At 61.1% G+C, this 57,671-nt stretch carries 46 protein-coding genes, 2 rRNA genes and 3 pseudogenes (2 of these 51 only partly in view); 32 read left to right on the plus strand and 19 right to left on the minus strand.

Annotation, left to right across the window (positions count from 1 at the left end; all coding sequences use genetic code 11):
• The 8 genes from AB4O40_RS20930 to AB4O40_RS20965 all read left to right on the plus strand — a co-directional run.
• Nucleotides 1-1,638, plus strand: a 23S ribosomal RNA gene (locus tag AB4O40_RS20930); it begins 1,256 nt to the left of the window's first position.
• Nucleotides 1,639-1,807: 169 nt separating this feature from the next.
• Nucleotides 1,808-1,923, plus strand: a 5S ribosomal RNA gene (rrf, locus tag AB4O40_RS20935).
• Nucleotides 1,924-2,077: 154 nt separating this feature from the next.
• Complete coding sequence (gene recC, locus AB4O40_RS20940) at nt 2,078-5,527, plus strand: exodeoxyribonuclease V subunit gamma (RefSeq protein WP_460053508.1); 3,450 nt, start codon at nt 2,078-2,080, stop codon at nt 5,525-5,527.
• Entirely contained in the window at nt 5,527-9,216 is a 3,690-nt protein-coding gene (gene recB / locus AB4O40_RS20945; RefSeq protein ID WP_460053507.1) for an exodeoxyribonuclease V subunit beta, read from the plus strand. Before recC ends, recB begins: the two co-directional genes overlap by 1 nt.
• Entirely contained in the window at nt 9,213-11,321 is a 2,109-nt protein-coding gene (gene recD / locus AB4O40_RS20950) for an exodeoxyribonuclease V subunit alpha (RefSeq protein WP_223542311.1), read from the plus strand. The genes recB and recD overlap by 4 nt, the downstream gene beginning before the upstream one ends.
• 119 nt (nt 11,322-11,440) lie before the next feature.
• A complete protein-coding gene (locus AB4O40_RS20955; protein WP_056728113.1) occupies nt 11,441-12,016 on the plus strand; it encodes a YfiR family protein in 576 nt (191 codons plus the stop codon).
• Nucleotides 12,013-13,281: a diguanylate cyclase domain-containing protein gene (locus AB4O40_RS20960; RefSeq protein ID WP_460053505.1), complete on the plus strand. Its 1,269-nt coding sequence runs from the start codon at nt 12,013-12,015 to the stop codon at nt 13,279-13,281. The genes AB4O40_RS20955 and AB4O40_RS20960 overlap by 4 nt, the downstream gene beginning before the upstream one ends.
• 44 nt (nt 13,282-13,325) lie before the next feature.
• The gene (locus AB4O40_RS20965) at nt 13,326-13,787 is read left to right on the plus strand and encodes an OmpA family protein (protein ID WP_263291790.1); all 462 of its coding nucleotides are present in this window, start codon (nt 13,326-13,328) and stop codon (nt 13,785-13,787) included.
• Here AB4O40_RS20965 and AB4O40_RS20970 read toward each other — a convergent pair.
• Nucleotides 13,784-14,731 carry a LysR family transcriptional regulator gene (locus AB4O40_RS20970; RefSeq protein ID WP_056728122.1) on the minus strand — a complete coding sequence of 316 codons (948 nt, stop codon included), beginning with the start codon at nt 14,729-14,731 and terminating at the stop codon, nt 13,784-13,786. The genes AB4O40_RS20965 and AB4O40_RS20970 overlap by 4 nt on opposite strands.
• A gap of 163 nt (nt 14,732-14,894) precedes the next feature.
• Here AB4O40_RS20970 and AB4O40_RS20975 point away from each other — a divergent pair, with 163 nt between their 5' ends.
• Entirely contained in the window at nt 14,895-16,421 is a 1,527-nt protein-coding gene (locus AB4O40_RS20975; protein ID WP_056728124.1) for a CoA-acylating methylmalonate-semialdehyde dehydrogenase, read from the plus strand.
• A 10-nt stretch (nt 16,422-16,431) separates the two neighbouring features.
• Nucleotides 16,432-17,319, plus strand: coding sequence for a 3-hydroxyisobutyrate dehydrogenase (gene mmsB / locus AB4O40_RS20980; RefSeq protein ID WP_046038616.1), 888 nt, complete (start codon nt 16,432-16,434; stop codon nt 17,317-17,319).
• Between the two features lie 138 nt (nt 17,320-17,457).
• Here the strand turns inward: mmsB and AB4O40_RS20985 are convergent, their stop codons facing one another.
• The 4 genes from AB4O40_RS20985 to AB4O40_RS21000 form a co-directional block, all read right to left on the minus strand.
• Entirely contained in the window at nt 17,458-17,802 is a 345-nt protein-coding gene (locus AB4O40_RS20985) for a cupin domain-containing protein (RefSeq protein WP_046038617.1), read from the minus strand.
• Nucleotides 17,803-17,908: 106 nt separating this feature from the next.
• The gene (locus tag AB4O40_RS20990; protein WP_056728128.1) at nt 17,909-18,280 is read right to left on the minus strand and encodes a MerR family transcriptional regulator; all 372 of its coding nucleotides are present in this window, start codon (nt 18,278-18,280) and stop codon (nt 17,909-17,911) included.
• 49 nt (nt 18,281-18,329) lie between these two features.
• Complete coding sequence (locus tag AB4O40_RS20995; protein WP_223542313.1) at nt 18,330-18,908, minus strand: NAD(P)H-dependent oxidoreductase; 579 nt, start codon at nt 18,906-18,908, stop codon at nt 18,330-18,332.
• Nucleotides 18,909-18,950: 42 nt separating this feature from the next.
• Nucleotides 18,951-19,835 carry a LysR family transcriptional regulator gene (locus AB4O40_RS21000; protein ID WP_460154591.1) on the minus strand — a complete coding sequence of 295 codons (885 nt, stop codon included), beginning with the start codon at nt 19,833-19,835 and terminating at the stop codon, nt 18,951-18,953.
• 226 nt (nt 19,836-20,061) lie between these two features.
• Here AB4O40_RS21000 and AB4O40_RS21005 point away from each other — a divergent pair, with 226 nt between their 5' ends.
• Nucleotides 20,062-20,826: a sulfite exporter TauE/SafE family protein gene (locus tag AB4O40_RS21005; RefSeq protein ID WP_460058072.1), complete on the plus strand. Its 765-nt coding sequence runs from the start codon at nt 20,062-20,064 to the stop codon at nt 20,824-20,826.
• Here the strand turns inward: AB4O40_RS21005 and AB4O40_RS21010 are convergent.
• The gene (locus AB4O40_RS21010; RefSeq protein ID WP_056728136.1) at nt 20,816-21,130 is read right to left on the minus strand and encodes a putative quinol monooxygenase; all 315 of its coding nucleotides are present in this window, start codon (nt 21,128-21,130) and stop codon (nt 20,816-20,818) included. The two genes, AB4O40_RS21005 and AB4O40_RS21010, sit on opposite strands and share 11 nt — an antisense overlap.
• 165 nt (nt 21,131-21,295) lie before the next feature.
• Between AB4O40_RS21010 and AB4O40_RS21015 the strand changes: the two genes are divergently transcribed.
• The 7 genes from AB4O40_RS21015 (at nt 21,296) to AB4O40_RS21045 (ending at nt 29,462) form a co-directional block, all read left to right on the plus strand.
• Nucleotides 21,296-21,886: an NADPH:quinone oxidoreductase MdaB gene (locus AB4O40_RS21015; protein WP_056728138.1), complete on the plus strand. Its 591-nt coding sequence runs from the start codon at nt 21,296-21,298 to the stop codon at nt 21,884-21,886.
• Between the two features lie 142 nt (nt 21,887-22,028).
• Nucleotides 22,029-22,940 (plus strand): LysR family transcriptional regulator, encoded by a 912-nt coding sequence (locus tag AB4O40_RS21020; protein WP_056728140.1) that lies wholly within the window; start codon nt 22,029-22,031, stop codon nt 22,938-22,940.
• 103 nt (nt 22,941-23,043) lie between these two features.
• The gene (locus AB4O40_RS21025) at nt 23,044-23,937 is read left to right on the plus strand and encodes an NAD-dependent epimerase/dehydratase family protein (protein WP_409078325.1); all 894 of its coding nucleotides are present in this window, start codon (nt 23,044-23,046) and stop codon (nt 23,935-23,937) included.
• 210 nt (nt 23,938-24,147) lie between these two features.
• Complete coding sequence (locus tag AB4O40_RS21030) at nt 24,148-25,593, plus strand: SulP family inorganic anion transporter (protein WP_460053500.1); 1,446 nt, start codon at nt 24,148-24,150, stop codon at nt 25,591-25,593.
• Nucleotides 25,594-25,778: 185 nt separating this feature from the next.
• A complete protein-coding gene (locus AB4O40_RS21035; protein WP_056728145.1) occupies nt 25,779-27,128 on the plus strand; it encodes a GntT/GntP/DsdX family permease in 1,350 nt (449 codons plus the stop codon).
• A gap of 14 nt (nt 27,129-27,142) precedes the next feature.
• Nucleotides 27,143-28,003, plus strand: a complete 861-nt coding sequence (locus tag AB4O40_RS21040) for a MurR/RpiR family transcriptional regulator (RefSeq protein ID WP_460053498.1) — start codon at nt 27,143-27,145, stop codon at nt 28,001-28,003.
• Nucleotide 28,004: 1 nt separating this feature from the next.
• Nucleotides 28,005-29,462: an N-acyl-D-amino-acid deacylase family protein gene (locus AB4O40_RS21045; protein ID WP_460053496.1), complete on the plus strand. Its 1,458-nt coding sequence runs from the start codon at nt 28,005-28,007 to the stop codon at nt 29,460-29,462.
• A gap of 15 nt (nt 29,463-29,477) precedes the next feature.
• Here the strand turns inward: AB4O40_RS21045 and gliR are convergent, their stop codons facing one another.
• Nucleotides 29,478-30,494: an AraC family transcriptional regulator GliR gene (gliR, locus tag AB4O40_RS21050; protein ID WP_460053495.1), complete on the minus strand. Its 1,017-nt coding sequence runs from the start codon at nt 30,492-30,494 to the stop codon at nt 29,478-29,480.
• A 210-nt stretch (nt 30,495-30,704) separates the two neighbouring features.
• Between gliR and AB4O40_RS21055 the strand changes: the two genes are divergently transcribed.
• The 6 genes from AB4O40_RS21055 (at nt 30,705) to AB4O40_RS21080 (ending at nt 40,539) form a co-directional block, all read left to right on the plus strand.
• A complete protein-coding gene (locus AB4O40_RS21055; RefSeq protein WP_460053493.1) occupies nt 30,705-32,300 on the plus strand; it encodes an FAD-binding oxidoreductase in 1,596 nt (531 codons plus the stop codon).
• Between the two features lie 7 nt (nt 32,301-32,307).
• Nucleotides 32,308-33,897 carry a glycerol-3-phosphate dehydrogenase/oxidase gene (locus tag AB4O40_RS21060; RefSeq protein ID WP_460053490.1) on the plus strand — a complete coding sequence of 530 codons (1,590 nt, stop codon included), beginning with the start codon at nt 32,308-32,310 and terminating at the stop codon, nt 33,895-33,897.
• A 20-nt stretch (nt 33,898-33,917) separates the two neighbouring features.
• The gene (locus AB4O40_RS21065) at nt 33,918-35,486 is read left to right on the plus strand and encodes an FGGY-family carbohydrate kinase (RefSeq protein WP_056728155.1); all 1,569 of its coding nucleotides are present in this window, start codon (nt 33,918-33,920) and stop codon (nt 35,484-35,486) included.
• A 227-nt stretch (nt 35,487-35,713) separates the two neighbouring features.
• Nucleotides 35,714-37,018, plus strand: coding sequence for a phospholipase (locus AB4O40_RS21070; RefSeq protein WP_460053488.1), 1,305 nt, complete (start codon nt 35,714-35,716; stop codon nt 37,016-37,018).
• 45 nt (nt 37,019-37,063) lie between these two features.
• Nucleotides 37,064-39,019 (plus strand): DUF1302 domain-containing protein, encoded by a 1,956-nt coding sequence (locus AB4O40_RS21075; protein WP_414913709.1) that lies wholly within the window; start codon nt 37,064-37,066, stop codon nt 39,017-39,019.
• Between the two features lie 146 nt (nt 39,020-39,165).
• Nucleotides 39,166-40,539, plus strand: coding sequence for a DUF1329 domain-containing protein (locus AB4O40_RS21080; protein ID WP_460053486.1), 1,374 nt, complete (start codon nt 39,166-39,168; stop codon nt 40,537-40,539).
• A 163-nt stretch (nt 40,540-40,702) separates the two neighbouring features.
• Here the strand turns inward: AB4O40_RS21080 and AB4O40_RS21085 are convergent, their stop codons facing one another.
• Together AB4O40_RS21085 and AB4O40_RS21090 are read right to left on the minus strand one after the other, a co-directional pair.
• Nucleotides 40,703-41,566, minus strand: a complete 864-nt coding sequence (locus tag AB4O40_RS21085) for a methyl-accepting chemotaxis protein (RefSeq protein ID WP_413966579.1) — start codon at nt 41,564-41,566, stop codon at nt 40,703-40,705.
• A 42-nt stretch (nt 41,567-41,608) separates the two neighbouring features.
• Nucleotides 41,609-42,622, minus strand: a pseudogene (locus AB4O40_RS21090) (methyl-accepting chemotaxis protein); the annotation flags it as partial.
• A gap of 260 nt (nt 42,623-42,882) precedes the next feature.
• Between AB4O40_RS21090 and pmrG the strand changes: the two are divergent.
• The 4 genes from pmrG (at nt 42,883) to AB4O40_RS21110 (ending at nt 46,277) form a co-directional block, all read left to right on the plus strand.
• Nucleotides 42,883-43,554, plus strand: a complete 672-nt coding sequence (pmrG, locus tag AB4O40_RS21095) for a lipopolysaccharide core heptose(II)-phosphate phosphatase PmrG (protein WP_056728588.1) — start codon at nt 42,883-42,885, stop codon at nt 43,552-43,554.
• Nucleotides 43,555-43,585: 31 nt separating this feature from the next.
• A complete protein-coding gene (locus tag AB4O40_RS21100) occupies nt 43,586-44,419 on the plus strand; it encodes a phosphatase PAP2 family protein (RefSeq protein WP_056728163.1) in 834 nt (277 codons plus the stop codon).
• A gap of 410 nt (nt 44,420-44,829) precedes the next feature.
• Nucleotides 44,830-45,081: a helix-turn-helix domain-containing protein gene (locus AB4O40_RS21105; protein ID WP_056728165.1), complete on the plus strand. Its 252-nt coding sequence runs from the start codon at nt 44,830-44,832 to the stop codon at nt 45,079-45,081.
• Nucleotides 45,078-46,277: a type II toxin-antitoxin system HipA family toxin gene (locus tag AB4O40_RS21110; RefSeq protein WP_056728167.1), complete on the plus strand. Its 1,200-nt coding sequence runs from the start codon at nt 45,078-45,080 to the stop codon at nt 46,275-46,277. Before AB4O40_RS21105 ends, AB4O40_RS21110 begins: the two co-directional genes overlap by 4 nt.
• Before the next feature lie 58 nt (nt 46,278-46,335).
• Here AB4O40_RS21110 and AB4O40_RS21115 read toward each other — a convergent pair whose 3' ends face one another.
• The 3 genes and pseudogenes from AB4O40_RS21115 to AB4O40_RS21125 all read right to left on the minus strand — a co-directional run.
• Nucleotides 46,336-46,584 (minus strand): hypothetical protein, encoded by a 249-nt coding sequence (locus tag AB4O40_RS21115; protein ID WP_056728170.1) that lies wholly within the window; start codon nt 46,582-46,584, stop codon nt 46,336-46,338.
• Nucleotide 46,585: 1 nt separating this feature from the next.
• Complete coding sequence (locus AB4O40_RS21120) at nt 46,586-46,939, minus strand: DUF6124 family protein (protein ID WP_056728172.1); 354 nt, start codon at nt 46,937-46,939, stop codon at nt 46,586-46,588.
• A 332-nt stretch (nt 46,940-47,271) separates the two neighbouring features.
• Nucleotides 47,272-47,364, minus strand: a pseudogene (locus AB4O40_RS21125) (hydrolase); the annotation flags it as partial.
• A 181-nt stretch (nt 47,365-47,545) separates the two neighbouring features.
• On the opposite strand from AB4O40_RS21125, the gene AB4O40_RS21130 reads away from it, so the two are divergent.
• On the plus strand, nt 47,546-47,809 hold the full coding sequence (locus AB4O40_RS21130) for a hypothetical protein (protein WP_056728174.1): 264 nt from the start codon (nt 47,546-47,548) through the stop codon (nt 47,807-47,809).
• A 181-nt stretch (nt 47,810-47,990) separates the two neighbouring features.
• On the opposite strand, the gene AB4O40_RS21135 is transcribed toward AB4O40_RS21130, so the two are convergent.
• From AB4O40_RS21135 to AB4O40_RS21160, 6 genes and pseudogenes are all read right to left on the minus strand, one after another.
• Nucleotides 47,991-48,665, minus strand: a complete 675-nt coding sequence (locus AB4O40_RS21135; protein WP_460154593.1) for a zinc-dependent alcohol dehydrogenase — start codon at nt 48,663-48,665, stop codon at nt 47,991-47,993.
• A 128-nt stretch (nt 48,666-48,793) separates the two neighbouring features.
• Nucleotides 48,794-49,024, minus strand: a pseudogene (locus tag AB4O40_RS21140) (alcohol dehydrogenase catalytic domain-containing protein); the annotation flags it as partial.
• 1 nt (nt 49,025) lies between these two features.
• A complete protein-coding gene (locus tag AB4O40_RS21145) occupies nt 49,026-50,135 on the minus strand; it encodes a Gfo/Idh/MocA family oxidoreductase (protein WP_056728176.1) in 1,110 nt (369 codons plus the stop codon).
• Nucleotides 50,136-50,208: 73 nt separating this feature from the next.
• Nucleotides 50,209-51,432 carry a hypothetical protein gene (locus tag AB4O40_RS21150; protein WP_056728180.1) on the minus strand — a complete coding sequence of 408 codons (1,224 nt, stop codon included), beginning with the start codon at nt 51,430-51,432 and terminating at the stop codon, nt 50,209-50,211.
• Nucleotides 51,429-52,691 (minus strand): sulfotransferase family protein, encoded by a 1,263-nt coding sequence (locus AB4O40_RS21155; protein ID WP_223542519.1) that lies wholly within the window; start codon nt 52,689-52,691, stop codon nt 51,429-51,431. Before AB4O40_RS21155 ends, AB4O40_RS21150 begins: the two co-directional genes overlap by 4 nt.
• Nucleotides 52,692-52,757: 66 nt before the next feature.
• On the minus strand, nt 52,758-53,528 hold the full coding sequence (locus tag AB4O40_RS21160) for an SDR family NAD(P)-dependent oxidoreductase (RefSeq protein ID WP_460053483.1): 771 nt from the start codon (nt 53,526-53,528) through the stop codon (nt 52,758-52,760).
• 313 nt (nt 53,529-53,841) lie between these two features.
• On the opposite strand from AB4O40_RS21160, the gene cysD reads away from it, so the two are divergent.
• Genes cysD through AB4O40_RS21175 form a run of 3 tightly spaced genes read left to right on the plus strand, consistent with a single transcriptional unit; the run spans nt 53,842 to nt 57,604 of the window.
• On the plus strand, nt 53,842-54,738 hold the full coding sequence (gene cysD, locus AB4O40_RS21165; protein ID WP_056728186.1) for a sulfate adenylyltransferase subunit CysD: 897 nt from the start codon (nt 53,842-53,844) through the stop codon (nt 54,736-54,738).
• Entirely contained in the window at nt 54,738-56,639 is a 1,902-nt protein-coding gene (cysN, locus tag AB4O40_RS21170; protein WP_460160110.1) for a sulfate adenylyltransferase subunit CysN, read from the plus strand. The genes cysD and cysN overlap by 1 nt, the downstream gene beginning before the upstream one ends.
• Nucleotides 56,636-57,604 carry a hypothetical protein gene (locus tag AB4O40_RS21175; RefSeq protein WP_056728190.1) on the plus strand — a complete coding sequence of 323 codons (969 nt, stop codon included), beginning with the start codon at nt 56,636-56,638 and terminating at the stop codon, nt 57,602-57,604. Before cysN ends, AB4O40_RS21175 begins: the two co-directional genes overlap by 4 nt.
• 32 nt (nt 57,605-57,636) lie before the next feature.
• Here the strand turns inward: AB4O40_RS21175 and AB4O40_RS21180 are convergent, their stop codons facing one another.
• Nucleotides 57,637-57,671 carry the 3' end of a TetR/AcrR family transcriptional regulator gene (locus tag AB4O40_RS21180; RefSeq protein WP_056728191.1) on the minus strand. It continues 706 nt past the right edge of the window, so only the last 35 of its 741 coding nucleotides appear in the window; its start codon lies beyond the right edge, outside the window — the gene reads right to left on this strand; its stop codon occupies nt 57,637-57,639.

A 57,671-nucleotide genomic window follows, 5' to 3' on the forward strand; every position in this document is an offset into this window, starting at 1 on the left:
TAACGACAATGGGTGTGAAAAACACCCACGCCGAAAGACCAAGGTTTCCTGCGCAACGTTAATCGACGCAGGGTTAGTCGGTCCCTAAGGCGAGGCTGAAAAGCGTAGTCGATGGAAAACAGGTTAATATTCCTGTACTTCTGGTTATTGCGATGGAGGGACGGAGAAGGCTAGGCCAGCTTGGCGTTGGTTGTCCAAGTTTAAGGTGGTAGGCTGGAATCTTAGGTAAATCCGGGATTCTAAGGCCGAGAGCTGATGACGAGTGTTCTTTTAGAACACGAAGTGGTTGATGCCATGCTTCCAAGAAAAGCTTCTAAGCTTCAGGTAACCAGGAACCGTACCCCAAACCGACACAGGTGGTTGGGTAGAGAATACCAAGGCGCTTGAGAGAACTCGGGTGAAGGAACTAGGCAAAATGGCACCGTAACTTCGGGAGAAGGTGCGCCGGTGAGGGTGAAGGACTTGCTCCGTAAGCCCACGCCGGTCGAAGATACCAGGCCGCTGCGACTGTTTATTAAAAACACAGCACTCTGCAAACACGAAAGTGGACGTATAGGGTGTGACGCCTGCCCGGTGCCGGAAGGTTAATTGATGGGGTTAGCTAACGCGAAGCTCTTGATCGAAGCCCCGGTAAACGGCGGCCGTAACTATAACGGTCCTAAGGTAGCGAAATTCCTTGTCGGGTAAGTTCCGACCTGCACGAATGGCGTAACGATGGCGGCGCTGTCTCCACCCGAGACTCAGTGAAATTGAAATCGCTGTGAAGATGCAGTGTATCCGCGGCTAGACGGAAAGACCCCGTGAACCTTTACTATAGCTTTGCACTGGACTTTGAATTTGCTTGTGTAGGATAGGTGGGAGGCTTTGAAGCGTGGACGCCAGTTCGCGTGGAGCCAACCTTGAAATACCACCCTGGCAACTTTGAGGTTCTAACTCAGGTCCGTTATCCGGATCGAGGACAGTGTATGGTGGGTAGTTTGACTGGGGCGGTCTCCTCCTAAAGAGTAACGGAGGAGTACGAAGGTGCGCTCAGACCGGTCGGAAATCGGTCGTAGAGTATAAAGGCAAAAGCGCGCTTGACTGCGAGACAGACACGTCGAGCAGGTACGAAAGTAGGTCTTAGTGATCCGGTGGTTCTGTATGGAAGGGCCATCGCTCAACGGATAAAAGGTACTCCGGGGATAACAGGCTGATACCGCCCAAGAGTTCATATCGACGGCGGTGTTTGGCACCTCGATGTCGGCTCATCACATCCTGGGGCTGAAGCCGGTCCCAAGGGTATGGCTGTTCGCCATTTAAAGTGGTACGCGAGCTGGGTTTAGAACGTCGTGAGACAGTTCGGTCCCTATCTGCCGTGGACGTTTGAGATTTGAGAGGGGCTGCTCCTAGTACGAGAGGACCGGAGTGGACGAACCTCTGGTGTTCCGGTTGTCACGCCAGTGGCATTGCCGGGTAGCTATGTTCGGAAAAGATAACCGCTGAAAGCATCTAAGCGGGAAACTTGCCTCAAGATGAGATCTCACTGGGACCTTGAGTCCCCTGAAGGGCCGTCGAAGACTACGACGTTGATAGGTTGGGTGTGTAAGCGCTGTGAGGCGTTGAGCTAACCAATACTAATTGCCCGTGAGGCTTGACCATATAACACCCAAGCAATTTGCTGCTCCTAGTTGAAGAAACGAAAGAGGCCAGATTGCGGTGTGTGAAGACGAAACGAACCGAAAGTTCGAGATACTCACAAAACACCAAACTATCACATACCCAATTTGCTGAAGCGAGGCCAACCGGTCACGACTCAGTACCCGAATTTCTTGACGACCATAGAGCGTTGGAACCACCTGATCCCATCCCGAACTCAGCAGTGAAACGATGCATCGCCGATGGTAGTGTGGGGTTTCCCCATGTGAGAGTAGGTCATCGTCAAGATTAAATTCCGAAACCCCAATTGCGAAAGCAGTTGGGGTTTTGTTTTTGTCCGCAGGAAAGTTCGCACAGCAACAACGAGCAGGTTCACGCTGTCACCGTCTCCCGACAATGCTAAGGTTCGCCCCTGGCGTTTGTATTTTCCAAGGAAGCCTTTATGCCGGACGCGACGTCCCTCAGTGCTGGTTTTATGGTGGTTCACGGCAACCGCCTGGACGAATTGCGCAGCCTGGTGGTCAGCTGGATGCGGCGCTACCCGCTGGCTCCCCTGGAGAATGAAATCGCGTTGGTGCAAAGCAATGGCATTGCCCAATGGCTGAAGCTGGCACTGGCGGAAGATGCTGAAGACGACGACATGGGAGGCTGCGGAATCGCTGCCGCCATCGACGTGCAGTTGCCCGGCAGCTTCATGTGGCAGCTCTATCGCATGGTCCTTGGCCGCGACGAAATCCCGGTCAATTCCCTGCTCGATAAAGCCCCGCTGACCTGGCGTCTGATGCGCCTGCTGCCGCAGTTGATCAACCAGCCGCACTTCGAGCCGCTGCAACGTTTCCTGACCCACGACACCGATCTGCGCAAACGTTATCAATTGGCTGAACGTCTGGCGGATCTGTTCGACCAATACCAGGTGTACCGAGCTGACTGGCTCGAAGACTGGGCGCAAGGTCGACATCAAACACGAAACGCCAGGGGCGAAACCAAACCCCTGACCCCGGCCAATTGCTGGCAGGCTGAGCTATGGCGCGCCCTCTTGCTGGACGTGGGAGAAGAAGGCATGGCGCAAAGCCGTGCCGGCGTCCATCAGCGATTTGTCGAGCGCATCAATAACCTCGAAACAGCTCCCAAGGGATTACCCTCGCGAGTGATCGTTTTCGGGATTTCTTCGCTGCCTGCCCAAGCCCTGGAAGCACTGGCGGGACTGGCGCGATTCAGTCAGGTCCTGCTGTGCGTACACAACCCCTGTCGTCACCATTGGGCGGACATCGTCGCCGATAAAGACCTGCTGCGCCATCAATACAAGCGTCAGGCCCGCAAGAGCGGCATGCCGGTAGTCATCGATCCGCAAACCCTCCACCAACATGCTCACCCGCTGTTGGCCGCTTGGGGCAAGCAGGGGCGGGACTACATCAACCTGCTCGACAGTTATGACGATCCCAGCAGCTATCGTTCGGCATTCCGCGACGGGCGCATCGACCTGTTCAGTGATGGTCTGCCGCTGAACGTGCTCAACCAGTTGCAGGACGACATCCTCGAGTTGCGTCCCCTCAACGAGACTCGGGAGCATTGGCCGGCTATCGATCTTGAACAGGACGAATCGATCCGTTTTCACATCGCCCATAGCGCCCAGCGAGAAGTCGAGATCCTCCACGATCAGCTGCTAGCACGTTTCAGCTCCGACCCGACATTGCGGCCCCGGGACATCATCGTCATGGTTCCGGACATCGACACCTACGCCCCGCATATTCGTGCCGTGTTTGGTCAGCTTGACCGCCAGGATCCGCGTTTCATTCCGTTTACCCTGGCGGACCAGGGCCAGCGCGGTCGTGATCCATTGCTGATTGCTGTGGAGCACTTGCTCAAGCTGCCTGACAGCCGATTCCCCGTCAGTGAGATTCTCGATCTGCTGGACGTCCCGGCACTGCGCGCTCGTTTTGGCGTTGAGGAGCGTGACCTGCCGACGCTGCACCGCTGGATCGAAGGTGCCGGCATTCGCTGGGGCATGAATGCCGAGCAACGTGCCGGGCTCGGGTTGCCCAATGAACTGGAGCAAAACAGCTGGCGATTCGGCTTGCGACGGATGCTGCTCGGTTATGCCGTTGGCAGCGCCGATGCTTATGAGGGGATCGAACCCTACGACGAGATCGGTGGTCTGGACGCTGCGCTCATCGGTCCGCTGGTTGCGTTGCTCGACGCGCTGGAAGTGGCTCACCACGAGCTCTCTCAGCCAGCATCGCCGGGGCAATGGGGCTTGCGCTTGCAGGCTTTGGTGCAGTTGTTCTTCCTTGCCGGTAACGAACACGATGACTACTTGCTGGCCCAACTCGAAGAGCTGCGCGAGACCTGGCTCGAGACCTGCGAGTCAGTCGGGTTGCAGGACGAGTTGCCGCTGACCGTCGTCCGCGAAGCCTGGCTTGCAGGTCTGGATCAGGGCCGTTTGTCCCAACGTTTTCTGGCCGGTGCGGTCAACTTCTGCACCTTGATGCCCATGCGCGCCATCCCGTTCAAACTGGTGTGCCTGCTGGGCATGAATGACGGCGATTATCCGCGCGCGCAACCGCCGCTGGATTTCGACCTGATGGGCAGTGATTACCGTCCGGGTGACCGCTCCCGGCGCGAAGACGACCGCTACCTGCTACTGGAAGCCTTGCTGTCGGCAAGGGACCAGCTCTACATCAGTTGGGTGGGCCGTAGCATCCGCGATAACAGCGAGCGGCCTGCCTCGGTGCTGATTGGCCAACTGCGTGACCACCTGGCCAGCGGTTGGCGATTGCTGCAAGGCGACGAGGATCTGCTGGAAGCCATGACCCGGGAACACCCATTACAACCCTTCAGTGCTCGCTACTTTCACGACGGTGATGAGTCGTTCAGCTACGCCAGCGAATGGCAGGTGCTTCATCAGGCGGCAGAGCAACAGGCAAGCGCCGAAGTGCTCGCGCCCCACGTCCAGGACGAACCTCTGAGTCTCGGTCAGGTGCAGGATTTCCTGCGCAATCCGGTACGGCACTTTTTCAGCCAGCGGCTGAAGGTCTTCTTCGAGGCGGCAGAAGTGCCATTGGCCGATGAAGAGCCCTTTGTCCTGGATGCGTTGCAGCGTTACAGCCTCAGTGACCGTTTGCTCGAAGCGGCGCTGGCAGATCCTGGAAATTCCGGGCAGGCACTGCAGGATCAGGCGAAACGTTTGCAGAACAGCGGGCTGCTGCCCATGGCCGGATTCGGTGAGTGCCTGCAACGGGAGTTGATCGAGCCATTGCCTGACTTGCTGCAACGCCACCAACAGCTCCTGGCGCTGTGGCCAACCCCCCTCAGCAGCGCGTTGCCCGTCAGTCTTGAACTGCAGGGCCTGCACATCGAGGGCTGGCTCAGCGGCCTGCATCAGCGTGCTGATGGTGGTTTGTTGTCTGTCACAACGATCCCCAACAGTATCGGCTCGATCAAGTCGCGCAAATGGCATCGCCTGACCCGCCCCTGGGTCAATCATTTGATGGCTTGTGCCAGTGGCATGGCCTTGACCACCGCATTGGTGGCCAGCGACGACAGCCTGTTGCTCGGTCCGCTGGACCAGTCCACGGCGCGGACAATTCTCGGTGACCTGTTGATGGCCTGGCAGTCGGGGATGCGCCAGCCTCTGCCGATCGCGGTCAAGACAGCCTTCGCGTGGCTGGGGCAAACCGACCCGGTCAAAGCCCAAGCCGCTGCGCGCAAGGCCTATGAAGGGGATGGGCAGACGACGGACGGAGAGCGTCGCGAAAGCCCGGCACTCGCGCGCCAATTCGCCGATTACGATGCCTTGGTCGCCGACGAGACGTTCCCCCAGTGGTGTGACGCGCTCTATCGCCCGCTTCTTGAAGCACCCTGGCGTTCACTGTCCAGCGAGGAGTCGCGCTGATGAGCACGAAGACACCGCTGGCCCTGGCATTCCCGCTGCGCGGCAGCCAACTGATCGAAGCCAGCGCCGGGACCGGCAAGACGTTCACCATTTCCGCGTTGTACCTGCGCCTGGTGCTGGGCAATGGCGGGGAGGACAGTGGTTTCGGACGAGAACTGTTGCCGCCGCAGATCCTCGTCGTGACCTTCACCGACGCCGCGACCAAAGAGCTGCGCGAACGCATCCGCACGCGGCTCGCCGAGGCCGCACGCTATTTCCGCGATGAAACCTCGGCCCCCGACAGCCTGATTGCCGAGTTGCGTGATCAGTACCTGCCCGAGCAATGGCCCGGCTGCGCAAACCGCCTGGATATCGCCGCCCAGTGGATGGACGAGGCAGCGGTGTCGACCATCCACAGTTGGTGCCAGCGTATGTTGCGCGAGCACGCATTCGACAGCGGCAGCCTGTTTACCCAGACCCTGGAAACCGACCACAGCGACTTGCTGGGGGAAGTCCTGCGCGATTACTGGCGGCTGTTCTGCTACCCGATGCAAGGTGACGCCTTGAATTGGGTGCGCAGCAATTGGGGCGGGCCGGCGGCGCTGCTGCCGCGGATTCGTGCGCTGTTCGCCAGCGAGCGGGATGCGCATGAAGGGAAAGAACCCGCCGAAGTGATTTCGCAATGCCTGCAAGAACGACGGACGGCCCTGATCGAACTCAAGAAACCCTGGCTGCAGTGGGCGGACGAGTTGCTTGTCATCTGTCACCAGGGCGTTGCCACCAAGGCTGTCGACGGTCGCAAGATGCAGGCACGCTATTTCGAGCCCTGGTTTGAAAAGATCAAAGCCTGGGCCGAAGACGAATCCCTCGAGCAACTGGATATCGGCACTGGCTTCACTCGCCTGACCCCGGACGGCATGGCTGAAGCCTGGAAGGGTGAGGCGCCTCGACATCCGGGGCTCGATGCGATGGCCGGACTCAAGGCCTGTCTCGATGGGCTGCCAACGCCTGATGCCGCCGTACTGCAACACGCGGCCCGCTGGGTCGGGGCGCGATTCGAGGAAGAGAAGCGCCGCCGCGCGGAAATGGGTTTCGACGACATGTTGCTGCGCCTTGATGCGGCCTTGCAGTCCGATGGCGGCGAACGCCTGGCAACCCTGATTCGTGAACAGTTTCCGGTCGCCCTGATCGATGAGTTCCAGGACACCGACCCGGTGCAATACCGAATCTTCGAGAGCATCTATCGCATTGAAGAGAACAGCCCCGAGTGTGGCCTGTTCCTGATCGGCGACCCGAAACAGGCGATCTACGCTTTTCGCGGTGCGGACATCCATACCTACCTGCGCGCCCGCCAGGCCACCACCGGCCGCCTGCACACCCTGGGCACCAACTTCCGCTCAAGCCATGGCATGGTCAACGCGGTGAACCATGTGTTCGAGCGCGCCGAGGCACGGGAGTCGGGCCGCGGCGCTTTCCTCTTCCGACAGAAGAATGGCGACAACCCGGTTCCTTTCACGCCGGTTGCCTCCCAGGGTCGCAAAGAAGTCTTGCGCATCAATGACCAGGCAATCCCGGCCTTGAACATCTGGCACTTGCCGGCCGAACAACCGTTGTCCGGTGCGGTGTACCGGCAACACCTGGCGGCTGCCTGCGCCAGTGAAATCACGGCGTTGCTCAATGGCGGGCAGCAGGGGCATGCGGGGTTCTCCCAGGACGGCAAGGCCTTCAGGGGCCTGCTGCCGGCGGACATCGCCATCCTGGTACGCGATGGCAAGGAGGCGCAGGCGGTTCGTGCGCAATTGGCCGCCCGTGGCGTGCGCAGTGTTTACCTGTCGGACAAGGACTCGGTGTTCGCCGCCCAGGAGGCGCATGACGTGCTGACCTGGCTCAAGGCCTGCGCCGAGCCGGATGTCGAGCGACCGCTGCGGGCCGCGTTGGCCAGCATCACGTTGAACCTTTCGCTGACTGAGCTGGAGCGACTGAATCAGGACGAGTTGGCCTGGGAATCCCGGGTCATGCAGTTCCGTGGCTATCGCGAAGTATGGCGCAAGCAGGGCGTACTGCCGATGCTGCGACGCCTGCTGCACGACTTCCGCCTGCCCCAGGCGCTGATCGCCCGCAGTGACGGCGAACGCGTGTTGACCAACCTTCTGCACCTTTTCGAACTGCTGCAACAAGCCGCCGCGGAGCTTGATGGCGAGCAAGCCCTGATCCGGCATTTGTCCGAGCATCTGGCGTTGTCCGGGCAGGCTGGCGAAGAGCAGATCCTGCGTCTGGAAAGTGATGAGCAATTGGTCAAGGTCGTGACCATTCACAAGTCCAAGGGCCTTGAATACCCCTTGGTGTTTCTGCCGTTCATTTGCTCGGCGAAACCGGTGGATGGCAGCCGCCTGCCGTTGCACTACCACGATGAATCCGGCAATGCCCAGGTCACGTTGAAACCGACGGCAGAATTGATTGCCCTGGCTGACGATGAGCGTCTGGCCGAGGATCTTCGCTTGCTCTATGTCGCCCTGACCCGGGCGCAACACGCCTGCTGGCTGGGGGTGGCCGACCTCAAGCGCGGCAACAACAATGGCTCGGTGCTGCATCTGTCGGCATTGGGTTATCTGCTGGGCGGCGGTGCGCCTTTGGCCGATTCCCCGGCGTTGCAGCTTTGGTTGCGGGACCTGCAACAGGACTGCCCGGCGCTGGCGTATGCCGAGATGCCTGAAGCGACAGCGGAGCATTACCAGCCACCGCAAAACGACGCAGCGCTGCTGGTTCCGCTGGTTCCGAAACGCAAGGCCAGTGAAAACTGGTGGATTGCTTCCTACAGCGCGTTGCGCATTGGCGACACCCTGAGTGTCGGCACCGACGAGGCGCCGGAGAGCCCGCAGGCGCAAAAACTGTTCGATGACGAACGCCTCGACCCGCAGGCCCCTCGGGAAGTGGTGGCCGGTGGCGGCGATATCCATCGCTTCCCGCGCGGCCCGAACCCTGGGACTTTCCTCCATGGCTTGCTCGAATGGGCGGGGGGCGAAGGTTTTGATGCGGCACCACAGGAGGTGATCGACGCCATTGCCCGTCGCTGCAACCGTCGAGGCTGTGAGGGCTGGATCAGCACCTTGAGTGACTGGCTGCAGCATCTGCTCAAGTCGCCGTTGCAACTGGGCGGCGGACAGGCACCGGTGATATTTGGCCAGTTGACGCAGTACCAGGTCGAGATGGAGTTCTGGTTCGCCAGCCATAAGGTCGATGTGCTCAAGCTCGATGCGCTGGTGTGCCAATACACCCATAACGGCGTGGCCCGGGTGGCCGCGGAACCGGTGTTGCTCAACGGCATGTTCAAGGGCTTTATCGACCTGACGTTCGAACATGACGGCCGCTATTACGTGGCCGACTACAAATCCAACTGGCTCGGCGTCGATGATGCGGCCTACACCGCGCAGGCCATGGAGCAATCGATTCTCGACAACCGTTATGACCTGCAATACGTGTTGTACCTGTTGGCCCTGCACCGCCAACTCAAGGCGCGGCTCGCCGATTACGACTACGACCGGCATGTCGGCGGTGCGTTGTACCTGTTTTTGCGCGGTACGCGCGCGGCCAGCCAGGGGGTGTTTTTCGCCCGGCCGCCAAGAGAGCTGATCGAACGCCTGGACAGGCTGTTCCAGGGCAAGCCAGAACCCAAGGCCGAGCCCGCCTGGGAACAGGGAGTACTGTTATGAGTCGCACATTCGCCGATTTGTTGCCCACATCGCTGGCAGCCGAAAGCCTGGCCGATCTGGTGCCGCTGAGGCGTGCCGACGACTTGCTGTTATTGCTCACGCGTTGGGTCGAGCGTGGCTGGTTGCGCGCGCTGGACAAAGCCTTTGTGGCGTTTCTGCATGAGCTGGCCCCAGAGGATGATCCGCTGGTGTTGCTGGCAGCCGCGCTGACCAGCCACCAGTTGGGCCACGGGCATGTCTGCCTCGACCTGTTCGAGACGCTGAAAGAACCGGACTTCGCCCTGTCGCTGCCACCCGAAGGTGACGTGCAAGGCGGCGCGATGCTGCTGCCCTCGCAATTGCTGGGATCGCTGGACGGCGCTCATTGGTGCAAGGTGCTGGCCGCCAGCAACCTGGTCGCGCTGGCCGCTGACAGTCGTGACAACGTACGCGACCGGCCTTTGGTGTTATCGGGCAAGCGCTTGTACCTGCGCCGCTATTGGGCCTACGAGCGGCGGATCGACGTTTCCTTGCGCGAGCGTCTGACGGAACACGAATCCACGCCGAGCGACCTGCTCCAGCGCCTCACCGGTTTGTTTGGTCCAGCCCGGCCGGGTGAAGTGATCGACTGGCAGAAGCTGGCCTGCGCCCTGGCGACACGCAGTGCCTTCAGCATCGTCACGGGGGGGCCGGGAACCGGCAAGACCACCACCGTCGTACGCTTGCTGGCGTTGCTCCAGGCGCCGGCGGTCGAGGCCGGCATGCCCCTGCGCATTCGCCTCGCCGCGCCTACCGGCAAGGCCGCGGCGCGTCTGACCGAATCCATCAGCCAGCAGGTCCGGACCTTGAAGGTCACGGAGGACGTTCGGGAAAAGATCCCCTCCGACGTCACCACCGTTCACCGCCTACTCGGCAGCCGGCCCGGGACTCGTCATTTCCGTCATCACGCGGGCAATCGCCTGCCGCTGGATGTGTTGGTGGTGGACGAGGCCTCGATGATCGACCTGGAAATGATGGCCAACCTGCTCGATGCCTTGCCGCCCCATGCGCGCCTCGTGCTGTTGGGGGACAAGGACCAATTAGCGTCGGTAGAGGCCGGTGCGGTATTGGGGGATCTGTGTCGCGACGCGGAGGCTGGCTGGTACAGCCCGCAGACACGCCGGTGGCTGGAAGCCGTCAGTGGCGAAAACCTGCAGGCCAGCGGATTGCAGGAGGATGCGCAGGGCACTCATCCATTGGCTCAACAGGTCGTGATGTTGCGCCATTCCCGGCGATTCGGTGAAGGCAGTGGCATTGGCCAACTGGCTCGCTGGGTCAACCAGCAGCAACCCGATGAAGCCCGCAAGTTGTTGTCGGCGCGAAGCCATGACGATGTGCATTGCCTGTCCCTCAAGGGGGAGCAGGATCGGGCCCTGGAACGCTTGCTTCTCGACGGCCACGGTGAGGGGCCGCAGGGTTATCGACATTACCTGAGCGTGCTGCGCAATCAGCGACCGCCACTGGACAGCCCGCTGGAAGATTCACGCTGGATTGATTGGGCTCGACAAGTGTTGCAGGCCTTTGACGCATTCCAGTTGTTATGTGCCGTGCGCAAGGGGCCATGGGGTGTCGAGGGCTTGAACCAGCGGGTGACGGAGGCATTGCTCAGGGCGCGCCTGATCGACAGCGACCAGCAGTGGTACGAAGGTCGCCCTGTGCTGATGACCCGCAACGATTACGGGCTAGGGTTGATGAACGGCGATATCGGCATCGCCCTCAAGCTCCCGGAGCAGGAAGGCCAGGGGACTGGAAGGCAGGTTCTGCGTGTGGCATTCCCACGCAATGATGGCCAGGGTGGCGTGCGATTTGTCCTGCCCAGCCGCCTGAATGATGTCGAAACCGTGTACGCCATGACCGTGCATAAATCCCAGGGCTCGGAGTTCGCGCATACCGCGTTGATTCTTCCCGATGCCTTGAATCCGGTACTCACCAAGGAATTGATCTACACCGGCATTACCCGGGCCAAGGACTGGTTCACCTTGATCGAGTCCCGTGCGGGGGTGTTTGAAGAGGCGGTGAAACGCCGGGTCAAACGCTTGAGCGGGCTGATGCTGGAGCTCAAGGACGGCAGCGAGCCGACAGGCTGAAAGGTCAGTAACAGGCTGTAGGAAAATGTCCGAGGCTGCGTAGTACGTGGCCTCGCTGGCATTTCCTCGCTGTGCTATCGTTGCGGCATCATTTCGCTACGGTCAAAGAGTATCCCTGCATGAAGGTGGCTGTCAGGACGACAGAGTGCGTCGTTGGCTGTAGAAAAGCGCTGCTTGCCATCCTTCTTTGTCTGCTGGCCAGCGTCGTTTTCGCTCAATCGCAAGCCCCGGTGGGCATGGCGGACCAACGTGCCAAAGCGGTTACCCAGGTAGTCCTCGGAATCCTCAGCTATGCCCGCTGGCCCGTCGAGCCTTTGCTGCTGCGCTTGTGCCTGGTCGGCCCTACCGAATACACCGACGACCTGGTCAAAGGCACGACCCAGGCGACCGGTCGACCTGTCGCGGTGCAGCGTTTGTTGGCCGACAACCCTTCGATTGTCAGTGACTGCGATGCGGTTTATATCGGCAAGCTGACCGGCGTAGAACGCAGCCGATTGTTTGCCGCGTTGATCGGGCATCCGGTGTTGAGCATCAGTGAGAGCGACGAGCAATGCACCGTCGGCAGTCTGTTTTGCTTGCGGGTCAGCGACGAGCAGGTGTCGTTCGAGGTCAATCTCGACTCTGTCGCCCGCAGCGGCGTACGCATTCATCCGAGCGTGCTGCAACTGTCCCGTCGCAAACCGGCGGCGCCATGAAAATACTGAAACGGGGCAATCGCCCGACTTTGCATTCGGTCATCGGTCGCGGCAACCTGCTCGTTGCGCTGGTAGGCGTCGCCATGGCCAGTGTTTCACTGACGTTGCTCGGTGTGCTGGCCTTGCGCGTGTACGCCGACAACAACCTGCACCTGATCGCCCGCTCGATCAGCTACACCGTGGAAGCCGCGGTGGTGTTCGACGACAAAACCGCCACCACCGAAGCGCTGGCGCTGATTGCCTCCAACGAAGAGGTGGCCGACGCCCAGGTGTTCGACCAGCAGGGCCAGTTGCTGGCCCGCTGGCAACGACCGGAAACCGGTTGGGTGTCCGATCTCGAATTGCACATCGCCAAAGCGTTTCTGGAAGAACCCATGAGCATGCCGATCCTCCATCAAGGGCGGGAAGTCGGCAGCATCAGGCTCACCGGTCATGGCGCCAGCCTGATGCGCTTTTTGCTCAGCGGTCTGGTGGGCATCATCTTGTGCACGGCCATCAGCGCCTGGGTTGCACTCTTTTTGGCGCGCCGACAACTTCGCGGGATCATCAAGCCCCTGCGCAACCTGGCCGCCGTCGCCCACGCCGCGCGCATTGACCGCGCCTTTGACAAGCGCGTGCCGCCCGCCGACATTACCGAACTCGATAATTTCGGCAACGACTTCAATGCCCTGCTCGATGAGCTCGAAGCCTGGCAGTCGCACCTGCAAAGCGAAAACGAATCCCTGGCTCACCAGGCCAACCACGACAGCCTCACCGGATTGCCCAATCGGGCGTTTTTCGAAGGTCGCCTGATGCGCGCACTGCGCAGCGCCAACAAGCTCGGCGAGCGAGTGGCGGTACTGTTTCTCGACAGCGATCGCTTCAAGGAGATCAACGACAGTTTCGGCCATGCGGCGGGCGATGCGGTGTTAGTGGCCGTGGCCAATCGGGTTCGGGCGCAACTGCGCGAAGGGGACCTGGTGGCGCGCTTGGGTGGCGATGAGTTTGCCGTGCTGCTGACGCCACTGCACAAGACCGAAGACGCCGAACGGATTGCCGACAAGATTCTGGCCAGCATGGACATGCCGATTCCATTGCCGGGCAGTACCCAGGTACTGACCTCCCTCAGTATCGGCGTCGCGGTGTACCCGGATCATGGCGCAACGCCGGGTGCCCTGCTCAACGCCGCCGATGGCGCGATGTACCAGGCCAAGCGCCTGTCCCGAGGCGCACAGTACACGGCAGGGTCGGAGCACCCTGCCGCCGATGTTCAAAACAGGAGCTGATTTACGTGTTCACTTTCAACCCGCGTTCCCTGCGTTTTTTCACCATGACCCTGCTCGTGGCCTTGCTGGGCCTGGCCGGTTGCCAAACCACTCCCAAAGGCCTGACCCCGGCGCAAATCGCCGTGCTGAAACAGCAGGGGTTCGAGCTGACAGACGATGGCTGGGCTTTCGGCTTGTCCGGCAAGGTCCTGTTTGGCAGTGACGACGACAGCCTGAACAAGCAGAGCACCGACATCGTCGAACGCATCGGCAAGGCGCTGTTGGGGGTGGGTATCGAGCGGGTACGGGTCGATGGCCACACCGATGCATCGGGCAAAGAGGCGTACAACGAGCAACTGTCCATGCGCCGGGCGAAAAGCGTGGCCAAGGTGCTCAACACCGTCGGCATGAAACAGGAAAATATCCAGCTGCGTGGCCTGGGCAGCAGCGTGCCGGTGGCCAGCAACAGCACATCCAGTGGCCGCACCGAAAATCGCCGGGTGGCGATTGTGGTCAGCTCCGACTAATCGGCAAATAGCATCTCCCGACTTTCCCCCATCAACAGCCCCTGATTCTGCTCGGTGACCTGGCGGATGTAATCCCACAACAGGGTGATCCGCTTGAGCTTGCGCAGGTCTTCGCGGCAGTACATCCAGAACTGCCGAGTGATATTGATTTCCTGCGGCAGCACCGGCAGCAGGCGCGGGTCCTGGGTGGCGAGGAAGCACGGCAGGATCGCCAGTGAGCGTCCTTGCTGCGCGGCCACGAACTGTGCGATCACGCTGGTGCTGCGCAGGTTGGCGCTGGCGCCGGGCAATACGTTGGCCAGGTACAACAGCTCCGAGCTGAACGCCAGGTCGTCGACGTAACTGATAAACGAATGCTTGGCCAAATCGGCGGGTTTGCGGATCGGCGGGTGGTTGTCCAGGTATTCCTGGGTCGCGTACAGCTGCAATCGGTAGTCGCACAGTTTGCAGCAGACGTACGGGCCATGCTCCGGGCGCTCCAGGGCGATGACGATGTCGGCCTCGCGCTTGGACAGGCTGATGAAGTGCGGCAGCGGCAGGATGTCCACCGAGATCGCCGGGTAGGTGTCGACGAAGTGGCTCAACTGCGGTGTGATGAAAAAACTGCCGAAGCCTTCGGTGCAACCCATGCGCACGTGACCGGACAGCGCCACACCAGACCCGGAAACCTGCTCGCACGCCATGTGCAAGGTACTTTCGATCGACTCGGCATACCCCATCAACCGCTGGCCTTCGGCGGTCAGGACAAAGCCGTTGGTCCGGGATTTCTCGAACAGCAAGGTGCCTAGCGCCGTTTCCAGCGAACTGATGCGTCGCGACACCGTGGTGTAGTCGACCGCCAGGCGCTTGGCCGCGGTGCTGGCCTTGCGGGTGCGGGCGACTTCGAGGAAAAACTTGAGGTCATCCCAGTTCAGCGAACCGAGGGAGGTGATGTTTTTTTGCATGTTGGACCGGTTTTTATGTGCGTTCTTATCAGAAGTTTGCACATCTATACTCCAAAAACAGTCCGACAACCAATTCGCGACACATGGCTCATCTCAGGGCGACTATCTCGCCCCGGCTCCCAAGATAGCTCTCAATAAAAAAAGCAAACATCCGGAGACCCACATGAACGTATCGCTCACGCCCACCGACACCACCGTACAAAAGGTCAAGTTGTTGATCGACGGCGAGTGGGTCGAATCCAAGACTACCGAATGGCACGACATCATCAACCCGGCGACCCAGCAAGTGCTGGCCAAAGTGCCGTTTGCCACCGCTGAAGAAGTCGACGCGGCCATCAGCGCGGCCCATCGAGCCTTCCAGACCTGGAAGCTGACCCCGATCGGCGCCCGCATGCGTATCATGCTCAAGCTCCAGGCGCTGATTCGCGAACACTCCAAGCGCATCGCCGCGGTCCTCAGCGCCGAGCAGGGCAAGACCATTGCCGATGCCGAAGGCGATATTTTCCGTGGCCTGGAAGTGGTCGAGCACGCTTGCTCCATTGGCAGTCTGCAAATGGGCGAGTTCGCTGAAAACGTCGCCGGTGGCGTCGACACCTACACCCTGCGCCAGCCAATCGGCGTGTGCGCCGGCATTACCCCGTTCAACTTCCCGGCGATGATTCCGCTGTGGATGTTCCCGATGGCCATCGCCTGCGGCAACACCTTCGTGCTCAAACCGTCCGAACAGGACCCGATGTCGACCATGCTTCTGGTGGAGCTGGCGATCGAGGCGGGCATTCCGGCCGGCGTGCTCAACGTCGTGCATGGCGGCAAGGACGTGGTGGACGGGCTCTGCACCCACAAGGACATCAAGGCGGTTTCCTTCGTCGGTTCAACTGCCGTCGGTACCCATGTGTATGACCTGGCAGGCAAACACGGCAAGCGCGTGCAGTCGATGATGGGCGCGAAGAACCACGCCGTGGTGCTGCCGGACGCCAATCGCGAACAAGCGCTGAATGCGCTGGTGGGCGCCGGTTTCGGTGCTGCGGGTCAACGCTGCATGGCCACCTCGGTGGTGGTGCTGGTGGGCGCGGCCAAGCAGTGGCTGCCGGATCTCAAGGCGCTGGCGCAGAAGCTCAAGGTCAATGCCGGCAGCGAGCCGGGCACCGATGTCGGCCCGGTGATCTCGAAAAAGGCCAAGGCGCGGATTCTCGACCTGATCGAAAGCGGCATCAAGGAAGGCGCGAAACTGGAGCTGGACGGTCGCGAGATCACGGTTCCCGGTTACGAGAAGGGCAACTTTGTCGGCCCGACCCTGTTCTCCGGCGTGACCACCGACATGCAGATCTACACCCAGGAAATCTTCGGCCCGGTGCTGGTGGTGCTGGAGGTCAATACGCTCGACGAGGCCATCGCCTTGGTCAACGCCAACCCGTTCGGCAACGGCACGGGTCTGTTCACCCAGAGCGGCGCGGCGGCACGTAAATTCCAGAACGAAATCGACGTCGGCCAGGTCGGCATCAACATCCCGATTCCGGTGCCGGTCCCGTTCTTCAGCTTCACCGGTTCGCGCGGTTCCAAGCTCGGCGACCTCGGCCCGTACGGCAAGCAAGTGGTGCAGTTCTACACTCAGACCAAGACCGTCACCAGTCGCTGGTTCGATGACGACAGCGTCAACGACGGTGTGAACACCACCATCAACCTGCGATAAGGAGCCGGACATGAAAATCGCTTTTATCGGTCTGGGCAACATGGGCGCGCCAATGGCGCGCAACCTGATCAAGGCCGGCCATGCACTGCGCCTGGTGGACCTGAACAAAGCCGTGCTGGCGGAACTGGAACAACTGGGCGGCAGTATCAGCCCAACGGCCCGCGAAGCTTCAGAAGGCGCCGAACTGGTCATCACCATGCTGCCTGCCGCTGTGCATGTGCGCAGCGTGTGGCTGGGCGAAGACGGCGTGCTCGCCGGTATCGGCAAAGGTGTTCCGGCCGTGGATTGCAGCACCATCGATCCGCAGACCGCGCGGGACGTTGCCACCGCCGCTGCCAAACAGGGCGTGGCCATGGCCGATGCGCCGGTTTCTGGCGGCACCGGTGGTGCAGCCGCCGGGACGCTGACCTTCATGGTCGGCGCCACGCCTGAACTGTTCGCCACCCTGCAACCGGTACTGGCGCAAATGGGCCGCAACATCGTCCATTGTGGTGAGGTCGGCACCGGGCAAATCGCTAAAATCTGCAACAACCTGTTGTTGGGGATTTCCATGGTCGGCGTCAGCGAAGCCATGGCGCTTGGCGATGCATTGGGCATCGACACCAAGGTGCTGGCGGGCATCATCAACAGTTCCACCGGGCGTTGCTGGAGTTCGGAGATGTACAACCCGTGGCCGGGCATCGTCGAAACGGCGCCGGCGTCGCGCGGCTATACCGGTGGTTTCGGTGCCGAACTGATGCTCAAGGATCTGGGGCTGGCCACTGAGGCTGCGCGTCAGGCGCACCAGCCGGTGGTTCTCGGCGCGGTGGCCCAGCAGTTGTATCAGGCGATGAGTTTGCGTGGGGAGGGTGGACAGGACTTCTCGGCGATCATCAACGGCTATCGCAAGCCGCAATAAGGGATATTTCCGGGAATCCGCGTCGGGTGGATTCCCGGTTTTTTAATTTGGCAAGAAAAGATCGCAGCCTTCGGCAGCTCCTACAGGGGAATGTATACACCCCGTAGGAGCTGCCGAAGGCTGCGATCTTTTGCTTTGTCAGGCAAACACGAAATATTTGCGCACGGTTTCCACCACTTCCCAGGTGCCTTTCATCCCCGGTTCAACGACGAAAATGTCGCCGGCGCGCAGGTGGATCGGCGCCATGCCTTCCGGGGTGATGATGCAGTAGCCTTCCTGGAAGTGGCAGTACTCCCACTTCACGTATTCCACGTACCACTTGCCCGGCGTGCAGATCCAGGTGCCCATGATCTTGCTGCCGTCTTCACTGGTGTAGGCATTGAGGTTGACGGTGTGCGGGTCGCCTTCGAGTTTTTCCCATTTGCAGGCGTCGAGTACGGGCAGAGGGTGGGTGTCGCGAAGAACGGTAATCGGTGCGGTCATGATGACTCCGGGCAGTGGGCTCAAGAACTGAAGTCGCACCCTATAGCGCCTGCCCAACCCTCAGTTGTCTGTGCTCGACACTGAGCTGTCCAGAAACGCACGTTCTTCAATTCCGGTTCAGTGGGCAGTCAAGCCTGGATTGTTCGAGGCTGTTCTCGAATTCGACCAATTGCGCGTGCTGTTGCGACAGCGCCGCTATCCGCTCGGCGATTTCCTGCTTTTTGCTGGCGAGGACCTGGTGTGCCCGCTCCCATGGCAACTGCGGGCCCTGATGGCCGGCGAAGACCGACTGCAATTCCTTGAGCCTGAAGCCCAACTGTTGTGCACATTTGATGAACATCAGCAGATCGACGCTGTGCTGGTCATAGATGCGGTACTTGCCCAAGCGGCGAGCGGCAGGCAACAAGCCAATCGACTCGTAGTGACGGATGCTTTTGACCGTGGTACCGGAACGTTGCGCGGCTTGGCCGATGTACATGGGAAGGTCCTTTTCTCCGAGGATAGAGCTCGGCGCATTATCGACCGACTCAAGCGCTGGCGATAGCTTCGGCTTGCCGCAACCAGGCCGCATGCCGGTCTACGCTGGCGCCGAGAATTGGCCCGAAGGTGAGGGTTCGGGTTGGCTTGATGCCACAGAACTCCAGCGTGGTTTTGCGGACCTGATGCAAACCGGGCATGCGGTAGATCCAGCGGTAGTACCAGGGCGGTGTGTCCATGGTCACCAGCAGGTGGGCGGTTCGGCCGCGCAGGAGTTTGTCGGGGAAAGCTTTGCCCTGGCGATACTTGAAGGCAAAACCCGGCAAGAACACCCGGTCGAAAAAGCCCTTGAGCAAGGCCGGTACGCCACCCCACCAGATCGGATAAACCAGCACCAACAGTTCGGCCCAGAGGATATCGGCCTGGGCGTTACGCAAGTCGGCTTCCAGCGGCTGGACCTGTTGATAGCCTTCGCGCAGCACCGGGTCAAAATCCATGCTGCCCAGAAACAACGGCCGCACTTCATGCCCGGCGCGCATTGCCGACTGTGTGTAACGCTCGGCAAGGGCGGCGCAGAAGCTGTTGCTGGACGGATGCCCGAGTATCACCAGTATTCGCTTACCCATCATCGCTGTCCTTGAGGATCAAACCTCAAGGATAAAGTCTGCCCCTCAGGGGAGAGTCAAGGCGTGCAGCAGGGCCTTGGCATAGCCGGGCAATGCGGCGAAGTCCCGGGCGCAGAGCAACAGTTTGCGTTGGCCCCAGGGTTCTTGCAGGGCGAGGCTTTTGAAGGACAATCCTCCTGATCTGCGTTCGACCGCGGCCAGCGGTACGATTGCCAGCCCAGCCCCTCGGGCGACCATGCGCATCACGCCATCGAAGCCGTCGGCGCGGATGCGAATCTGCATGCGCAGGCCGGCGTGCAGCGCCTGTTCCTCCAGGTACACCGCCAGGGCGCTATTGGCATTCAGGCTGACGTAGTCGTGATGCAGCGTGTCGGTGAAGCTCACTGAGGTCGCCTGGGCCAGGGGATGTTCCCGGGGCATGATCAGCACCAGCGGATCATCGCGGAACGCTCGCGTCTGCAGGTCCTCGGTGTCCACCGCGTCGGACACGATGCCGATGTCCGCCGCCCCTTGGCGCAAGGCATGGGTGATGCGGGTGCTGGGCAGTTCCTGCAGGTCGATGTCGAGGTTGGGATGGCTGTGCAGGAAGTCCGCGAGCAACTCTGGCAGGTACTCGGTGATCGCCGTGGTGTTGCACAGCAGCCGCACCTGGCCTTTGACGCCCTGGGCGTATTCGGCCAGTTCCTGTTGCAGGCGTTCGGCCTGTTGCAGCAGGACCCGGGCGTGTCGGGCCAGGGCATTGCCGGCCGGCGTCGGGCTGACCCCACGACGATTGCGCTGCAGAAACTCGACGCCCAGCGACGCCTCCATGGCGCGAATTCGTGCGCTGGCCGCTGCCAGGGACAAATGACTGCGTGCGGCGCCGGCGGTGATGTTGCCGGTATCGAGGATGTTCAGATACAGGCGCAGGTCGGTCAGGTCAAAGTGCATTACAACAATCCCGAGTTGAATGTTGTCTGGAAGGGCGCCTTCGCGAGCAAGCCCGCTCCCACAGGGGATCGTATTTCTTCTGCGAGAACTCGGTCCCCTGTGGGAGCGGGCTTGCCCGCGAAGAGGCCAGTCGCTTCAGCGAAATTTTCAGCCTCTGTCAAGGCAAGAGGCAGCCTCAGTATATGGCAGATTTTCAATCAACCCCCGCGGGCCCACCATGGCCCCCATGAATACACTCTCGGCGTTTTATCAGAACCTCGGTTTAGCCCTTTCCATGCTGGTTATCGGCACCTTTGTACTGGCCGGCATGATCAAGGGCGTGATCGGTCTCGGCCTGCCGACCGTCGCCATGGGTCTGCTCGGTCTGGCTATGGCGCCGACGCAGGCAGCGGCATTGCTGATCATTCCGGCGACCCTGACCAACGTCTGGCAACTGGCATTCGGCGGGCATCTGTCGGGTCTGGTCAAACGGTTGTGGCCGATGTTGCTGGCGATTTTCATCGGCACCGGGGCGGGCACGCTATGGATCGGCATGAGCGGTGGCCATTGGGTGGTGCGAGGGTTGGGGGCGGCATTATTGCTGTATGCGCTGAGCGGTTTGTTCCTGCCGACTGTGCGCGTAGGGCAGAGCAGCGAACGCTGGCTCGGTCCTCTGTGTGGCGTGCTGACCGGCGTCATCACTTCGGCCACTGGCGTGTTCGTAATTCCGGCGGTGCCTTATCTGCAAGCGCTGGGTTTGAGCAAGGACGAACTGGTGCAGGCGCTGGGCCTGTCGTTCACCGTCTCGACCCTGGCCCTGGCCGGTGGCTTGTTATGGCGTGGCGCGCTCGGTGGAGGCGAGTTGAGCGCGTCGTTGCTGGCGCTGATCCCGGCCATGCTCGGCATGTGGCTGGGGCAATCGCTGCGCCAGCGGATCAGCGCCCTGTGGTTCAAACGCGTGTTTTTCGTTGGCCTGGGTGTGCTCGGCGGCCATTTGCTGATCAGCGGCTAGCGGACGACGGGCTGATCATCTCGATGGCGCGGATCTCGAAGTCCCGTTCCAGGTATTCATCGCGTTGCGCGAGAAACTGCTTCATGTGCGGCAGGTTCGAGTGCACGTCGAGGTGGGCCTGGGATTGCCAGATCTCGTAGAAGATGAACAGGGTCGGGTCCTGTTTGTCACGCAACATGTGGTATTCGATGCAACCCGGTTCGGCTCGGCTCGCTTGCACATAGCCGCTGAAAAACGCTTCGAAGGCGTCGGATTTTTCCGGGCGGGTCTTGGCGTGCAGGATAAAGCCCTGGATTTCACTCATCTACATCTCTCCTCAAGTCAGAACTGGCGCCAGTTTAAGGCAACAATCGCTTATCGATTCGTGCTTGTAGGTCAAATGTATTTTGCCAAATCGACGCTTACTCCGCGCAAGGTCGATCGGTACTCTGCCGCCATCCGATTCCCGACCTTCCCGAGACCACCTCCCATGAAAAAAGTCCTGTTGCTCAATGGCGGCAAAAAATTTGCACACTCCGACGGCCGCTACAACGCCACCCTGCATGAAGCCGCATTGAGCGTGCTGGATCGCGGTGGCATGGATGTGAAAACCACTTTCATCGACGAGGGCTATGACATCGCCGAAGAAGTGGCCAAGTTCCTCTGGGCCGACGTGATCATTTACCAGATGCCAGGCTGGTGGATGGGCGCGCCGTGGACCGTGAAAAAGTACATCGATGAAGTCTTCACCGAGGGCCATGGCAGCCTCTATGCCAGCGACGGTCGCACCCGTTCGGACGCGTCGCAGAAGTACGGCAGCGGCGGCCTGATTCACGGCAAGCAATACATGTTGTCGCTGACCTGGAACGCTCCGCAGCAAGCCTTCGACGACCCGAGCGATTTCTTCGAAGCCAAAGGCGTGGACGCGGTGTACTTCCCGTTCCACAAGGCCAACGAGTTCCTGGGCATGACCGGCTTGCCGACGTTCCTCTGCGTGGACGTGATGAAGCGTCCGAACATCGAAGGTGATGTGGCGCGCTATGAGCAGCATTTGGCTGAGGTGTTTGGCCTGAAGGCATGACGCTCGGCTACTATCCGATGCAACGGCCAGGAAGATCGCAGCCTGCGGCAGCTCCTACGGGTGTACACAAAACCCTGTAGGAGCTGCCGCAGGCTGCGATCTTGGCGATTCTTGCCGCGCCGATTCGCAAACGAGGACACACGTGAAAGCCAGATCCGATGAATTGCAGGTTTTCGTCTGCGTGATTGAATGCGGGTCGATTTCCGCGGCGGCCGAGCAGGTCGGGCAAACGCCTTCGGCGGTCAGTCGTACGCTGTCGCGGCTGGAGGCCAAGCTCGACACCACTTTGATCAATCGCACCACGCGGCGCATGGACCTGACCGAAGAGGGCAAGTACTTCTTCGAGCACGCCAAGCGCATTCTCGATCAGATGGATGAGCTCGAAGAGCGCCTGTCCTCACGCCAGCAAACGCCGTCCGGGCGGCTGCGGATCAACGCAGCATCGCCGTTCATGCTGCACGCCATCGTGCCCTACATCGATGAATTTCGCAGGCTTTACCCCGACATCCAGCTCGAACTCAACAGCAACGATTTGATCATCGACCTGCTGGAGCAAAGCACCGACATCGCCATCCGCATCGGCACCCTGACCGATTCGACGCTGCATGCCCGCTCCCTGGGTTGCAGCCCGCTGCACATCGTCGCCAGCCCGGCCTACCTGGAAAAGCACGGCGCACCGCAAGCCGTGGCTGACCTGGCCAACCATACGCTGCTGGGGTTCACCCAGAACGAAGGCCTCAACCAATGGCCGCTGCGTTATGTGCATGGCGATCGTTGGCCGATCCATGCATCGATCAGCGCCTCCAGCGGCGAGACCATCCGCCATCTCGCACTGGACGGCCAGGGCATCGCCAGCCTGTCGCACTTCATGACCATCGAGGACATTCGTGCCGGACGCTTGAAAGTGTTGCTGGCCGAGTTCAACAGCGGCTATCGCCAGCCGATCAACGCGGTGTACTACCGCAACTCGCAACTGGCCCTGCGGATTCAATGCTTCCTGGACTTTATCCAGGGCAAGCTGGCCGAATATGCGAGTGCGGATTTCAAGGGCTGATTCGTGATTCCTGCGCAAAAGTGAATTGGGGCGGCAGGGATTTTTCCTCCGGGATCGCTGCCGGATACTCCTTGCATCACTTATCCACGCAGGGAGTTTCTCCATGAACGTATTCGTTACCGGTGCCACCGGTTTTATCGGCGGTTCCATCGCCACGGGCCTGGTCCAGGCCGGCCACAACGTCACCGGTCTGGTGCGCAGCGCCGAACAAGCCGATGAGCTGCGCGCACTGGGCATCACCCCGGTGATCGGCACCCTCGACGACTCCGCCCTGTTGGCCGATCAGGCGCTTGCTGCCGACGCGGTGATCAACGCGGCCAGCAGCGATCATCGTGGCGCGGTGGAGGCCTTGCTCGATGCCTTGCGCGGTTCCGGCAAAGTGTTTTTGCACACCAGCGGTTCGAGCATCGTCGGTGATGCCTCGGGCGGCAAGTCCAGCGACATCCTCTATTACGAAGACAACCTGCCGGAACCGACAGTCGACAAGGCGGCGCGCGTGGCCATCGACAATCTGATCCTGGCGGCGGCCATGGACGGGGTGAACTCGGCGGTGATCTGCAACACGCTGATCTACGGCCACAGCCTGGGCGTGCATCGCGACAGCGTGCAGCTGCCGCGCCTGCTCAAGCAGGCACGCAAAAGCGGGGTGGTGCGCCATGTCGGCACTGGCCGGAACATCTGGTCCAATGTGCACATCGAGGACGTGGTGGCGCTGTACCTGCTGGCGCTGACTGAAAACGTACCGGGCACGTTCTACTTCGTCGAAAGCGGTGAAGCGTCATTCATCGACATGACCACCGCCATGGCCCAGGCGCTGAACCTGGGCGAACCGCAAGACTGGGCGCTCAAGGACGCGGAAGCCGAGTGGGGCTATGAAATGGCCAACTATGGCCTGGGTTCCAACAGTCGGGTGCGCGGCAAGCAGGCTCGGGAACTGTTGGGCTGGGTGCCGAAGCGCACGTCGGTCGTGGAGTGGATTCGCGACGAGATGGTGTGAGTTCGCTTTAGACCGAGTTGCGGCTATCGCGAGCAAGCTCGCTCCCACATTTGATCTGCATAGGGCACGGATTTTGTGTTCGACACAGATCCCTTGTGGGAGCGAGCTTGCTCGCGATGGCGTTTGCGCAGGCACAACGACTGGTCGGTCTGACTGCATTTCCGTAACATCCGCACACTCTTTTTCGTCTCTCCCTGTGTGCGGTTCCCCATGAAAGCAAAACGTCTACGCGCCGATGTCCTGGCCGGGCTTACCACTTCCTTCGCCCTGTTGCCCGAGTGCATCGCGTTCGCGCTGGTGGCCCATCTCAATCCGCTGATGGGGCTCTATGGCGCGTTCATCATCTGCACCCTGACCGCGCTGTTCGGCGGGCGACCGGGCATGGTGTCCGGCGCGGCCGGCTCGATGGCCGTGGTGATCGTCGCGCTGGTGGTGCAACACGGCGTGCAGTACCTGCTGGCCACAGTGTTGCTGGGCGGGTTGATCATGATGGCGTTCGGACTGCTCAAACTCGGCAAACTGGTGCGCATGGTGCCGCACCCGGTGATGCTTGGCTTCGTCAACGGCCTGGCGATCATCATTGCCCTGGCACAACTGGAGCACTTCAAGAGCGGTGAGACCTGGTTGAGCGGTACGCCGCTGTACATGATGCTCGGGCTGGTCGCGGTGACGATGACGGTTGTCTATGTGCTGCCGCGCCTGACCCGTACGGTGCCGCCGGCACTGGTGGCGATTCTCGGCGTGGGCCTGGCGGTGTATCTGCTCGGCCTGCCGACCCGCACCCTGGGCGACATGGCGCACATTGCCGGTGGCTTGCCGACGCTGGCGCTGCCGGACATTGCGTGGAACCTCGACACCCTGCGCATCATCGCGCCCTACGCGATCCTGATGGCGCTGGTGGGGTTGCTGGAAACCCTGTTGACCCTGAACCTCACCGACGAAATCACCGAGAGCCGCGGCTATCCGGATCGCGAGTGCGTGGCGCTGGGGGCGGCGAACATCGTGTCCGGTGCGTTCGGCGGCATGGGCGGTTGCGCGATGATTGGCCAGACTATGATCAACCTCAGTTCCGGCGGGCGCGGGCGCTTGTCCGGGATGGTGGCCGGGGTGTCGATCCTGTTGTTCATCCTGTTTCTGTCGCCGCTGATCGAGCGCATTCCATTGGCCGCGTTGGTCGGGGTGATGTTCGTGGTGGCGCAACAGACCTTCGCCTGGGCTTCGCTGCGGGTGATGAACAAGGTCCCGCTGAACGATGCGCTGGTGATCATCGCGGTGACAGTGATTACCGTTTTCACCGATCTGGCCATCGCGGTGCTCTGCGGCATCATCATTGCGGCGCTGAACTTTGCCTGGCAGCAGGCGCGTCAGCTGTATGCCGACAGTCATCTGGAAACCGACGGCAGCAAGCTGTACCGGGTGCATGGCACGCTGTTCTTCGCCTCGACCACACCCTTTCTCAATCAGTTCGATCCGGCCAATGACCCGGCGCAGGTGACACTTGATTGCCAGCACCTGAGTTTTGTCGACTACTCGGCCATCGCCGCGCTGGGCACCTTGCGCGAGCGCTACACCAAGGCCGGCAAGCACCTGCGGGTGCTGCATTTGTCCGAACGCTGCAAGAAATTGCTCAAGCGCGCCCGGATGCAACACGACTGAAATCAAACAGGCAGGCGCGATGAAAATCCGCCTGCCCGATTTTCATTATTTGCGACAACTCATACCTCTTTGCGACACGCCTTACCTCTGTACGAAAATTACTTTCACCTCGTTTGAAAATCGCCTGCCGAAATGTTTTAAGAGTTTCACAAATATTTCGACGTGACCCTCTCGAGGAGTACCGCATGACCCTGTCCTTCGGCTATTGGCTGCTGGTGTATGCCGCCATCGCCATCATCGCTCTGATCGTTCTGATCGCTCGCTACCGGCTCAACCCGTTCATTGTCATCACCCTGATTTCCATCGGCCTGGCGCTGGTGGCGGGCATGCCGCCGTCCGGTGTGGTGGGGGCGTACGAGGCCGGGGTCGGCAAGACCCTGGGGCACATCGCGCTGGTGGTGGCGCTGGGCACCATGCTCGGCAAAATGATGGCCGAGTCCGGCGGCGCCGAGCAGGTGGCGCGGACCATGATCGACCGTTTCGGCGAGAAGAACGCGCACTGGGCGATGGTGTGCATCGCGTTTCTGGTGGGGCTGCCGCTGTTCTTCGAAGTCGGTTTCGTCTTGCTGGTGCCGATTGCCTTTACCGTGGCGCGGCGCGTGGGCGTCTCGATCCTGATGGTCGGCTTGCCGATGGTCGCCGGGCTGTCGGTGGTGCATGCGCTGGTACCGCCGCACCCGGCGGCGATGCTGGCGGTGCAGGTGTATCAGGCATCGGTGGGGCAGACCTTGATGTACGCGATCCTGATCGGCATTCCGACCGCGATCATCGCCGGTCCCCTGTACGCCAAGTTCATCGTGCCGCGCATTCAGTTGCCGGCGGAAAACCCGCTGGAACGCCAGTTTCTTGAGCGTGAACCGCGCGACAGCCTGCCGGGCTTCGGCATCACCATGGCGACCATCCTGTTGCCGGTGGTGCTGATGCTGATCGGCGGCTGGGCCAACCTGATTTCCACGCCGGGCACCGGTTTCAACCAGTTCCTGCTGTTCATCGGCAACTCGGTGATCGCGCTGTTGCTGGCCACATTGCTGAGTTTCTGGACCCTCGGCCTGGCCCAGGGCTTCAACCGCGAGTCGATCCTCAAGTTCACCAACGAATGCCTGGCGCCGACCGCCAGCATCACGTTGCTGGTGGGCGCCGGCGGTGGCTTGAACCGGATTCTGGTGGACGCCGGCGTCACCGACCAGATCGTCGGCCTGGCCCACGAGTTTCATTTGTCGCCGCTGTTGATGGGCTGGCTGTTTGCCGCGCTGATGCGCATCGCCACCGGTTCTGCCACTGTGGCCATGACCACCGCTTCAGGTGTGGTCGCGCCAGTGGCCATTGGTCTGGGTTATCCCCATCCAGAGCTGCTGGTGCTGGCGACTGGCGCCGGGTCGGTTATCTTTTCCCACGTCAATGACGGCGGTTTCTGGTTGATCAAGGAATACTTCAACATGACCGTTACCCAAACCTTCAAGACCTGGACCGTGCTCGAGACGTTGATCTCGGTCGTTGCCTTCGGCCTGACCGTTGGCCTTTCTTATCTGATTTAGCCGGAGCCACTTGCATGGACATCCTCTACCAGATCCGCGCCCGTCAGGACTCCTTCAGCGCCGGTGAAGGACGTATCGCTCGCCTGATGCTCGACGACGTAGGATTTGCCGCCTCCGCCAGCCTCGATGAGCTGGCGCTGCGGGCGGAGGTCAGCAGCGCCACGCTGTCGCGCTTCGCTCGCACGGTCGGCTGTAAGGACCTGCGTGACCTGCGCTTGCAACTGGCCCAGGCCAGCGGCGTCGGCAGCCGCTTTCTCGACCCGGTGGGCACGCCCGAGCAGTCGGCGTTCTACGGGCAGATCGTGGGCGACATCGAGTCGACTTTGCGCCAGCACCTGGCCGCGTTCGATGAGTCGCGTTTCGCCGACGCGGTGAAGCTGCTGGGCAAGGCGCGGATGATTCACGCTTTCGGCATGGGCGGTTGCTCGACCCTGTGCAGCGATGAACTGCAAGTGCGCCTGGTACGCCTCGGCTATCCGATTGCGGTGTGCCACGATGCGGTGATGATGCGCGTCACCGCCGCCAGCCTCAGCGCTGAACACGTGGTTATTGTCTGCTCGCTGACCGGGATCACCCCGGAGCTGATTGAAACGGTGGAGCTGGCGCGCAACTACGGCGCACCCATTCTGGCCATCACCCGGGCCGATTCGCCGCTGGCGCAGCTGGCCGACATCGTCCTGCCCCTGCAAAGCGCCGAAACCTCGTTCATCTACAAACCCACGGCAGCGCGCTACGGCATGCTGCTGGCCATCGACGTGCTCGCCACCGAGCTGGCGCTGGCCAATCCTGAAGACAATCAAGAACGTCTGCGGCGGATAAAACTCGCCCTCGACGAATACCGCGGCGGCGACGATCACTTGCCGCTGGGAGACTGACATGCAGTACGACACGCTGATTCGCAACGCCCTGATCATCGACGGCAGCAACAGCCCCGGATACCCCGCCGACGTGGCCATTCTCAACGGGCGCATCGAGCGTATCGGCGACTTGCGCGATGCCCGTGCCAGCGAAGAAATCGACGCGCAGGGCCATGTGCTGGCGCCGGGTTTCATCGACGTGCACACCCATGACGACACCGTGGTGATCCGTCAGCCGCAGATGCTGCCCAAGCTCAGCCAGGGTGTGACCACGGTCATCGTCGGCAACTGCGGGATCAGCGCGTCACCGGTGAGTTTGCGCGGCGATCCGCCGGACCCGATGAACCTGCTGGGCACGGCCGCTGCGTTCGTTTACCCGACCTTCGGCAACTACCGCGCGGCGGTTGAAGCGGCGAACACCACGCTGAACGTTGCCGCACTGGTCGGCCATACGGCGTTGCGCAGCAATCATCTGGACGACCTGTTCCGCACCGCCACGGCGGATGAAATCAGCGCGATGCGCGAGCAATTGCGCGAAAGCCTGGAGGCCGGCGCCTTGGGCCTGTCCACCGGCCTTGCCTATGCCAGCGCCTACTCGGCATCCACCGATGAAGTGATGCAACTGACCGAAGAATTGACCGCCTTCGGGGCGGTCTACACCACCCATTTGCGCAGCGAATTCGAACCGGTGCTGGAGGCCATGGACGAGGCGTTCAAGATCGGCCGCCATGCGCAAAGCCCGGTGATCATTTCCCACCTCAAATGCGCCGGCGCCGGTAACTGGGGGCGCAGTCCGCAGCTGCTGGCGTCCCTCGAACAGGCGGCGAAAACCCACCCGGTGGGTTGCGATTGTTATCCGTATGCGGCGAGCTCTTCGACCCTGGACCTCAAGCAGGTGACCGATGCCCATCGCATCACCATCACCTGGTCGACGCCGCACCCGGAAATGGGCGGCCGCGACCTGATGGACATCGCCGCCGAATGGAATGTGCCGTTGCTGGAGGCCGCTCGCCAACTGCAACCGGCCGGTGCGGTGTACTACGGCATGGATGAGGCGGATGTCCGCAGAATCCTCGCGCATCCGCTGTCGATGGTCGGCTCCGACGGCTTGCCGGAAGATCCGTTTCCGCACCCACGGTTGTGGGGCGCATTCCCTCGGGTGCTCGGACATTTCAGCCGTGACGTAGGACTGTTCCCGCTGCACACCGCCGTGCACAAAATGACCGGGTTGTCGGCGGCACGCTTCGGTTTGAAGGCGCGCGGTGAAATACGCGAAGGCCATTGGGCTGACCTGGTGTTGTTCGATCCGGCGACCATCCGTGATGTCGCCGATTTCAACGATCCGCAGCGGGCGGCGCAAGGCATCGAAGGGGTATGGGTCAACGGTGTGTTGAGCTACCGCGATGGGCAGGCCAACGGGCGCAGGGAAGGGCGGTTCCTGGCCCGGGAAGGGGATTTGCGCACGGGTTTTCAGTGAGTTTCGAGGACTGCGTCAAACCCGGTGGGTTTGGCGAAACTCACCCGGCGGCATCCCGCGCCGGTTTTTGAAAGTGCGGTGAAACGAGCGGGGTTCGGTGAAACCCAGGTACTGGGCGATGTCCTGGATCGGCAGGGTGCTGTTGAGCAGGTAATGCTCGGCCAGCTCCTGGCGCAGGTCATCGAGGATCTGCTGGTACGACGTACCGGCCAGATGCAGTTGGCGTTGCAGCGTGCGCACTGACACGGCGAGATGCTCGGCCACCTGCTCCTTGCGGGGCAGGCCTTCCTTGAGCAACTTTCGCAGGATGCTTTTGACCCGCTGTTCCAGCGACGCGTCCTCCAGAGTGGCCATCAATCCCTGGGCATGTTCTTCCAGCGTGCGCAGCAATTGCGCATCGGCCTGGCGCAATGGCAACTGCAAATACGGCAACGGGACAATCAGCGCCGAATAAGGCTGGTCGAACAGTACCGGACAGTCGAAGAACTGCTCGTACTCGGCCAGCGTCGTGTCGGCGGGGCAGGCATGTTCCAGCCAGACGGCGGCCGGCGACATCTGCGTGTCGGCGATCCAGCGCGCGTATTGCAGCCAGGAACCGAGCACGTTTTCCACCAGGTGCCGGCGAATTCGCGGGCGCTGATGGCGGCATGTCCAGATCAGGTGCACCTCGCTGCCTTGCACCTCGGCGCGGCTGACGCCCATGTCTCCCACCAGTTTCTCGAACGGCATGATGCGGCTCATGGCGTCGCCCAGTGTCGCGCAGTTCATGGTGATGTAGCCCAGCACGCTCCAGGAGTTGGGCAACACGAACCGCGCGGCGTTGAGACCGAACAACGCATCGCCCGAGTGTTCGCAGAAGTAATCGAGCAGCCGTTCGTGGGCCTCACCCGGCAACCGCAGGCTGTTGTCACTCAACTGCTGTGCCTGCAACCCGGCAGCCGCCAACGCAGGCTCGATGGCCATGCCCAGTTGTTCGGCATGACGCAGGTATTTGAGCAGCGGCGGAACTGAAGTGAAGCCCAGGGATTGCATGATCGTATTCCTTTGATCAAGGCCCGCGTGCGCGGATGAATGCCCTGAAAGGTAATTTGAAACCACGGCTAAAGTAAATGGCTGACGCCTGCGCGACGTTTGACTCAATTGGCTACTCGAACTGGCCCGATGCGACCGTGACACTTTCGGGCGGCTGACTAGTATGGGGGCCTGAAATATCACTGATCAGAACCGCAAAAGGACACACGCATGCGACGCTGGAACGGCTGGGGAGATGCAACCACGGTGGTCGAACTGCCGGCCCAGGGCGCGAGTTTTCTCGCCCGGCGGGTGGGTGACGGTCGAGCGCTGCCCGATGCGACGCTTGAGGCGGCATTGGCCCGCGTACCCTCGTCGCGGTTGCAGCAACACTTCTTGTACAGCGTGGATGCCCATGATCGTTTGCTGCATGCGCGGGGCCAGAGCCTGCCGGACTGGCTGGCGTTGCGTGAGGGCGCGCTGGGAAATTATCCCGACGCCGTGGCCTATCCCACGAGTGCTGAACAGATTCGCCGGTTACTGCTACTCGCCCATGAACAGGACCTGTGCCTGATTCCTTATGGCGGCGGCACCTCGGTGGCCGGTCACATCAACCCGCCGAGTTCCGCGCGGCCGGTGGTGACGGTTTCCCTGGCTCGCATGAATCGTCTGCTGGACCTCGACGAAGAGAGCCTGCTGGCCACCTTCGGCCCCGGCACCAGTGGACCGCAGGTGGAAAGTCAGCTGCGTGCCCGTGGTTACACCCTGGGGCATTTCCCGCAGTCGTGGGAGCTGTCGACCCTGGGTGGTTGGGTCGCCAGCCGCTCCAGTGGCCAGCAGTCGCTGCGCTATGGGCGGATCGAGCAACTGTTCGCCGGCGGCACCCTGGAAACCTTTGCCGGCCCTTTGGACATTCCCTCCTTTCCGGCCTCGGCGGCCGGGCCCGATCTGCGCGAGGTGGTGTTGGGCTGTGAGGGCCGTTTCGGGATCATTTCCGAGGTGAAGGTGCGGGTCAGCGCACTGCCCGCCGATGAGCGTTTCTATGGTGTGTTTCTGCCCGATTGGCCCAAGGCGCTGCAAGCTATCCGCCAGTTGGCCCAGGCGCGCGTGCCGCTGTCGATGTTGCGCCTGTCCAACGCGGTGGAAACCGAAACCCAGTTGGCGCTGGCCGGTCACCCGCAGCAGATCGCCTGGCTGGAAAAGTACCTGGCCCTGCGTGGCGCCGGTGCGGGCAAATGCCTGCTGACGTTCGGCGTGACCGGCAATCGTCGGCAAAATGCGCTGTCCCTGCGTCAGGCCCGGCAGCACCTCAAGGCGTTCGGCGGGGTGTTTACCGGCACTTTGCTCGGCAAGAAGTGGGCGCAGAACCGTTTTCGTTTTCCCTACCTGCGCGAGAACCTGTGGAACGCCGGTTACGTGGTGGACACCCTGGAAACGGCCACTGACTGGAGCAACGTCGACAACCTGCTCACGCTGATCGAAAACAGCCTGCGCGACGCCTTGGCTGCCGAAGGCGAGCGGGTGCATGTCTTCACCCACCTTTCCCATGTCTACGGCGAAGGGTCGAGCATCTACACCACCTACGTGTTTCGCCCGGCGGCGGACTATCCCGCCACCCTGGCGCGCTGGCAGGCCCTCAAGCACGCGGCCAGTCAGACCATCGTCGACAACCATGGCACCATCAGTCACCAGCATGGCGTGGGCAAGGATCACGCACCGTACCTGCGGCGGGAGAAGGGCGCGCTGGCGATGGACACCCTGCAGGTATTGAGTCGGCATTTTGATCCGGCCGGGCGACTGAACCCTGGCACGCTGTTGCAGGAGTGACGGCGCCATGAGCCTGGACTGGAACGCGGCGTGGCGACAGCGGGTGCTGCCGACGCTGGCGGATGAAACTTGGGACCTGATCGTCATCGGCGGCGGCATCAGCGGCGCCGGCATCCTGCGCGAAGCTGCGCGCCGTGGCTGGCGTTGCCTGCTGCTGGAACAGCGCGATTTCGCCTGGGGCACCTCCAGTCGCTCCTCGAAAATGGTCCATGGCGGCTTGCGTTACATCGCCAAGGGCCAGTGGCGCCTGACCCGCGATTCGGTCCGTGAACGCCAGCGCCTGCTCGACGAAGCGCCGGGGCTGGTGGAACCGATGAGTTTCATGATGCCGCATTACCGTGGCGGCTTTCCCGGACCTCGGGTGCTGGGTGGTTTGTTGTCCGTCTATGACGCCTTGGCCGGGCGGCGCAGCCATCACTTCCATGACGCGCAACAACTGCGTTATCTGGCGCCCGGGGTGAAGGAACATGACCTGCTGGGCGGCACCTGTTTTATCGATGCGCTGACCGATGATGCCCGTCTGGTGATGCGCGTATTGGGCGAGGCCCGGGCCGACGGTGGCGTGGTGCTCAACGGCTTGCGCGTGCAGCAATTGCTGCGTGAAGAGGGGCGCGTTTGCGGGGTTCAGGTCGAAGACTGCGAGGGCGGCGGATTACTGACATTGCGTTGCGGTGTGCTGGCCGTGGCCACCGGCGCGTGGGCCGAGCGCTTGCGCCTGCCCGATGCCCCTCGCCAGTTGCGCCCGTTGCGTGGCAGCCATCTGTTGTTGCCGGGCTGGCGCCTGCCAGTGGCGCAAGCCTTCACCTTCCTGCACGAGCGCGACCGTCGACCAGTGTTCGTTTTCCCTTGGGAGGGTGCCACGGTGGTCGGCACCACGGACCTCGATCATCGCGAGGATCTGGATGAGAGCGCGAGCATCAGCCTGGATGAACTCGACTATCTGCTGGCGGCCTGCAGCCAGCAGTTCCCCCAGGCCGAAGTGGTCGCTGCCGATGTGCTGTCGACCTGGTCGGGTGTGCGCCCGGTGGTGGGCAGTGCGGCGGGTGAGCTCAAACCGTCGAATGAAACCCGCGAGCATGTACTGTGGCAGGAGCCGGGTTGCGTGACCCTGGCCGGCGGCAAGCTGACCACCTTTCGCCCTCAGTCCATCGAAGTGCTCAAGGCCTGCGCGGCCATGCTCGATCGTCCATTCGTTGATGACGCCGCGCCGGTGTTCGCCGCGGTGCCACCGTTGGCGATACCGGGGCTCAGCGCCCATCGGTGGCGGCGCCTGGCCGGGCGGCATGGCCGTGACCTGCCGAGGCTGGCGAAGCTGATCACCGAACTGGGCCACGACACCATCGGCGGCACTGACACCTTGTGGGTGGAACTGGCCGTTGCCTGCGATGCAGAAATGGTCCTGCACCTGGATGACCTGCTGCTGCGCCGAACCCGCCTTGGCTTGTTGTTGCCGCGCGGTGGCGAGGATTATTTCGCTGCCATTGGCCAACTCTGTCAACCGCGACTGGGCTGGGACGATGAGCATTGGCAGCAGGAATTACAGCGTTATCTGGCGTTGTGGCAACGCCATCATGGTTTACCGGATGCCGCGCATTGATGCCCCTTGAAGAGAGCTCCATGGATAACCACCCGAACAAGCGTTACCTGTTGGCCATCGACAATGGCACCCAGAGCGTGCGCGCGCTGCTCTTCGACCTGCAGGGCAATCTGCTGGGCAAAGGCAAGGTCGAGTTGCAGGCCTATTACTCGACTCAACCCGGCTGGGCCGAGCAGGACCCTGAGTATTACTGGGCAAAACTGGGTGAAGCTTGCCAGCAGTTGTGGACGCAGACCGGCATCGATCGTTCGCAGATTGCCGGAGTCTCCCTGACCACCCAACGCGGCACCGTGATCAACGTCGATGCCCAGGGCAAGGCGCTGCGTCCGGCGATCCTGTGGCTCGATCAACGCCAGGCCGAAGTCAAGGGCGGCATCAAGGGGCCGTGGGGCTGGCTGTTCAAACTGGTCGGCGCGCAAGCCACGGTGGACTACTTTCGCGCCCAGGCCGAGGCCAACTGGATCGCCCGCAATCAGCCTGGAGTCTGGGCGGCGACCGACAAGTTTCTGCTGCTTTCGGGGTTTCTCACCCACCGCCTTTGTGGGCGCTTTGTCGATTCGGTGGGTTGTTGCGTCGGTTACCTGCCGTTCGACTTCAAACGCCTGAAATGGGCCGCCCCCACCGACTGGAAATGGCAGGCGCTGGCGGTGCGTCCCGAGCAACTGCCGAGCCTGTACAAGCCTGGTGAAACCCTCGGCCATATCAGCGCCGAGGCCAGCCGCCACACCGGCATTCCCGAGGGGCTGCCGCTGATCGCCGCAGGTGCCGACAAGGCCTGCGAAGTCGTGGGTTCCGGTGTCGTCGACCCAGGCACCGTGTGCCTTTCCTACGGCACCACGGCGACGATCACCAGCACCCGCTCGCGCTACCTGGAAATCGTCCCGTTGATTCCGCCTTACCCGTCCGCAGTGCCGGATCAATACAACTGCGAGGTGATGATTTATCGCGGTTACTGGATGGTCAGCTGGTTCAAGAACGAGTTCGGCCTGCGGGAAATGCAGCAGGCCAAAGCCCAGGGCGTGGAGCCCGAGCAACTCTTCGATGCGCTGGTCGACGCCGTGCCGCCGGGTTCCATGGGGTTGATGCTGCAACCCTACTGGTCGCCTGGCATCCGCGAGCCGGGTGTGGAGGCCAAGGGCGCGATGATCGGCTTCGGCGACGTGCATACCCGCGCCCACATTTACCGGGCGATCCTCGAAGGCCTGGCGTATGCCTTGCGTCAGGGCATGGAGAAAATCGAGAAGCGCTCGAGGGTCTCCATTACGCGCTTGCGTGTTGCCGGAGGCGGTTCGCAGAGTGATGCCGCGATGCAACTCACGGCGAATATTTTCGGCCTGCCGGCCGAGCGTCCGCATGTCTACGAAGCGTCCGGCCTGGGCGCGGCCATTTGCTGCGCGGTGGGCCTGGGGCTGCACGCGGATTTCCCCACGGCGATGGCCGCCATGACACGGGTCGGTGCGGTATTCATGCCGCAACCCGAGGCGCAGCAGATCTACGAGCGACTGTACAAAGAGGTCTACCTGCGCATGTATCGACAGCTCAAGCCGTTGTACCAGAGCATCCGCAAAATCACTGGTTACCCGGCCTGAAAGAACACCGCAGATCTCCCCTGTAGGAGCTGCCGAAGGCTGCGATCCTTTGATCTTCGAGTCCGCCAAAATCAAAAAATCGCAGCCTTCGGCAGCTCCTACAGAGAACCATAGGCAACTTTGCACGTGGCGCTATCGGAGAACTTTTCTGGTGAGATTGGACAGTGTCAGGGGCAGGGTCGGTTGTTAGGCTCAACCCCCACGGCACATCCAATAAGAACCAGGCAATGAAGCTGACATTCCTCCTGTTGCTGCTTTGTGCAACGGCCCCTACTGCCTGGGGCTGGTCGAACCATACGGTGGGCAGCTACCTGGCGTTGCAGGATCTGCCGACGTTGCGTGATGCGCCACAGGTCGAAGTCGAGCCGCTGGAGCAGTTTCTTTCGCAGCAATACCAGGCCGTGAGTGCGCTGCTCGATGAGCAGGAAAACTTCGCCCGAGAGCACTTCACCCAATACCCGCCGCGCCCCGACAACCTGCGATTGCCGGCCATGCCCGGGGACAATCTGCGCCACGACTTCCTCACCGCACTGCGCATCAATCCCGGGGTTCATCTGGCGATGGTCATCCAGCCGCTGCCGGGCAAGGATCTGCCCGAGCGTGAGCACCTCAAGGCCGAACAAGTCATGGTGGAGCAGACGCTTTCGCCGTGGACTCGCCAGCGCTTCATCGTTGTGGCTGACCACGAACAAGTCGCGCCCCTTGCCGTGTTGGCCAGCGCTGCCGATGAGCCGGATTACGGCCACGACATCAACCTGTTCAGCGACAACCCCGGCGACGTCGGCGCGTTGTACGGCTTCGGCCCGCAGCCCTTCGGTGACGCGCGGTTTCAGTACAGTTCCCAGGCGCCTTTCCATATGGGCTTCTTCCATGAAAGCCCGGTGGTATACGCCGCCGCCGGATTTCTTCAGCGCAGCTGGCCGGACTGGCGCGCCTACCAGTACATGGGCTTGGCGCGACTGGCGTTTGCCACTGGCCATCCCTATTGGGGTTATCGATTCCTAGGTTGGGGCCTGCACCACGTTCAGGACCTGACCCAGCCTTATCACGCCAAGCCGCTGCCCGGTGTCGAACTGGCAAGCCTGCTGGTGCTGGAAGGCAAGGCCCTGGCCGGCTTCGATGCGGACAAGCATGCGGCCATCGAACGGGTCGCCACCCGGCACATGGAAGTGGAGAAGTATCAGTCGGCCTGGCTTCGTCGCCTGCTGCGCGCCGGCCAGGCACACCCGATGCTCGACGTTTATGCCGACTCTGCACAGGACGCCCGTTATCCGCCGTACTCGGTGGACTACCTGCGCGAAGTAGTGAGTGCCGAGTCCGTCGACGAGTCGGCGGTATTTGATGAAGCCATCGGCCAGTGGCTGGACACGGCACCGATCACCAGTGATTTCAGCGGCGGCAATCAGCTGCAGCGCGAAGACTTCGACCATCCGGCACTTAACCAGCAGCTGTTCAAACTGCTGGGGCATTTCGGCGCCCACAGCCGGATTTACGCCCGTGCGGGAATGGCGCCACAGCCATCGCAGCAATAGCTTCAGAACACAAAAACAATAAAACCAGGGAAAGAGGAAAGGATCATGAGCACTCGATTTCGCCTGTCTGGCGCGGCGCTTCCCGGCGTGGGCCTGGCAGGGCTGCTGCAACTGTGCGCGGTCGACGGCGTGCAGGCCAAGGAGTTCAGCGTGCTGGACAACCAGATCACCGGTTCATTCGACAGTACCCTGTCTTATGGCCGTTTGTGGCGGGTCCAGGGCCGGGACAAGAACAACGATGACGTCAACACCAACGACGGCAATCGCAACTTCGACACCGGGCTGGTTTCCGAGGTGTACAAGATCACCTCGGAGCTCGAGGCCAACTATCAGAACTACGGGATGTTCGTGCGCGGCACCGCGTTCTATGACACCCAACTGATGGACAAGCGCAACGATTACTACCGCAACAACAACCCGTCGCAACCCAGCCAGAGTTTCCCGCAGGACGACCACTTCACGGACCAGACCCGCGATATCGCCGGCAGCCGGGTGGAGATGCTCGACGCCTACCTCTACGGCAACTGGGACGTCGCGCAGATGCCGCTCACGGCACGCATAGGGCGCCAGGTGTTCAACTGGGGCGAGGGGATTTTCTACCGTGGCGGGATCAACACCACCAACCCGGTGGATGCGGCCAAGTACCGTCTGCCCGGGGCTGAAGTCAAGGAAGTGCTGGTACCGGTGGAAGCGCTGAGCTTCAACATTGGCCTGACCGACAGCCTGACCATGGAAAGCTTCTACCAGACAAACTGGAAGGAAACCCGCATCGACCCGGTCGGTACGTTCTACTCGCAGACGGACCTGTTCGCCGACGGCGGCAACACCGCCTACAACAACTTCAGCGGTACCGCGCTGGACACCCCGGTGCCTGGCTTCGGCAACGTGATTGATCTGTACAGCGCGCTGGGCAACAACCCGTTGCTCAACCAGGCCCTGAGCACCACCGGCCTGTACGCCAACGGGGTCACCCCGGCCTTTGGCAACACCGTCAAAGTGGCCACGGTCGGCAAGGATTTCAACGCGCGCAACGACGGCCAGTTCGGTTTCGCTTTTCGCTACATCGCAGAAGAACTCAACAGCACCGAGTTCGGGTTGTACATGGTCAACTACCACGCCAAGGAGCCGACCATTTCCGCCGATCTGGGCGGGTACCAGGGCATCGATATGAATGCCCTGACCAACCTGTTGGCCGGTGTCGCCGGCAGCCAGGCGGGGCAATTGGCCAATGGCCTGGCGACCATGGATGTGCTGGGCAATATCCAGGCGCATCGGCGCTACGCCGAAGACATCCGCATGTACGGCTTCAGTTTCAACACCACCCTGGGCCAGGCGTCGGTGTTTGGTGAAGTGGCCTATCGGCCGAACCTGCCCATCGGGGTCGCCGCCACCAACGACCTGATCGGCGACCTGGCCAACGGCGCCGCTGCAGCGGCAGGCGGCCAGACCATCAACATCGGCGGGCAGCAGGTCACGCTCGACAGCCAGATCAATAACGCCGAGCGGGTGGAAGCGTTCAACACGTCCCTGGGCACCATTTACAACTTTGGCCCGAGCCTGTCATTCGACTCGCTGTTCGGCGTATTCGAGCTGGCGTCCGAGCACCTGCGCGGCAGCAGCCTGCAATACACCGCGTATGACGGCAGTACCCGTTACTACGCTGGCACCGGTAACTTTTCCTATGTGTCCGGCGGCGAGCGCAGCGACCAGGTCAACCGCAACTCCTACAGCTACACCGCGATGCTCAACGGCACCTGGAACGACGTGTATGCCGGGGTCAACGTCTCGCCTTATGTCGTCTACAAGGATGACTTCGAGGGCAACAGCTACCAGGCGGGCAACATCATCGAGGGCCGCAAGGCCTACACCCTGGGGATCAAGGCCAACTACCAGAACAAGCTGGAGGCCGAGCTGCAATACACCGAATTCTACGGCGGCGGGCAGGACAACGGCCTGCGTGATCGCGACAACGTCGGCTTCAACCTCAAGTACTTCTTGTGAAAGCTCATTCCCCTGTGGGAGCGGGCTTGCCCGCGATGGCGGCAGCACATTCGACATCCATGTTGACTGATCCACCGCTATCGCGGGCAAGCCCGCTCCCACAAGGACTGGGTGCAGTGCATCTGCCTTTAATTCGGAGAACGATCATGTTTCACACTTCACAACTGACCAAGACCACGCTGGCGCTGTTCCTGAGCCTGGCCGCCGGCAGCGCACTTGCTGCGATCACGCCCCAGCAAGCCGAGCAATTGAAAACCACGCTGACGCCGCTGGGGGCCGAGCGTGCCGGCAACGCGGCCGGGACCATTCCGGCCTGGAACGGCGGTATCACCCAGGCGCCGGCAGGCTACAAGCCGGGCCAGCATCACCTGGACCCCTATGCGGCGGACAAGCCGCTGTTCACCATCACCAAAGCCAACCTTGAACAGTACAAGGCCCACCTCAGCCCGGGTCAGATCGCACTGTTCAACAGCTACCCCGACACCTTCCAGATGCCGGTCTATCCCTCTCGCCGGTCGGGCTCGGCACCGCAGTGGCTGTACGACAACACCTTGAAAAACGCGACCTCGGCCAAGCTGCTCGATGGCGGGACCGGTTTTGCCGAAGGCTACGGCGGTGTGCCGTTCCCGGTGCCCAAGGATGGCATCGAGGTGCTGTGGAACCACATCACCCGTTATCGCGGCATCTATGTGGTCCGTCGTGCTTCCGAAGCGCCGGTACAACGCAACGGCAGCTTCGCGCTTGTAACCTCGCAGCAAGAGGGGCTCTTCAACTATTACCGCCCGGGTGGCCAGTTTGCCGACCTGAAAAACATCCTGTTCTACTACCTGGCATTCGTGAAGAGCCCGGCCCGGCTGGCGGGCGGTGCGGCATTGGTTCACGAGACCCTGGACCAGCTCAAGGACCCGCGCCAGGCCTGGGTCTACGACGCGGGCCAACGCCGTGTACGCCGGGCGCCGAACCTCGCGTATGACACCCCGATCGCCTCATCCGACGGCCTGCGCACGGCGGACGATACGGACATGTTCAACGGCTCGCCAGACCGCTACGACTGGAAGCTCAAGGGCAAGCGAGAGGTCTACATTCCCTATAACAATTACAAAGTCGGCAGCCCTGAGGTGAAGTACGAGCAGTTGCTCACACCGGGCCATCTCAACCCGCAATTCACCCGTTATGAGCTGCATCGGGTCTGGGTGGTCGAAGGCACGCTCAAGCCGGGTGCGCGGCATATCTATTCCAAGCGCGTGCTGTTTCTGGACGAGGACAGTTGGGGCGCCGCCCTGGTGGACCAATACGACGGGCGAGCGGAGTTGTGGCGGGTGTCGATGGCCTACCTGAAAAACTTCTACGACCTGCCCACCACCTGGAGCGCACTGGACGTATTCCATGACTTGCAGGCGCGCCGTTACTACGTGCAGAACCTGGACAACGAAGAGCCGGCCACAGTGGACTTCGCCCAACCGGTGCCGGAAGACGCGTACTTCATGCCGTCGGCATTGCGCCAGCGCGGGACGCGGTAAGCGGCGCAGCACACCCTTTCAGATGCAGTCTGTGAGAACGCAATCACGAGCGGGCTCGCTTCCACAGGGTTTTCAGAGCCGTTCACAGATTCTATGTTCGACTCTTTACCTGTGGGAGCGGGCTTGCCCGCGAATGGGTCTTCCAATCACCGTGGGTATACGGTCAGACGCGGAAGTGGCTCACCATCTGCTGCAATTGACCACCCAGCCGCGCCAGTTCAATGCTGGACTTGGCGGTCTCATCGCTCGCCGCTGCGGTCTGTTCGGACACATCGCGCACGTTGATGATGCTGCGGCTGATCTCTTCGGCCACGGCGCTTTGCTGTTCGGCAGCGGCGGCGATCTGCTGGTTCATCGACTGGATGTTGGACACCGTGCGGGTGATGTTCTCCAGTGACTCGCCGGCCTTGCGGGTCAGGGCCACGCTGCTGTCGGTGAGGACGCGGCTGTTGTTCATCACCGCCGACACTTGTTGCGTGCCGTTCTGCAGGCCGGCTACCAGGCCTTCGATTTCCTCGGTGGATTTCTGCGTGCGCTGGGCCAGGCCGCGGACCTCGTCGGCCACCACCGCAAAACCTCGACCGGCTTCACCGGCACGTGCCGCTTCGATGGCGGCATTGAGTGCCAGCAGGTTGGTCTGTTCGGCGACGGCCTTGATCACGTCCATGACGCTGCCGATCTTGTCGCTTTCCTTTTGCAGCACGCTCATGGCCTCGGTGGAGCGCACCACTTCGTTGGCCAGGCGCTCGATCTGGGCAATGGCTTCGTTGACCACTTTGTCACCCTCACGGGCTTCGCCGTCCGCCGCCGCAGCGGCTTGCGAGGCTTCTTCGGCGTTGCGCGCGACTTCCTGCACGGTGGCGGTCATCTCGTGCATGGCGGTGGCCACCTGATCGGTCTCGACTTTCTGGCTGTTGACCCCGGCACTGGTCTGCTCGGTCACGGCCGACAGCTCTTCGGCGGCGCTGGCGATCTGGGTCACGCCGTCGCGGATGCCGCTGATCAAGTCGCGCAGGGTCACACCCATGCGCGCGATGCCTTGCTGCAACACGCCGAGTTCGTCGCGACGGGTGACCAGCACGTTGTGGGACAGGTCACCGCTGGCGATGCGATCGACCACCGCCAGGGTTTCGCGCAATGGCCGGGTGATCTGGCGAGTGATGACCACGGCGGCAATGATGCCCACCAGCAGTGCAAGCAACGTGCTGATCAGTTGCAGGGTCCGGGCCTGGGCGCTTTCGGCATCACGTCGGTCGAGCTGGATTTGATACAGCTGATCGCTCTGGGACACGATGGCCGCGCCCTGGTCGGTCATTTCCTTGCGCGCTTGCACCGCGTCATTGCTGGCGGCTTTATAGGCCTGCAAGGCGCTGCGGTAGTTGCCCAACGCGGTTTCCAGCTGACGCAGGGCGTCTTGCTGGGAGTCGGCGAAATGCGTGTTCAGCGGTTTCAGGCTGGCGATGGCGGCGTCCAGTTGGCCGACGGCTTTTTGCTCGGTCTCGGCATTGGTACTGGCGGTGTAGCCGCGCACTTCGTAGCGCGCCAGCAGGAACGCTTCCTTGGCCGCGGTGATGGCCTGGAACTGTTCGAAGCGCTGGTCGCTCAACGGCATTTGCTGCACGCGGGCATTGATGTCATTGATCAGCGTGTTGGCGGTTTCGGCGTTGGCACTCATGGCGTCGCGGGCGCTGTTGCCGGCGCGATAGGCGCTGCGCATCTTGCCCAGGGACGTCCTGTAGGCGTCGATGACGGCGCCTTGCTCGCGCAGCAGCTTGAGGTTTTCCGGGCTCTTGAACTTCGCCAGCAGGGCTTGCTGCTGGGCCGAGAAGGCGTCAAGGGTAGTCTGTACGTTCTGCGCGGCGGTTTCGTCGCCGTTGGTCAGCATGTATTGCAGGCGAACCACGCGCAGCTTGGTCAGGCCGGCGTTGAGCTGGGTGATGTCACTCATCCAGTTGCTGCGGTCGATCAACCCGCCCAGGCTGGTCCAGCCGGTCAGGGCCAGGACGCAGGTCAGTGCCAGGACCAGGCCAAACCCCAGGCCCAGTTTCAGGTTCACGCTGATGTTGCCGAACCAGCTATTCATCTCATTCCTCCAGGAACTTGGTACTTCTTTATCGTCGGTTGGCTGGAAGATTGTTTTTTTTGGAAGCCGCCAAGCTGTGTAAGCAGGATGTATCGGCAGCAATCCCGGGAGCTGAAAGGATTTTTCCGAACGGATTCTGTAACAAAATTTTTACAGCGCTTTTAAGCTTTTTTTCACAAACGTTTCACCAGTCACCGACGCACGTTTCCTTAACCTGCCGGGATCTAATGAGACAGTGTTTGCTGGCGAGGCAGCGTGATGTGGAATTAAGACTGAGTCTTTTCGGGATAAAGCGCTCGATCGATCTGAGCCGCTTCGCCCGTTATCGCAACGCTGCGGTAGTGTTGGCCTCGGCGCTGCTGGTGATCCCGTTGACGGTGTTCTTGCTGCGACCTGCCGCCGTTCCGGACCTGGCTCACGGCAATGTGAGCGGTGCACAGGCGTTGATGACCGGATGGGCCAAGGGCGACCTGATCGTTCTGGTGCGCCACGTCGAGCGCTGCGATCACTCCTCGGCGCCTTGCCTGGTTGGCAACGATGGCATTACCGAGCGTTCTCGTCGTGTTGCCGAGAACCTCGGGGCACAGTTCAAACACCTTGGCCTGGGCAAGGTCGATATCTACAACAGCCCGATCCAGCGCACTGCGCAGACTGCCAACTTCATGTTCAACAAGGTTGGCGCGGGGGAAGACTGGCTGATCAGTTGCAAGGGCACCATGCTGCGCGACGCGCTGGCGCACAAGGTGGCCGGGCGCAACATGATTCTGGTGACCCACAGCGAATGCATGGACCAACTGGAAAAAGAGCTCCATTTGCCGACTTCGACCCTGGGTTACGGGGCCTCTCTGTTTATCTCCGCCGAATCGCCACAGGCTCCGCGCATGCTTGGCTTTATCGAAGCATCGGATTGGCCGACGGTGACGCCCCGTTGAATTTCACCATCCCTTTGAATCAGGACTGAGCATGCTGACCGCTTCCCGCTACCGCTTTTACTGGATGAATTTTGGTATTCCGCTGGCCTGCGCGGTCGCGGTATTCCTGATGTTCGACATGACCAGCATCGACATCGCTTTCAACAATTACTTTTTTGATCCGGTGACGCAGACGTACCCGTTGGACCAGGTCCATCTGTTCGAAAAAATCACCCACAAATGGGCGCGAATCATTCCGAACTGGACCGGCGAAATTGCGATTATCGGTGCCTTGCTGTCGTTTCTCTGGCCACGCCTGAAGGCTGAAAAACACGCGAAAATCATCGCCTTCCTGGAAAAAATCAAAGTCGCACCGATACTGCGCTTTGCCAACCGCCATCGACGCGACTTTCTCTACGTGGTGTTCGCGTTCTCCATCAGCACCGGGGTGATTCACTACCTCAAGGGCCACACCAGCGTGTATTGCCCGATCGAGACGACCCTGTACGGCGGCAAAATGGAGCACGTCGAGTGGTACGAGAATTTCGACCTGCTGAAAGTCGCTGGAGAGGGGCGCTGCTGGCCGGGCGGACATGCGTCGGGCGGCTTCACCATGCTGGCGTTGTACTTCGTGGCTCGCCGTTATCGCTGGCGCTATTCGAAAGCGATCATGTACGGCTCGCTGGCACTCGGTTTCATCTATGGCACCACGCGAGTATTGCAAGGGTGGCACTACATGTCCCACACCTTCTGGGCCGGGATCTTCGTGTGGCTGGCGTGTTTGCTGACGGCGCTGGCGTTTTACGGGCGAGCGAGGCTGGAACAGCCGGTGCTCACCAGAGCGGAACAACCGGTGTTGGCGACTCAGACTCAACCTGTGAATTGAGTCGTTGTTGAAGCGCAAAACCCGCATCTCGAAAGGGGGCGGGTTTTTTGTTGCCCGAGGAAACCTTCAGTGAGTCTCGGATTGCGAATTCGCAGACAAAAAAAAGCCCGCGGGAGGGCGGGCAAACCGTAGTTTCTTGAATGAGCGAGGGCAATGTACAGGCTGGCGTGAGGGGGTGGGGTGAAGAAAAATTCATCTGGATCAAAGCCCTGTACCAGAGCTTGCGACACCGCTACGGCAAATGATCCGCGGCAAGGTCGACCTCCGACCGGGCACGCAAGCGGCCCTTGCGGCAGCGTTGGTGTCGATTGTGTTGGGGATATTGGTGGGGGGAGACGGGGGTGTAAGGCAAATTCGCAATAATGTTCTGTATACGATACATTTAAATATAAATGTCACGGTAACTGAACATGGAATACGTCCTGCTGATATCCCGACTCGGTAGCCAAATACGTGAAACGCGTATCAGGCGCGGTCTGACACAAGCTCGACTTGCTGAGCTCGCCGGTTTGACGCGGCAGAAAGTCATTGCTGTCGAGCAGGGTGTCGATACTGTTGCCATGAACGCTTACGCAAGAGTCTTGAGCGCTTTGGACTGCCAGCTCACCGTTATACCGGCGGCCATGCCGACCCTTGAAGAGCTTGGGGAGTTGTTCGAATGAAAATGACCTCCCTCAAAGTCAGTACCCCAGAGGGCCATAGCGGCCGAATCCTCACCAGCGGCGATAATTATATTTTTCGCTATCTAGAAGACGCTTTACCCAACACCTCCATCAGTCTGTCGATGCCCGTGCGGGCTGACGAGTTTCGTCGGCGGGATCTGCATCCCGTATTCCAGATGAACCTTCCTGAAGGCTATATGTTGGAGCAGTTGCGCAATCGCCTGGCGAAAACCGTAAATGTCGATCCAATGTTGTTGCTTGCTCTTTCTGGCAGCAGTTCGCCAATTGGCAGGATTCAGGTGCATTCCGAAACCGTTGATGCCCTGCTTGGCGAACAGCAGTTCCCTGGAGAAAAACTCGAAGAAATTCTCACCTGGGATGGAGCGGAAGATATCTTCGCCGACCTTCTTGACCGCTATATTTTACGGGCAGGTATATCGGGTGTTCAGCCGAAGGTTTTGGTGCCTGAGCAGCAAGATTTCGAATTGCGACGAGCCACCTCGAAAACCTCTGACTTGATAATCAAGAGTGGCCGGGATGAGTTTCCAGGACTGGCCATCAATGAGTTCCTTTGCATGTCCATTGCCAAGGAGGCGGGCATTCCAGTCCCGCAGTTTTACCTGTCCGACAATGCAAGGCTGTTTGTCATGCGTCGCTTTGATCGGGACGACCAGCTTAACCCGATTGGATTCGAGGACATGGCCGCACTGATGGGGCTCTCGGCCGATCAGAAATACAGCAAAAGCTATGCTGCCATAGCCAAAGCGATTCGGCTGTTTTGCCCGGCAAACAATCAACGAACCTCGCTTGATCAACTTTTCGATTACATAGCGCTGAGCTGCATCGTTGGGAACGGCGATGCTCATTTAAAGAACTTCGGCTTGCTCTATTCGGAGCCGACCCAACGTGACGCGCGCCTCGCGCCGGCATACGACATCGTTAATACGACGGCCTATATCCCTGAAGATGTTTTGGCGCTAGACCTTATGGGTAACAAGTCGTTGTTTGCTTCCCGTCAGGGGTTGTTGGAGTTTGCACAGACGTGTGAGGTGGAACATCCTGAGTTGCGGATTCAGCGATTGCTTGCGGCAGTTGAGTTGGTGCTGAAGCGCTACCCTGAGTTTCGGGAGCAGGCGCCTCATGTGGTGAAGGCAATACAGCACGCGGCAGCCCCTTTCGCCCTGACGTTTGGGTAGTTTCAACATCAATTAAAATGGGCGATTTCAGGAAAGTCGCCCATTTTGTTTTCCGAGATCAAACCTGCATCCGCAACCGCCGCCCAACCACATCCAGCAAATCGCATCCATCGCGCAGGGACGTGACCAGCACCCGCGCCAGTTCGCTGTAAACACCCTCATCAGCCGCGAAACTCTCTAGCAATTGCGTCGCGGTTCGAATGCGGTAGGCAGCTGTTTCATGCAGTACATCCAGCGGTGCTTCGGTGTCGATCAGCAGCGACGCGATGGTGCAGTCGATGCCGGTCATCGGCATGTATCGATCCATCTCAAGCCTCCACTTCGTCGAGTGGCGCGATGTTGTCCAGTGCCCGGTTCACCAGCAATTGCGCCAGCACGGCCAACTGCTGGATCGCCAGGGCGATGTTGCGAGGCGAACTCTCAAGTTCGCAGGCAAGGTCGGTGCTCATGACGTTGAGCGAGGCCAGGGTTTCGCTGGCGTGGGTGAGCAGGGACGGTGTGTCGATGTTGGGGCGCAGGGTGAAGACGTGGCTGATGGGGTCGAGTTGATTGGGGTTGCGGAGGCGGGCGCTGATGGCGGGTTCGGTGGTTTTCGATAAGTCGATTTTGTCTTCAGCTAAATTGGCTGGGGTTTCCGGGGGATTGGGGCTGTTCTTTTTCAAGATGGCATTCCTCACACTGTTTAGAGAAGCTGCCATCCCCTGCTGTCAAACAGGATTGGGTGGCAGCTATACGCGGGTTGACAGACCGGAAGTGTGAGAACCCGGTGCACCCGAAGGTGCCCCGCGCACAGCCGCCATAATCGTGACTACATGCGCGAATGCATGCTGTCTGATTTGGGAGGTGTGAAGATTACACTTTCAGCCTGTCAAAGCCGATCGCTGATTTGCAGCGACCCCTGAAGGCTATCGTCGAGAAGTTGCGTCCGCCAGTTCATGAAAGGCGATGCGTCTTGCGGGAAATGTCCTAGGACGCGGTGAAGTCGTTGCATCGATCACAGGTCACTCGATCTCACCGTGTGCTTGAAATGATGCCCCCAAAGCCTGACCCCCAACCCGCTCGTCCGGTCCAGTGACGACCCTGCAGTGCCCATATTGCAATCATGCACATAGCGGCATTGCGCGACTGTCCATGTGACCCTATCGTCAGCTTTTACCTGCCACAAAGTGCTTTTGTGAGTTGTGGGCGTACGATGTAACTCACGTTTTCGCTGAATGCCTGGGGGGAGCGAACGAAGCGATCGAGCGATGTTGAATTGGAGAAAAATTATGATTCGCAAGCACTACTTGAAAGCCCTGGCAACGCTGCTCATCGCCGCCGGCGTGCAGTGGGTGACGCTACCCGTCTACGCGACCGAGCAGGGTGAGCAGCGGCGTGAAGCTCGCGATACCCGGCAGGATGGGCGCTCTACTGCCCGGCAAACCAAGGATGAATGCAGAAAGGGCAGCGACAAGAGCAACGTGGAATGTCGCCAGGACAAGCGCAGCACCAAGCAGGATACCCGTCGCACGGCCCGGGATATCAAGTACTGATCGTTAGTGTGGGGCCTGTTTGCGCTTGCCGGCAGGCCGGTCAAGCGCTTCGGGATATCGAGAGATGGTGGATGTCCGCTTCGATCCAGGGTGGACATCATCGAAATGCGCTGTAGTCATGGTGGTCGTTTGCGCAAGAACGATGATGCAACCGTAAAGCCACCATGTTCTGGCTTGAGACTCATCCGAACGTTACCAACACCTTGGCTGATTCATCTGCCCGCGCGGCGGTAGCGAAGGCTTGCTCGAAGTCTTCGAAGGCGTAGCGATGACTGATCAGCGCGCTGGTGTCGATCCGGCCGGCGGCGAGAATCTCCAGCACCTCGCCAAACTCGGTGGGATAGGCCATGGCGGTGGTCACTTCCATCTCCTTGCCCAGCGCCATCGCCAGATCCATGGCGACCGGTGCGTGATGCACCGCCACCACCGTCAGATGCGCCCCGAAACGTGCGCGCGCAATGATTTGGGGAATGACCGGCGCTGCGCCCGACACCTCGATGAATTCGTCGGTATCCACCACTGGCATCCCGTAGAGCGTGCTTGCGCCATGGCGCTGGCCGATTTCAGCCCAGAGATCGCAGTTGTCGGGATTGAAGGTGGCGTTTGCACCGAGCGCGCGCGCACGTTCTAGACGTGAGTCCACGCGATCGACGGCAATGATGTCCGCGACGCCGCGCAGACGGAGCATTGCCACGACGCCGAGCCCGATGGGGCCCGCGCCGAAAACAACCACCTTGCTACCAGCGCCGGCACGCGACCGGTTGACGCCGTGCAGCGCGACGGCGAGCGGCTCGACCAGCGCAGCGGTTTCGAAGTCCAGGGTGTCGGGAATGGGGTAGACCGACGACTCGGCCATGACATTGCGCACGAGAATGTGCGAGGCGAAGGCCCCGGGCCGCCGGAGCCGATCATGTTCGCAGGCGTCGTCGGGTTGACCACCACGCGCTGGCCTTTATGCAACGCCGTCACCCGCGCGCCCACCTCCTCGATCACGCCCGAGAACTCATGCCCGAGCGACAGAGGACCATCGCCCCCCATCGGCAGGCCACCGGCGCGCGCATAACCGAGGTCAGAGCCGCAGATACCGCAGACCACGACCTTGACCACAATATCGTCCGGCCCGGCACTGGGGCGTTGTACCTGTTCGACACGAATATCGTCAGGACCGTGAACCGTTGCATGAAGCATCAATTTCGTCATAGTGGATTCCTTCATTTCAGATTGTGATCCAGGCGCGCTTGCGCGCCGACAGGCGAATGGCGTCGAGCACTTGTTGGCCACGCGCAGCGTCGTTGAATGTGGCGGCGCGCTCGGGGATCGCGGGTGCGCGATTCTCGATCCGCGTGCGCATCTCGGCGAACAGGCGCGCATAAGGCGCAACATCGAAGCCCATGGTGTGCCAGCGGTCCTGCTCGGTCTGGATCAGCTCTGCGACGGGAAAAGCTGTCGGCATTGCGTTGACCAGATCCGCGGGCATCTCGATGCGCCGCACGCCATCGGCGTCGCTCACCCAGACTTCTTCGGGGTCACCAAACGTCGCGCCGCTCTGAATCCACGCGCCGCCTGCGCTGCCCACCACTTTGGTGGCCATCACCAGCGGCCCCGGCGCGGCCAGCGCGGCGATGATTGACCCGGCAACACCGCTGTCCGTTTCGAACTGCACGGTGTAGCAATCGTCGGCGGTCATGGTGGGGCGCCCGGGCGCCAGCGTCTGCAACATGCCGCAGACACAAGTGATGGGGCCGAACATGTATTCGACCTGATCGATCATGTGCGAGCCGAATGCGCCAAGGAAACCGCCGCCCTGGTCGGCGTCCTCCCACCAGTCGCTGAGCTTGCTTGTCGAGTCCTGCAGGCCCGGTTGATGGTAGATGCGCAGGAAATGGCGCGGCGTGCCGATCAGTCCCGACTGAACAACGCGCCGCAGCAGCGCCTGCGCGCTGTCGAAGCGGAATTCGGCGCCGAGCAGGTGATGAACACCGGCCTTTGTCGCGGCTTCGCGCATCTGCGCTGCTTCGGCGGCGTCGCGGGCAAAGGGTTTTTCGCACACGACATGCCGCCCGGCGGCGATCGCGGCCATCACCGGTGCATAGTGTGCATGCGGGGGCGTTGCCACCGTAACGAGCTGGATCGCCGGATCAGCCAGCACCTGGGCCAGGCTATCGGTCGCCAGTGGGATACCCAGCGGCGCGGCACGGGCGATGGTGCGGGCACGGTCTCGGCCGACGATGGCGCGCACCTCGAACCCGGCCTCGCGCAGCGCGCGGACATGGGTGAACAGGCCGAAGCCAGTGCCGACCACTGCGGCACCTATGGGATGGGTCATCAGAGGTCGCCTCCATGCAGGACGGGATTGAGCGCCACGATGCGGCACCGCGTCATTTCGCTGGACAGCACGCTCATTGCGCCACCTCGCCACTGATGATCGGCACGATGTCTTGCAGCGCCTCTTCACCACGTTCTTGCAGCACGGTCAGCGCAATACGGCGCAGCGTTACCTGCGGCGGCTCGCCCTGTGTGCCAATCAGGCGCAAACTCATGCCGCCATGGACATGTCCGAAGGACTGGACCCAATTGCCGGCGATGCCGGGCTGGCCTTGCGCAACGATGACGCGCACCGAGCCGTCCTGGCGATAGCTGGCCTTGTATTTCTGCACGCAACCGCCGCCGTCCTCGTAGTTGTCGAGGTTCTCTTGCCAGATCGAACAGAGCTGGAATATCCAGTAATCACAAGCTGAGGGCAGGAAATCGATAACCAGCGCCTCGTCGCCAGCACACTCCCAGGTACCGAAGCCGTGGTGTCGGTCCGGCACGCCGCCATTGGACAGGTACACCGCGCGGTCGAAGCGGATGCGGTTTGGCCGCTGGCTGAGATTGTCCTGCCACCAGCTGCGCACCAGTTCGCAATAGCCAAGTACCATCTGGCCCGCCTTGGCGAGCGCATCACTTATTTCGGCGGCGGTGACGGGACGAGGTTGCGGGCTATCGATCCGTTCGATGGTGAAGTGAGGCGGCGCGGTATTCGCGCGATCATGATAGAGCGTGCGCACCAGGAGACCGACGCAGTCCGGTGAGATCGACAGCCAGTCGCGCCCGTCAGCGGGTTTGTTCTGGCTGACAACGATCTCGAAGTTGCCCTGCGTATCGAACTTCACCTGGCGTGAGGAGATGAAGCCGGTGGTCTGCAGCGCAGCGGGATCGAATTCTCCAAGACTGGCCACGCCGCGCGAGGCCCAGTCCTGAGCGCCCGGATGGCGCGGTTGTGGTGCGCGCCATGAGGCGATGACGAAGTACGGCAGCCCGCCGCGATGACCACGAATGAGATAGTCATGACTACCGTCGACGAACTCGGCAAGCAGATGATCCTGATCGGGAGACTGGAAGTTGATGGACTGGCGCCAGGGCGCATCGCGCAGGCGCGGCCGTTCTGGCTCGCAGTTTTCCAGGTAGCGTTCAAAACCGTTGCGCATGAGCCGGGTCATGAATCGATACCATTCGGCGCGGTCGAGGGTATCGGCCTCGGCGCCGAAAGCATCGACCCTGTGGCCGGCCTGGCGAACGGTTTCGCAGAAGTCGTCCCATGCACGGCCGGACAATAGGCGTTGCGTAGCTTGATCGGTCATGACCGCTCTCCTTCGATGCGCTCTGGCTTGACCGAGAAGCGCTCATAGTAAAAGCCGAATCGGTCGCGCAAAGCGGCTATATCCACACCGAAATCGCCTTTCAGGTCATAGATGACGCGACCATGCTTGCCCCGTGGATTGGCGTTCAGATAAGCCTGGATCCGTGCCTTGGCATCGGCGGTCAGTGGCAGGCCGGCCATGGCATAGATGCGTTCGATCACCGTCTGTTGGTCGGCCATGTAGTCGTCGAAGAGCACATCGAGCGATTGGCCGGCGGGAACACTGTCCCGGTCCCGAACACAGGCACGCAGAAGATGTTCCACTCGATCTGTCCAATAGCGCGCCAACGCCTTTACGTCGACGGTATGGCGGCGGATGCGGTCGCCATAGGCGATCATGGTGATGGCGGACTGGAGCACGGCAACGGGGTCGCGATGGGTAATGACGAGCGTGGCGTCGGGATAGGTCGTCATCAGCGGCCGCAGGTTCTCCATGTGCGGCGGCGATTTCATCACCCATCGGTTCGGGCCCTGGAGCCAAGTGAGCGCCTGCAGGACTCGGCGACCATAACGGTAGTGCGGCGTTTGATCGTGGCTGTAGTAGTAGTCGCGCCAGCGACACGGGCGAGACTGCCATTCCGGCAGATAGGAGGAGAAGTCCAGGCCTTGCAGTTCGATGTCTTCATGCACGTGGGTGGGGGACATTTCGTGCATCGCCGGCATGAACGGCAATATGGCTTCGAATTCGCCCCAGGCCTGACGGGTACGAACGATGCGCGGATCTTCCCCGCCTGGCGTTTGGTCTTGTGGCGCAGGAATCGGCTCCATCGCTTCCCATAGCGGCATCGAGCGCAGTCGCGGATCGGCTGCCAGGATGTTGACCAAGTGGGTCGTGCCTGAGCGGGGAAGGCCGGCGACGATGATCGGCCGATCAATCGTGACGTCGTTGATTTCCGGGTTTCGCTTCGCCAGATCTTCGAAGCGCAGGCGCGAAGATGCGTAGCGCACGGCATCGCCGAACATCCCCGCGCGCCCCAGGGGGCCGAGCTCCGTATCCTCGTCAAAACTCTTCAGCCAGATTCGCAGCCGTTCGCGGAAGTCCTCCGAACCGAAGTCGGAAAGCCCCGTGCGCTGGCATGCGGCTGCAAGGACGGCCTCCTCGCGCATTTCCACGGGGGGGACGCCCGCGATCGCTCGACGCTGCCGCTCGGTCAGCTCGGGGGCGCCCAGGTCTGTGATACGGATGATGTCAGGTTTCATGCGCTGCTCCATAAATGTGAGGAGAGGTGTTGGCGACAGGCAGTACAGGAAGGGCCGACGCCGGACTCAGCCGGCGACCGTGAAACCGCCGTCGACAGGCAGTGTCTGTCCAGTGATCCAGCCGGCGGCGGCGCTCGTCAGGAAAAGGACTGGACCGGCGATGTCCAGCGGCACCCCAAGGCGTGCTGCCGGCGTACGCGCAAGCGTGGGCGCGGACCACTGCGGATTGGCAACAGTCGTCGCCGTCATGCGGCTTGCGGTAAGCCCCGCCGCGACCGCGTTGACGCGAATGCGTCCGCCCCAATGGACCGCCAGTGCCCGGGTCAGCCCGACGACGCCAGTCTTTGCCGCGCCATAGCCGGGCACCACATCGATCCCGAAGAACGAGCTCATTGATGCAATGCCGATGATCGAAGGGCCGCCTGGCAGCGTGCTCTTCAGGAGTTTGTCGGCGCAGCCATGCGCCATGCGATAGCCACCGACCAGGTGCATGCGCACCGCGCGTTCGAAAACGTCCGGTTCGTACTCGTCCAGGCCACAGCTTGGCAGCGCAAAGCCGGCGTTGTTGATGAGGATGTCCAGGCGCGGCAGCGCTGCTGCGACGGCAGAAATGTTGTCTGCGTTCTCGATGTCGAGCTGCAAGTAGCGGTAGCCGTCGAGGTCAATGTCGTAATCGGCGGCGCAGGGCCGGGTGCCGGTGATCGTCACTTGCGCACCTGCTGCTCGGTACGCTGCGGCGATGCCGGCCCCGATTCCACTGGTGCCACCGGTCACCAGGACATGGCAATTGTCGTAGTCAAACTGAAGGTTCGGCCAGTCGGCCTGTTGAGTGTTCATGGGGCGTTGCCTCCAATAGGTACACCTGATTGCTGCGGCGCAATGGGCCAGTCGATCAGGAGCAGCAGCTATCGCCCCGGCCGACTGGCGGTTCAAGATAAGGCGATAGTATTAAAGGCATTCGAACTGCGAATAGTCTTAACGGACGATGATCCATGCAATTGCGAGATCTACCTTTAAAGCCAGTTTAAGTAACAAGGCTTAAAAAAGAGGTGGGCGATAAACGTCCACACGCAATCGCACCTCGAGTGACAGGGCCGGTCATCGGATTCTCGGTGGCATCACGACCCAGCGCAGAGGAAGGAGGAAATACATGCTGACGCACTTGCAGCGTCTTGAGGCCGAGAGCATTCACATCATGCGAGAAGTGGTCGCTGAGTGTGAGAACCCGGTAATGCTCTACTCCGTCGGTAAGGACAGTGCAGTGATGCTGCACCTGGCCCTGAAGGCGTTCCACCCAGGAAAACTGCCGTTCCCATTGCTGCACGTCGACACGACCTGGAAGTTCCGCGAGATGATTCAGTTCCGCGACGCCATGGCGAAAAAGCACGACTTCGACTTGCTCGTCCATATCAATCCCGAGGGGCTGGAAAAGGGCATCAGCCCTTTTTCCCATGGTTCGGCCATACACACCGACATCTGGAAAACCGAGGGATTGAAGCAAGCGCTGGACAAGCACGGCTTCGATGCGGCCTTCGGCGGCGCACGGCGGGACGAAGAAAAATCGCGAGCCAAGGAGCGGATATTCTCGATCCGCTCCGAGCAGCACCGCTGGGATCCCAAGCTGCAACGCCCCGAGCTGTGGCGGATGTATAACGCCCGCAAGCACAAGGGCGAAAGCGTCCGGGTGTTTCCCCTGTCCAACTGGACCGAACTCGACATCTGGCAATACATCTATCTGAACGACATTCCGATCGTGCCGCTCTACCTGGCGAAAGAGCGACCGGTGGTGGAGCGCGACGGCACGCTCATCATGGTCGATGACGAGCGCATGCCACTGAACGACGGCGAGGTTCCCGAGATCAGGAAAGTGCGTTTCCGCACGTTGGGTTGCTACCCGCTGACCGGCGCAATCGAGAGCGAGGCCGACTCCTTGACGGCCATCATTCAGGAAATGCTTCTGGCCAGGACGTCCGAGCGCCAGGGTCGCCTGATTGATCACGACTCCGCGGGCTCGATGGAGAAAAAGAAACAGGAGGGGTATTTCTAATGGCACACGTATCCGATTTGATTGCCGAAGACATCGAGCAATATTTGAAATCCCACGAGAACAAGAGCCTGCTGCGTTTCATCACCTGCGGCAGCGTCGACGATGGAAAAAGCACGCTCATCGGGCGCCTGCTCTACGAATCGAAGATGCTCTTCGAAGACCAGTTGAGCCAGCTGGAAGCGGATTCAAAGAAGGTAGGAACGCAAGGTGGCGACCTGGATTTCGCACTACTGGTCGACGGACTTTCCGCCGAGCGTGAACAAGGCATCACCATCGATGTTGCCTATCGCTTCTTCTCGACCGACAAGCGCAAGTTCATCGTGGCCGATACACCGGGCCACGAGCAATATACGCGCAACATGGTCACCGGAGCCTCGACAGCGGATGTCGCCATCATTCTGATCGACGGGCGCAAAGGGGTGCTGACCCAGACGCGCCGACACAGCTATCTGGTGTCGCTGATTGGCATTCGCCATGTCGTGCTGGCGATCAACAAACTGGACATGGTGGGCTACTCGAAAGAGATCTACGACAAGATAGACGCGGACTATCGCGCTTTCGCCAGCCAGATTGGCTTGCAGAATATCGTCACCATCCCGATGTCAGCCCTGAAGGGCGACAATATCACCGAGCCGAGCGCGAACACCCCCTGGTACCGGGGGCCGACACTGATGGGGTACCTTGAGACGGTGCAGGTAGAGGATGCTGCGGATCAGTCCGGGCCGTTTCGCATGCCGGTGCAGTGGGTCAACCGACCGAACCTCGACTTCCGCGGCTATGCCGGGATCGTTGTCGGCGGCAGCGTCAAGCGCGGCAATCGCCTCCGTGTCCTGCCGTCGGGGAAGGAAAGCCGGGTCGCACGTATCGTGACGCGCGAGGGTGACCTTGAGGAAGCCGTCTCTGGCCAGTCGATCACGATTACGCTCGAGGACGAGATCGATATCAGCCGGGGCGACATTCTCGCGACGATCGATGCACCGGCCAGGGTGGCAGACCAGTTCGAGTCGACGATCATCTGGATGAGCGATGAACCGATGCTGCCGGGCCGCCCCTATCTGTTGAAGATCGGCACCAAGACCGTGACGGCCACCAGCGCGACACCGAAATACAAGGTCAACGTCAATACGCTCGAGCATCTCGCCGCCAAGACACTGGAACTGAATGAAATCGGCGTTTGTAACCTGAGCTTTGACCAGCCAATCGCATTTGACCCCTACAAGGAAAATCGCGATACCGGCGGTTTCATCATGATTGACCGCCTGACCAACAATACGGTCGGCGCCGGACTCCTGCACTTTGCCTTGCGTCGCTCGCAGAACATCCACTGGCAGGCGATTGACGTAAACAAGCAGGCGCACGCCACACTCAAGGGGCAGAAGCCTTGCGTACTCTGGTTTACAGGTCTGTCGGGTGCCGGCAAGTCCACGATCGCGAACCTCGTCGAGAAGAAACTGCATGCGTTGGGCAAACATACCTATCTGCTTGACGGTGACAACGTGCGCCACGGTCTCAATAAAGATCTCGGATTCTCCGAAGCCGACCGGGTCGAGAACATCAGACGCGTAGGTGAAGTCGCCAAGCTGATGGTCGATGCGGGGCAGATCGTCCTGGTGTCCTTCATCTCTCCATTCCGATCTGAACGCAGAATGTCGCGCGAGCTGGTGGAGCAGGACGAGTTCTTCGAGGTGTTCGTCGACACGCCGATCAGCGTGGCAGAACAGAGGGATCCAAAAGGTCTCTACAAGAAAGCTCGCCGTGGCGAACTGACGAATTTCACCGGCATCGATTCCCCCTACGAGCCGCCGGAAAATCCGGAAATTCGCATCGACACCACCGCTTGCTCTCCCGAGGAAGCAGCCGAACTGATCGTCAGCCATCTTGTCGCTCGCGAGGCCCTATGAATCGCTACGTTGCATTCAATGGGGATGCCGATGGACTCTGTGCGTTGCAACAACTGCGGCTTGCCGCGCCTGACGAGTTCGCCGGCGCAAGGCTGCTGACCGGTGTCAAACGCGACATTCAGTTACTGCGGCGTATCGAAGCGTGCGAGGGGGATGCCATCACCGTACTCGACATCTCCCTCGATCAGAATCGTACCGATCTGCTTCGCCTGCTTGGGGCAGGCGCAACGGTGCGCTACTTCGATCATCATCACGCAGGGGAGATGCCTCGGCATGGGCGCTTCGAGCCTTATATCGACGAGGCTGCCGACGTCTGCACCAGCATCCTGGTCGACCGCTATCTTGGCGGTCGCCATCGTGCATGGGCGATTGCCGCGGCATACGGCGACAGCCTGCCTGAGGTGGGCTGCACCATGGCCAAGGCGCAAGGCATAGATGCTGGAGCGGCCAGGGTCCTGGAGCGGCTCGGCCTCTATCTCAACTACAACGCTTATGGCGAGACCGTTGCCGATCTGCATTTCGATCCGGCCGAGCTGTCGACCCTGATGCAGCCCTTTGTCGATCCGCTGGAGTTCGTCGCAGGCTCGGACGCCTACGCGCGGCTGGCGGTTGGCTATGAGGAGGACATGGATCTGGCACGCCGGCTTACACCGACACGCCAGGTGCCCGGCGCGATGCTGCTGATGTTGCCTGACGCGCCATGGGCACGGCGGGTCATCGGAACCCTGGCCAATGAGCTGATGCAGGCACAGCCAGATCGCGCGCTCGGTATCCTGTCGCCCAAAAGGCAAGGTGGATTCACGGTAAGCGTGCGCACTCCCGGACATAGTCCGGTGGCTGCGGCTGACTTCTGCCGCACCTTTGACAGCGGCGGTGGCAGGAAACTGGCGGGAGGTATCAATCATCTGCCCGAATCGGAAGTCGACCGCTTTACGTGCGAGTTCGAAAGGAGCCTCTCCAGGTAGCAGTCATTACCCCAGTAATGTTTACAGCTGCCTCATGAGGGCAAGCTGTAAACGTGGGCTGGAGCCT

Source organism: Pseudomonas sp. S2_F07 (genome assembly GCF_054668325.1).

Excerpts from the sequence above, each read along its gene's own strand:
- AB4O40_RS21130 (WP_056728174.1), top strand. The coding sequence starts at position 47,546 with ATGATTCGCAAGCACTACTTGAAAGCCCTGGCAACGCTGCTCATCGCC.
- AB4O40_RS20955 (WP_056728113.1), top strand. The coding sequence starts at position 11,441 with ATGAAGGTGGCTGTCAGGACGACAGAGTGCGTCGTTGGCTGTAGAAAA.
- AB4O40_RS20990 (WP_056728128.1), bottom strand. The coding sequence starts at position 18,280 with ATGTACATCGGCCAAGCCGCGCAACGTTCCGGTACCACGGTCAAAAGC.
- AB4O40_RS21155 (WP_223542519.1), bottom strand. The coding sequence starts at position 52,691 with ATGAAACCTGACATCATCCGTATCACAGACCTGGGCGCCCCCGAGCTG.
- AB4O40_RS20960 (WP_460053505.1), top strand. The coding sequence starts at position 12,013 with ATGAAAATACTGAAACGGGGCAATCGCCCGACTTTGCATTCGGTCATC.
- AB4O40_RS21070 (WP_460053488.1), top strand. The coding sequence starts at position 35,714 with ATGAAGCTGACATTCCTCCTGTTGCTGCTTTGTGCAACGGCCCCTACT.
- AB4O40_RS21150 (WP_056728180.1), bottom strand. The coding sequence starts at position 51,432 with ATGACCGATCAAGCTACGCAACGCCTATTGTCCGGCCGTGCATGGGAC.
- AB4O40_RS21065 (WP_056728155.1), top strand. The coding sequence starts at position 33,918 with ATGGATAACCACCCGAACAAGCGTTACCTGTTGGCCATCGACAATGGC.
- recD (WP_223542311.1), top strand. The coding sequence starts at position 9,213 with ATGAGTCGCACATTCGCCGATTTGTTGCCCACATCGCTGGCAGCCGAA.
- AB4O40_RS20970 (WP_056728122.1), bottom strand. The coding sequence starts at position 14,731 with ATGCAAAAAAACATCACCTCCCTCGGTTCGCTGAACTGGGATGACCTC.
- AB4O40_RS21175 (WP_056728190.1), top strand. The coding sequence starts at position 56,636 with ATGAATCGCTACGTTGCATTCAATGGGGATGCCGATGGACTCTGTGCG.
- recB (WP_460053507.1), top strand. The coding sequence starts at position 5,527 with ATGAGCACGAAGACACCGCTGGCCCTGGCATTCCCGCTGCGCGGCAGC.
- AB4O40_RS21105 (WP_056728165.1), top strand. The coding sequence starts at position 44,830 with ATGGAATACGTCCTGCTGATATCCCGACTCGGTAGCCAAATACGTGAA.
- AB4O40_RS21100 (WP_056728163.1), top strand. The coding sequence starts at position 43,586 with ATGCTGACCGCTTCCCGCTACCGCTTTTACTGGATGAATTTTGGTATT.
- AB4O40_RS21075 (WP_414913709.1), top strand. The coding sequence starts at position 37,064 with ATGAGCACTCGATTTCGCCTGTCTGGCGCGGCGCTTCCCGGCGTGGGC.
- cysD (WP_056728186.1), top strand. The coding sequence starts at position 53,842 with ATGCTGACGCACTTGCAGCGTCTTGAGGCCGAGAGCATTCACATCATG.
- AB4O40_RS21145 (WP_056728176.1), bottom strand. The coding sequence starts at position 50,135 with ATGACCCATCCCATAGGTGCCGCAGTGGTCGGCACTGGCTTCGGCCTG.
- AB4O40_RS21045 (WP_460053496.1), top strand. The coding sequence starts at position 28,005 with ATGCAGTACGACACGCTGATTCGCAACGCCCTGATCATCGACGGCAGC.
- AB4O40_RS21040 (WP_460053498.1), top strand. The coding sequence starts at position 27,143 with ATGGACATCCTCTACCAGATCCGCGCCCGTCAGGACTCCTTCAGCGCC.
- AB4O40_RS21110 (WP_056728167.1), top strand. The coding sequence starts at position 45,078 with ATGAAAATGACCTCCCTCAAAGTCAGTACCCCAGAGGGCCATAGCGGC.
- AB4O40_RS20985 (WP_046038617.1), bottom strand. The coding sequence starts at position 17,802 with ATGACCGCACCGATTACCGTTCTTCGCGACACCCACCCTCTGCCCGTA.
- mmsB (WP_046038616.1), top strand. The coding sequence starts at position 16,432 with ATGAAAATCGCTTTTATCGGTCTGGGCAACATGGGCGCGCCAATGGCG.
- AB4O40_RS21005 (WP_460058072.1), top strand. The coding sequence starts at position 20,062 with ATGAATACACTCTCGGCGTTTTATCAGAACCTCGGTTTAGCCCTTTCC.
- AB4O40_RS21010 (WP_056728136.1), bottom strand. The coding sequence starts at position 21,130 with ATGAGTGAAATCCAGGGCTTTATCCTGCACGCCAAGACCCGCCCGGAA.
- gliR (WP_460053495.1), bottom strand. The coding sequence starts at position 30,494 with ATGCAATCCCTGGGCTTCACTTCAGTTCCGCCGCTGCTCAAATACCTG.
- AB4O40_RS21115 (WP_056728170.1), bottom strand. The coding sequence starts at position 46,584 with ATGGATCGATACATGCCGATGACCGGCATCGACTGCACCATCGCGTCG.
- AB4O40_RS20995 (WP_223542313.1), bottom strand. The coding sequence starts at position 18,908 with ATGATGGGTAAGCGAATACTGGTGATACTCGGGCATCCGTCCAGCAAC.
- AB4O40_RS21060 (WP_460053490.1), top strand. The coding sequence starts at position 32,308 with ATGAGCCTGGACTGGAACGCGGCGTGGCGACAGCGGGTGCTGCCGACG.
- AB4O40_RS21035 (WP_056728145.1), top strand. The coding sequence starts at position 25,779 with ATGACCCTGTCCTTCGGCTATTGGCTGCTGGTGTATGCCGCCATCGCC.
- AB4O40_RS21080 (WP_460053486.1), top strand. The coding sequence starts at position 39,166 with ATGTTTCACACTTCACAACTGACCAAGACCACGCTGGCGCTGTTCCTG.
- AB4O40_RS21160 (WP_460053483.1), bottom strand. The coding sequence starts at position 53,528 with ATGAACACTCAACAGGCCGACTGGCCGAACCTTCAGTTTGACTACGAC.
- AB4O40_RS20965 (WP_263291790.1), top strand. The coding sequence starts at position 13,326 with ATGACCCTGCTCGTGGCCTTGCTGGGCCTGGCCGGTTGCCAAACCACT.
- AB4O40_RS21085 (WP_413966579.1), bottom strand. The coding sequence starts at position 41,566 with ATGGGTGTGACCCTGCGCGACTTGATCAGCGGCATCCGCGACGGCGTG.
- recC (WP_460053508.1), top strand. The coding sequence starts at position 2,078 with ATGCCGGACGCGACGTCCCTCAGTGCTGGTTTTATGGTGGTTCACGGC.
- AB4O40_RS21000 (WP_460154591.1), bottom strand. The coding sequence starts at position 19,835 with ATGCACTTTGACCTGACCGACCTGCGCCTGTATCTGAACATCCTCGAT.
- AB4O40_RS21030 (WP_460053500.1), top strand. The coding sequence starts at position 24,148 with ATGAAAGCAAAACGTCTACGCGCCGATGTCCTGGCCGGGCTTACCACT.
- AB4O40_RS20975 (WP_056728124.1), top strand. The coding sequence starts at position 14,895 with ATGAACGTATCGCTCACGCCCACCGACACCACCGTACAAAAGGTCAAG.
- AB4O40_RS21025 (WP_409078325.1), top strand. The coding sequence starts at position 23,044 with ATGAACGTATTCGTTACCGGTGCCACCGGTTTTATCGGCGGTTCCATC.
- cysN (WP_460160110.1), top strand. The coding sequence starts at position 54,738 with ATGGCACACGTATCCGATTTGATTGCCGAAGACATCGAGCAATATTTG.
- AB4O40_RS21135 (WP_460154593.1), bottom strand. The coding sequence starts at position 48,665 with ATGGCCGAGTCGTCGGTCTACCCCATTCCCGACACCCTGGACTTCGAA.
- AB4O40_RS21015 (WP_056728138.1), top strand. The coding sequence starts at position 21,296 with ATGAAAAAAGTCCTGTTGCTCAATGGCGGCAAAAAATTTGCACACTCC.
- AB4O40_RS21055 (WP_460053493.1), top strand. The coding sequence starts at position 30,705 with ATGCGACGCTGGAACGGCTGGGGAGATGCAACCACGGTGGTCGAACTG.